At 73.3% G+C, this 55,461-nt stretch carries 56 protein-coding genes, 1 pseudogene and 1 riboswitch (1 of these 58 only partly in view); of the genes and pseudogenes, 45 read left to right on the top strand and 12 right to left on the bottom strand.

Annotation, left to right across the window (positions count from 1 at the left end):
* Both ACNAVT_RS19730 and ACNAVT_RS19725 read left to right on the top strand, forming a co-directional pair.
* A protein-coding gene (locus ACNAVT_RS19730; RefSeq protein ID WP_416298286.1) for an RsmB/NOP family class I SAM-dependent RNA methyltransferase crosses the window boundary here: on the top strand, window positions 1-188 show its final stretch. 1,429 nt of this gene lie to the left of the window's left edge; the window shows 188 of its 1,617 coding nt (coding positions 1,430-1,617); its start codon lies off the left edge, out of view; its stop codon occupies window positions 186-188.
* 271 nt (window positions 189-459) lie between these two features.
* Complete coding sequence (locus tag ACNAVT_RS19725) at window positions 460-2,193, top strand: M28 family peptidase (protein ID WP_416298284.1); 1,734 nt, start codon at window positions 460-462, stop codon at window positions 2,191-2,193.
* A 51-nt stretch (window positions 2,194-2,244) separates the two neighbouring features.
* Here the strand turns inward: ACNAVT_RS19725 and ACNAVT_RS19720 are convergent, their stop codons facing one another.
* Complete coding sequence (locus tag ACNAVT_RS19720) at window positions 2,245-3,135, bottom strand: septum formation family protein (RefSeq protein ID WP_416298282.1); 891 nt, start codon at window positions 3,133-3,135, stop codon at window positions 2,245-2,247.
* A gap of 391 nt (window positions 3,136-3,526) precedes the next feature.
* On the opposite strand from ACNAVT_RS19720, the gene rpe reads away from it, so the two are divergent.
* The 7 genes from rpe to ribH all read left to right on the top strand — a co-directional run bounded on the left by rpe (window position 3,527) and on the right by ribH (window position 9,753).
* Window positions 3,527-4,207 (top strand): ribulose-phosphate 3-epimerase, encoded by a 681-nt coding sequence (gene rpe, locus ACNAVT_RS19715; protein ID WP_416298280.1) that lies wholly within the window; start codon window positions 3,527-3,529, stop codon window positions 4,205-4,207.
* Entirely contained in the window at window positions 4,101-5,165 is a 1,065-nt protein-coding gene (locus tag ACNAVT_RS19710; protein WP_416298279.1) for a response regulator, read from the top strand. Before rpe ends, ACNAVT_RS19710 begins: the two co-directional genes overlap by 107 nt.
* An 81-nt stretch (window positions 5,166-5,246) precedes the next feature.
* Window positions 5,247-5,419, top strand: a riboswitch (FMN riboswitch).
* A gap of 166 nt (window positions 5,420-5,585) precedes the next feature.
* Entirely contained in the window at window positions 5,586-6,647 is a 1,062-nt protein-coding gene (ribD, locus tag ACNAVT_RS19705; RefSeq protein WP_416298277.1) for a bifunctional diaminohydroxyphosphoribosylaminopyrimidine deaminase/5-amino-6-(5-phosphoribosylamino)uracil reductase RibD, read from the top strand.
* A gap of 1 nt (window position 6,648) precedes the next feature.
* Window positions 6,649-7,296: a riboflavin synthase gene (locus tag ACNAVT_RS19700; RefSeq protein ID WP_416298275.1), complete on the top strand. Its 648-nt coding sequence runs from the start codon at window positions 6,649-6,651 to the stop codon at window positions 7,294-7,296.
* Entirely contained in the window at window positions 7,296-7,991 is a 696-nt protein-coding gene (gene pnuC, locus ACNAVT_RS19695) for a nicotinamide riboside transporter PnuC (RefSeq protein WP_416298273.1), read from the top strand. Before ACNAVT_RS19700 ends, pnuC begins: the two co-directional genes overlap by 1 nt.
* Window positions 7,988-9,253, top strand: coding sequence for a bifunctional 3,4-dihydroxy-2-butanone-4-phosphate synthase/GTP cyclohydrolase II (locus ACNAVT_RS19690; RefSeq protein WP_416298271.1), 1,266 nt, complete (start codon window positions 7,988-7,990; stop codon window positions 9,251-9,253). Before pnuC ends, ACNAVT_RS19690 begins: the two co-directional genes overlap by 4 nt.
* A 2-nt stretch (window positions 9,254-9,255) precedes the next feature.
* A complete protein-coding gene (gene ribH, locus ACNAVT_RS19685; RefSeq protein WP_416298269.1) occupies window positions 9,256-9,753 on the top strand; it encodes a 6,7-dimethyl-8-ribityllumazine synthase in 498 nt (165 codons plus the stop codon).
* Window positions 9,754-9,852: 99 nt separating this feature from the next.
* On the opposite strand, the gene ACNAVT_RS19680 is transcribed toward ribH, so the two are convergent.
* Window positions 9,853-11,187: an MFS transporter gene (locus ACNAVT_RS19680; protein WP_416298267.1), complete on the bottom strand. Its 1,335-nt coding sequence runs from the start codon at window positions 11,185-11,187 to the stop codon at window positions 9,853-9,855.
* Window positions 11,184-11,882 carry an ArsR/SmtB family transcription factor gene (locus ACNAVT_RS19675; protein WP_416298265.1) on the bottom strand — a complete coding sequence of 233 codons (699 nt, stop codon included), beginning with the start codon at window positions 11,880-11,882 and terminating at the stop codon, window positions 11,184-11,186. Before ACNAVT_RS19675 ends, ACNAVT_RS19680 begins: the two co-directional genes overlap by 4 nt.
* A gap of 163 nt (window positions 11,883-12,045) precedes the next feature.
* On the opposite strand from ACNAVT_RS19675, the gene ACNAVT_RS19670 reads away from it, so the two are divergent.
* The 11 genes from ACNAVT_RS19670 (at window position 12,046) to pheT (ending at window position 21,259) form a co-directional block, all read left to right on the top strand.
* Entirely contained in the window at window positions 12,046-12,243 is a 198-nt protein-coding gene (locus ACNAVT_RS19670) for an alpha/beta fold hydrolase (protein WP_416298263.1), read from the top strand.
* Window positions 12,244-12,330: 87 nt separating this feature from the next.
* Entirely contained in the window at window positions 12,331-12,594 is a 264-nt protein-coding gene (locus ACNAVT_RS19665; protein WP_416298261.1) for a phosphoribosyl-ATP diphosphatase, read from the top strand.
* Window positions 12,595-12,642: 48 nt separating this feature from the next.
* Entirely contained in the window at window positions 12,643-13,488 is an 846-nt protein-coding gene (gene hisG / locus ACNAVT_RS19660; RefSeq protein WP_416298259.1) for an ATP phosphoribosyltransferase, read from the top strand.
* Window positions 13,485-14,447, top strand: coding sequence for a DMT family transporter (locus tag ACNAVT_RS19655; protein WP_416298257.1), 963 nt, complete (start codon window positions 13,485-13,487; stop codon window positions 14,445-14,447). The genes hisG and ACNAVT_RS19655 overlap by 4 nt, the downstream gene beginning before the upstream one ends.
* Entirely contained in the window at window positions 14,444-14,914 is a 471-nt protein-coding gene (locus ACNAVT_RS19650) for a PH domain-containing protein (protein WP_416298255.1), read from the top strand. Before ACNAVT_RS19655 ends, ACNAVT_RS19650 begins: the two co-directional genes overlap by 4 nt.
* A gap of 327 nt (window positions 14,915-15,241) precedes the next feature.
* Window positions 15,242-15,868 (top strand): translation initiation factor IF-3, encoded by a 627-nt coding sequence (infC, locus tag ACNAVT_RS19645; RefSeq protein WP_416298253.1) that lies wholly within the window; start codon window positions 15,242-15,244, stop codon window positions 15,866-15,868.
* A 19-nt stretch (window positions 15,869-15,887) separates the two neighbouring features.
* Window positions 15,888-16,082 carry a 50S ribosomal protein L35 gene (gene rpmI / locus ACNAVT_RS19640; protein ID WP_091309655.1) on the top strand — a complete coding sequence of 65 codons (195 nt, stop codon included), beginning with the start codon at window positions 15,888-15,890 and terminating at the stop codon, window positions 16,080-16,082.
* 32 nt (window positions 16,083-16,114) lie between these two features.
* On the top strand, window positions 16,115-16,507 hold the full coding sequence (gene rplT / locus ACNAVT_RS19635) for a 50S ribosomal protein L20 (protein ID WP_046564689.1): 393 nt from the start codon (window positions 16,115-16,117) through the stop codon (window positions 16,505-16,507).
* A 32-nt stretch (window positions 16,508-16,539) separates the two neighbouring features.
* Window positions 16,540-17,379 carry a TrmH family RNA methyltransferase gene (locus tag ACNAVT_RS19630; protein WP_416298250.1) on the top strand — a complete coding sequence of 280 codons (840 nt, stop codon included), beginning with the start codon at window positions 16,540-16,542 and terminating at the stop codon, window positions 17,377-17,379.
* Window positions 17,380-17,597: 218 nt separating this feature from the next.
* Complete coding sequence (pheS, locus tag ACNAVT_RS19625; protein ID WP_416298248.1) at window positions 17,598-18,671, top strand: phenylalanine--tRNA ligase subunit alpha; 1,074 nt, start codon at window positions 17,598-17,600, stop codon at window positions 18,669-18,671.
* Between the two features lie 38 nt (window positions 18,672-18,709).
* Window positions 18,710-21,259: a phenylalanine--tRNA ligase subunit beta gene (gene pheT, locus ACNAVT_RS19620; protein ID WP_416298246.1), complete on the top strand. Its 2,550-nt coding sequence runs from the start codon at window positions 18,710-18,712 to the stop codon at window positions 21,257-21,259.
* A 152-nt stretch (window positions 21,260-21,411) separates the two neighbouring features.
* On the opposite strand, the gene ACNAVT_RS19615 is transcribed toward pheT, so the two are convergent.
* Both ACNAVT_RS19615 and ACNAVT_RS19610 read right to left on the bottom strand, forming a co-directional pair.
* Window positions 21,412-22,254: an ABC transporter permease subunit gene (locus ACNAVT_RS19615; RefSeq protein WP_416298244.1), complete on the bottom strand. Its 843-nt coding sequence runs from the start codon at window positions 22,252-22,254 to the stop codon at window positions 21,412-21,414.
* Window positions 22,251-23,171 carry an ATP-binding cassette domain-containing protein gene (locus tag ACNAVT_RS19610; protein ID WP_416298242.1) on the bottom strand — a complete coding sequence of 307 codons (921 nt, stop codon included), beginning with the start codon at window positions 23,169-23,171 and terminating at the stop codon, window positions 22,251-22,253. The genes ACNAVT_RS19615 and ACNAVT_RS19610 overlap by 4 nt, the downstream gene beginning before the upstream one ends.
* Window positions 23,172-23,663: 492 nt before the next feature.
* On the opposite strand from ACNAVT_RS19610, the gene ACNAVT_RS19605 reads away from it, so the two are divergent.
* The 17 genes from ACNAVT_RS19605 to argH all read left to right on the top strand — a co-directional run bounded on the left by ACNAVT_RS19605 (window position 23,664) and on the right by argH (window position 45,538).
* The gene (locus ACNAVT_RS19605) at window positions 23,664-25,802 is read left to right on the top strand and encodes a TOMM precursor leader peptide-binding protein (protein WP_416298240.1); all 2,139 of its coding nucleotides are present in this window, start codon (window positions 23,664-23,666) and stop codon (window positions 25,800-25,802) included.
* A gap of 53 nt (window positions 25,803-25,855) precedes the next feature.
* Window positions 25,856-26,038 carry a hypothetical protein gene (locus ACNAVT_RS19600; protein ID WP_416298239.1) on the top strand — a complete coding sequence of 61 codons (183 nt, stop codon included), beginning with the start codon at window positions 25,856-25,858 and terminating at the stop codon, window positions 26,036-26,038.
* 424 nt (window positions 26,039-26,462) lie between these two features.
* Entirely contained in the window at window positions 26,463-26,648 is a 186-nt protein-coding gene (locus ACNAVT_RS19595; RefSeq protein WP_416298237.1) for a thiazolylpeptide-type bacteriocin, read from the top strand.
* A gap of 102 nt (window positions 26,649-26,750) precedes the next feature.
* Window positions 26,751-28,694: a TOMM precursor leader peptide-binding protein gene (locus ACNAVT_RS19590; protein WP_416298235.1), complete on the top strand. Its 1,944-nt coding sequence runs from the start codon at window positions 26,751-26,753 to the stop codon at window positions 28,692-28,694.
* Window positions 28,695-28,704: 10 nt separating this feature from the next.
* Complete coding sequence (locus ACNAVT_RS19585) at window positions 28,705-30,342, top strand: SagB family peptide dehydrogenase (RefSeq protein ID WP_416298233.1); 1,638 nt, start codon at window positions 28,705-28,707, stop codon at window positions 30,340-30,342.
* A 41-nt stretch (window positions 30,343-30,383) separates the two neighbouring features.
* A complete protein-coding gene (locus tag ACNAVT_RS19580; RefSeq protein ID WP_416298231.1) occupies window positions 30,384-33,164 on the top strand; it encodes a lantibiotic dehydratase in 2,781 nt (926 codons plus the stop codon).
* Window positions 33,161-34,210 (top strand): lantibiotic dehydratase C-terminal domain-containing protein, encoded by a 1,050-nt coding sequence (locus ACNAVT_RS19575; RefSeq protein ID WP_416298229.1) that lies wholly within the window; start codon window positions 33,161-33,163, stop codon window positions 34,208-34,210. Before ACNAVT_RS19580 ends, ACNAVT_RS19575 begins: the two co-directional genes overlap by 4 nt.
* Complete coding sequence (locus ACNAVT_RS19570) at window positions 34,207-35,430, top strand: hypothetical protein (RefSeq protein WP_416298227.1); 1,224 nt, start codon at window positions 34,207-34,209, stop codon at window positions 35,428-35,430. Before ACNAVT_RS19575 ends, ACNAVT_RS19570 begins: the two co-directional genes overlap by 4 nt.
* Before the next feature lie 61 nt (window positions 35,431-35,491).
* Window positions 35,492-36,694, top strand: coding sequence for a low temperature requirement protein A (locus ACNAVT_RS19565; protein ID WP_416298225.1), 1,203 nt, complete (start codon window positions 35,492-35,494; stop codon window positions 36,692-36,694).
* A 129-nt stretch (window positions 36,695-36,823) separates the two neighbouring features.
* Entirely contained in the window at window positions 36,824-37,825 is a 1,002-nt protein-coding gene (argC, locus tag ACNAVT_RS19560; RefSeq protein ID WP_416298223.1) for an N-acetyl-gamma-glutamyl-phosphate reductase, read from the top strand.
* Window positions 37,822-38,994 (top strand): bifunctional glutamate N-acetyltransferase/amino-acid acetyltransferase ArgJ, encoded by a 1,173-nt coding sequence (gene argJ, locus ACNAVT_RS19555; protein ID WP_416298221.1) that lies wholly within the window; start codon window positions 37,822-37,824, stop codon window positions 38,992-38,994. Before argC ends, argJ begins: the two co-directional genes overlap by 4 nt.
* 115 nt (window positions 38,995-39,109) lie before the next feature.
* Window positions 39,110-39,997: an acetylglutamate kinase gene (argB, locus tag ACNAVT_RS19550; protein WP_416298219.1), complete on the top strand. Its 888-nt coding sequence runs from the start codon at window positions 39,110-39,112 to the stop codon at window positions 39,995-39,997.
* Window positions 39,994-41,289 carry an acetylornithine transaminase gene (locus ACNAVT_RS19545; protein ID WP_416298217.1) on the top strand — a complete coding sequence of 432 codons (1,296 nt, stop codon included), beginning with the start codon at window positions 39,994-39,996 and terminating at the stop codon, window positions 41,287-41,289. The genes argB and ACNAVT_RS19545 overlap by 4 nt, the downstream gene beginning before the upstream one ends.
* Window positions 41,286-42,215, top strand: a complete 930-nt coding sequence (argF, locus tag ACNAVT_RS19540) for an ornithine carbamoyltransferase (protein ID WP_416298216.1) — start codon at window positions 41,286-41,288, stop codon at window positions 42,213-42,215. Before ACNAVT_RS19545 ends, argF begins: the two co-directional genes overlap by 4 nt.
* Complete coding sequence (locus ACNAVT_RS19535; protein WP_416298214.1) at window positions 42,212-42,727, top strand: arginine repressor; 516 nt, start codon at window positions 42,212-42,214, stop codon at window positions 42,725-42,727. The genes argF and ACNAVT_RS19535 overlap by 4 nt, the downstream gene beginning before the upstream one ends.
* On the top strand, window positions 42,724-43,929 hold the full coding sequence (locus tag ACNAVT_RS19530; protein ID WP_416298212.1) for an argininosuccinate synthase: 1,206 nt from the start codon (window positions 42,724-42,726) through the stop codon (window positions 43,927-43,929). Before ACNAVT_RS19535 ends, ACNAVT_RS19530 begins: the two co-directional genes overlap by 4 nt.
* Before the next feature lie 145 nt (window positions 43,930-44,074).
* The gene (argH, locus tag ACNAVT_RS19525; RefSeq protein ID WP_416298384.1) at window positions 44,075-45,538 is read left to right on the top strand and encodes an argininosuccinate lyase; all 1,464 of its coding nucleotides are present in this window, start codon (window positions 44,075-44,077) and stop codon (window positions 45,536-45,538) included.
* A gap of 151 nt (window positions 45,539-45,689) precedes the next feature.
* On the opposite strand, the gene ACNAVT_RS19520 is transcribed toward argH, so the two are convergent.
* Window positions 45,690-46,043, bottom strand: coding sequence for an MmcQ/YjbR family DNA-binding protein (locus tag ACNAVT_RS19520; protein ID WP_416298210.1), 354 nt, complete (start codon window positions 46,041-46,043; stop codon window positions 45,690-45,692).
* A 165-nt stretch (window positions 46,044-46,208) separates the two neighbouring features.
* On the opposite strand from ACNAVT_RS19520, the gene ACNAVT_RS19515 reads away from it, so the two are divergent.
* The gene (locus ACNAVT_RS19515) at window positions 46,209-46,550 is read left to right on the top strand and encodes a pyrophosphatase (protein ID WP_416298208.1); all 342 of its coding nucleotides are present in this window, start codon (window positions 46,209-46,211) and stop codon (window positions 46,548-46,550) included.
* Between the two features lie 7 nt (window positions 46,551-46,557).
* Here the strand turns inward: ACNAVT_RS19515 and ACNAVT_RS19510 are convergent, their stop codons facing one another.
* The gene (locus ACNAVT_RS19510) at window positions 46,558-46,974 is read right to left on the bottom strand and encodes a DNA-binding protein (protein WP_416298207.1); all 417 of its coding nucleotides are present in this window, start codon (window positions 46,972-46,974) and stop codon (window positions 46,558-46,560) included.
* A 91-nt stretch (window positions 46,975-47,065) separates the two neighbouring features.
* Between ACNAVT_RS19510 and ACNAVT_RS19505 the strand changes: the two genes are divergently transcribed.
* The 3 genes from ACNAVT_RS19505 (at window position 47,066) to ACNAVT_RS19495 (ending at window position 49,241) form a co-directional block, all read left to right on the top strand.
* Window positions 47,066-47,683 carry a DNA-3-methyladenine glycosylase gene (locus ACNAVT_RS19505; RefSeq protein WP_416298205.1) on the top strand — a complete coding sequence of 206 codons (618 nt, stop codon included), beginning with the start codon at window positions 47,066-47,068 and terminating at the stop codon, window positions 47,681-47,683.
* 199 nt (window positions 47,684-47,882) lie between these two features.
* A complete protein-coding gene (locus tag ACNAVT_RS19500) occupies window positions 47,883-48,965 on the top strand; it encodes a WD40/YVTN/BNR-like repeat-containing protein (RefSeq protein WP_416298203.1) in 1,083 nt (360 codons plus the stop codon).
* Window positions 48,966-49,241: a MoaD/ThiS family protein gene (locus ACNAVT_RS19495; RefSeq protein ID WP_416298201.1), complete on the top strand. Its 276-nt coding sequence runs from the start codon at window positions 48,966-48,968 to the stop codon at window positions 49,239-49,241.
* Here ACNAVT_RS19495 and ACNAVT_RS19490 read toward each other — a convergent pair.
* Entirely contained in the window at window positions 49,211-49,639 is a 429-nt protein-coding gene (locus ACNAVT_RS19490; protein WP_416298199.1) for a hypothetical protein, read from the bottom strand. The two genes, ACNAVT_RS19495 and ACNAVT_RS19490, sit on opposite strands and share 31 nt — an antisense overlap.
* A gap of 190 nt (window positions 49,640-49,829) precedes the next feature.
* On the opposite strand from ACNAVT_RS19490, the gene ACNAVT_RS19485 reads away from it, so the two are divergent.
* Entirely contained in the window at window positions 49,830-50,939 is a 1,110-nt protein-coding gene (locus ACNAVT_RS19485; RefSeq protein ID WP_416298197.1) for an LLM class flavin-dependent oxidoreductase, read from the top strand.
* Window positions 50,936-51,562 carry an FMN reductase gene (locus ACNAVT_RS19480; RefSeq protein ID WP_416298195.1) on the top strand — a complete coding sequence of 209 codons (627 nt, stop codon included), beginning with the start codon at window positions 50,936-50,938 and terminating at the stop codon, window positions 51,560-51,562. Before ACNAVT_RS19485 ends, ACNAVT_RS19480 begins: the two co-directional genes overlap by 4 nt.
* 49 nt (window positions 51,563-51,611) lie before the next feature.
* Here the strand turns inward: ACNAVT_RS19480 and ACNAVT_RS19475 are convergent, their stop codons facing one another.
* Together ACNAVT_RS19475 and ACNAVT_RS19470 are read right to left on the bottom strand one after the other, a co-directional pair.
* Complete coding sequence (locus ACNAVT_RS19475) at window positions 51,612-52,493, bottom strand: universal stress protein (RefSeq protein WP_416298193.1); 882 nt, start codon at window positions 52,491-52,493, stop codon at window positions 51,612-51,614.
* Window positions 52,494-52,686: 193 nt separating this feature from the next.
* Window positions 52,687-53,583, bottom strand: coding sequence for a universal stress protein (locus ACNAVT_RS19470; RefSeq protein ID WP_416298191.1), 897 nt, complete (start codon window positions 53,581-53,583; stop codon window positions 52,687-52,689).
* 161 nt (window positions 53,584-53,744) lie between these two features.
* On the opposite strand from ACNAVT_RS19470, the gene ACNAVT_RS19465 reads away from it, so the two are divergent.
* Window positions 53,745-54,221, top strand: a complete 477-nt coding sequence (locus ACNAVT_RS19465; protein ID WP_416298189.1) for a cyclic nucleotide-binding domain-containing protein — start codon at window positions 53,745-53,747, stop codon at window positions 54,219-54,221.
* On the opposite strand, the gene ACNAVT_RS19460 is transcribed toward ACNAVT_RS19465, so the two are convergent.
* Window positions 54,191-54,421, bottom strand: a complete 231-nt coding sequence (locus ACNAVT_RS19460) for a hypothetical protein (protein WP_416298187.1) — start codon at window positions 54,419-54,421, stop codon at window positions 54,191-54,193. The genes ACNAVT_RS19465 and ACNAVT_RS19460 overlap by 31 nt on opposite strands.
* A gap of 326 nt (window positions 54,422-54,747) precedes the next feature.
* Here ACNAVT_RS19460 and ACNAVT_RS19455 point away from each other — a divergent pair, with 326 nt between their 5' ends.
* Complete coding sequence (locus ACNAVT_RS19455; RefSeq protein WP_416298186.1) at window positions 54,748-55,227, top strand: GNAT family N-acetyltransferase; 480 nt, start codon at window positions 54,748-54,750, stop codon at window positions 55,225-55,227.
* Here ACNAVT_RS19455 and ACNAVT_RS19450 read toward each other — a convergent pair.
* Window positions 55,224-55,461 (bottom strand): annotated as a pseudogene (locus ACNAVT_RS19450) (dTDP-glucose 4,6-dehydratase); the annotation flags it as partial. The gene ACNAVT_RS19455 and the pseudogene ACNAVT_RS19450 sit on opposite strands and share 4 nt — an antisense overlap.

The raw sequence follows: 55,461 nt of genomic DNA, 5'->3' as shown, positions 1-55,461 counted from the left end.
ACACCGTGGAGACGCACGTGACGGTGACCGAGGCGGCCCGCCGCTGCGGCTTCCCGGTGGACTTCGTGGACGCCCGGCCGCTGCTGCCCGAGGGCATGCCCGGGCTCGGGGACGGGCCGACGGTGCAGCTCTGGCCGCAGCGGCACGGCACCGACGCGATGTTCCTGGCGGTGCTGCGCCGGGGCTGAGCCCGGCCGATCCGCCGCCACACCCGCCGACCCGGGGCACGAGCCGTGCCCCGGGTCGCGTCGTGCTGGCCGTACGCCGGCCCGGCGGGGACGTGCCGCGGCGGCGGCCACCCGAGCGATGTCCACCGGTGGTGTGTGACACCCGTTGACTCTGTAATCGATACATGTAACTGTTTCGATCACCGGTTCGGCGCCGAGGCTCCCACCGGAGCCCGCGGGTCGCGCCGCCCCCCGCCCGTACGCCCCGCCCACCCCCACGAGGAGTCTCCACATGAGACGCAGAACGCCGACCGCGGGCCTCGCGCTCGCCCTGTTCGCCGCGGTGACGGCGACCCTGGCCGGCACCTCGGCCGCCGCCGCCACCCCGGTGGCCGCTGCCCCCGCACTCGCCGCCGCCGCGCCGGACATCTCGGTGACCAACGTCCAGGCCCACCTCACCCAGCTCAACACCATCGCCACCGGCAACGGCGGCAACCGGCGGGCCGGCTCGGCCGGCTACACTGCCTCGGTCGCCTACATGAAGGGCAAGCTCCAGGCCGCCGGTTACACGGTCACCGAGCAGACCTGCACCACCTGCACCTACCCGGCGAGCAACCTGATCGCCGAGTGGCCGCAGGGCCCGGCCGACCAGGTGGTGATGTTCGGCGCCCACCTGGACAGCGTCGCCGCCGGCCCGGGCATCAACGACAACGGCTCCGGCTCGGCCACCCTGCTGGAGAACGCTCTGGTCCTGGCCCAGCAGAACCCGACCATGACCCAGCGGGTCCGGTTCGCCTGGTGGAACGGCGAGGAGCAGGGCCTGCAGGGCTCGAAGTTCTACGTCAACTCGCTGAGCGCCACTCAGAAGGGCTACCTCAAGGCGTACTACAACTTCGACATGGTGGCCTCGCCCAACGGCGGCTACTTCATCAACCGGGTCACCTCGACCACGGCCGCACCGCTGAAGGCGTACTGGGACTCGCTCGGCATCCAGCCGGAGGAGAACACCGAGGGGCAGGGTCGCTCCGACGACTACTCGTTCGCCAACGCCGGCATCCCCACCTCCGGCTACGCGGCGGGTGCCAGCTACACCAAGACGTCGGCCCAGGCCGGCAAGTGGGGCGGCACCGCCGGGGCGGCATACGACTCCTGCTACCACAAGGCCTGCGACACCACCGGCAACATCAACGCGACCATCCTCAACCGCGCCGCGGACGGCGTCGCGTACGCGATCTGGCAGCTCGCGGTCGGCGGCACCCCGACGAACGACTTCTCCGTCTCGGTGAGCCCGACCTCCGGCAGTGCGGCCCGGGGTGGCATCACCACCGCGACCGTCAGCACCGCCACCACCAGCGGCAGTGCCCAGACCGTCGTCCTCTCCGCCGCGGGCGCGCCCAGCGGGGTGACGGTGTCGTTCAGCCCGTCCTCGGTCACCTCGGGCGGCTCGGCAACCATGACGGTCAGCGCCTCGTCGACGGCGGCCACCGGGACGTTCACCATCACGGTCACCGGCACCGGGTCGACCACCCGCAGCGCCACCTACAGCCTCACCGTGACCGGCGCCGGGGGCTGCGCCGGCGGGCAGCTCATCGGCAACGGCAGCTTCGAGTCCGGCACCACGCCCTGGACGGCGACGGCTGGTGTGATCACCAGCTCGACCGGCCAGCCGGCGCGCACCGGCTCGTACAAGGCGTGGCTGGACGGGTACGGCACCTCGCACACCGACACGCTGTCGCAGTCGGTGACCCTCCCGGCCGGGTGCTCCAGCTACACCCTGGCGTTCTGGCTGCACATCGACACGGCGGAGACGACCTCGTCGACGGCGTACGACAAATTGACGCTGCAGGTCGGCACGACCACGCTGGCGACGTACTCGAACCTCAACGCCGCCAGCGGCTACGCGCAGCGCAGCGTCAACCTGGCCGGGTACGCCGGGCAGACGGTGACGCTGAAGTGGACCGGCGTCGAGGACGTCTCGTTGCAGACCAGCTTCGTCATCGACGACGTGACGCTCCAGGTCGGCTGACCGATCACGGGCGGGCGGGGCCGAGCCAACGGCGGTCCCGTCCCGTCCCGATCATCGGACCGGCAGCCCCTTGCTGCCGGCGCCCTTCAGCGAGCGGGTCAGCGTGCGGTTGTCCAACCAGAGGAAGCACTGCACCCCGCGGTTGCCGTCCTCCCACTCCTCCTTCATGGGGTGGTAGAAGATCGTGCCGGCCCGGTACTGCATGTCGCTGTTGTCGGGCACCTTGACGTACTTCGCGATCAGCGACCGGCACGCCTTGTGCGCCCGCTGCGGGGTGCGCTGGAACTCGGCGAACGTGATGTCGGGGAACGGGTACACCCCGACGAACTCCGCCTTGTGCTTCGCGGTGCACGCGACCGGTTGCATCTCCGTGATGTCGTCCTTGAGCAACTTCGGATTGAAGCAGCCGAAGGCCAGCGGGGATCTCGCCGTCAGGGCGTCTCGCAGGCTCGCGCTGCGCTCGGTGACGCCGCCGTCGTCCAGGCTGGCCACCTCCGCCAGGTCGCAGCGGAACCAGCGCGCCCCGCCGCTCCAAGCCGGCTCCGAGGGGAGGACGACGGTGAGTTGCAGCCGTCCCGAGCGCCAGTCGGCGCCGACAGCCTTGTTGACCTGCTGGTCGCACTCCGCGCGCGCGGCCCGCATCCCGGTCGACCCGGCGCGCGGGGGCGTGCCCCGGCCGGCGTCGGCACCGGTCAGCGTGCCGACGTGCAGCGTCTCGGCGCGGTGCGAGGTGGTGCAGTCGACCGGGTTGTAGCCGTTGAGGTATCCGATGTCCTGGATCGTGGTGTGACACGCCCCGACCTCAGGCACGAACGACTCGGCGGCCGGGAAGGCGGGCCAGTCGTCGGCCAGGTCGCCATCCACCCCGGCGGGCACGCCGCATCCGGCGAGCGCCAGCGCCGCCGTCGCCCCCACCGCGACCGCCGTCCACCATCGCCGCATCGCGCACCGACCTCCCCGTCGTCAGTGGTCGCCCCGACCGGCGCCGACCGCCGGCTTCGACCCTTCCGGCTCGGCGCGTCTGACGCCGCGCCGCGACCCGGAACGGTCGACCGCCACGGCGGTGCAGCATACGGCACCGGAGTTCAGTTGGCAGGTGCCCTTCCGGGCCGAACCCGTGCGCCGAGCGTGTCAGGTCCGCGCCACCCGGGACCACAGTCCATGTTGGGCGCCTCGTCGCCTGTCGGTCCATCGGCCGGCCGCGGGTCACTGTCGTTCCGGATCTCCGCGTCGGGCGGCACGGTGCTGTGCAGGGTGTCACTCCCGCGTCACAGCGGGTCCTCGTCGGTGCCGTGCTGCGGACGGTCGGTGGTCACGTTCGTACACTGGCCCGGTGACCGTACCGCCGCCGATCGTCGCGCCCAGCATTCTGGCCGCCGATTTCGCCCACCTCGCCGACGAGGTCCGCGCCGTCGAGCACGCCGCCGACTGGCTGCACGTCGACGTCATGGACAACCACTTCGTGCCGAACCTGACCATCGGGCTGCCGGTGGTGCAGAGCCTGCGCGCGGCGACCGAGCTGCCGTTCGACGTGCACCTCATGATCGAGGACCCGCGCCGCTGGGCCCCCGGGTACGCCGACGCCGGGGCGTACAACGTCACGTTCCACGCCGAGGCATGCGACGATCCGGTGGCGCTCGCGAAGGATCTCCGCTCGGCCGGGGCGAAGGCGGGGCTCGCGATCGACCGGGACACCCCGATCGAGCCGTACCTGGAGCTGCTGCCCAGCTTCGACACGCTGCTGATCATGACGATCAAGGCCGGCTTCGGCGGGCAGCGGTTCATCCCGCAACTGCTGGACAAGGTGCGCACCGCCCGGCGGCACGTCGACAGCGGCCATCTGGAGCTGCGGATCGAGGTCGACGGCGGGATCGCCGCCGACACCATCGAGCAGGCCGCCGCGGCGGGTGCCGACGCCTTCGTCGCCGGCACCGCGGTCTACGCCGCCGACGACCCCGCGGAGGCGGTACGCCGCCTGCGGGCCCTCGCGGAACGCGCTTCCTCCGGGGCCTGACGTGGACCCGGCCGGCGAGCGACCTGACATCGTCCTGGTCGTCGACGACGACGAGGACATCGCGCGTTTTGTCGAGTTCAACCTGCGCCTGCACGGCTTCGAGGTGTTGCACGCCAGCGACGGCCAGGAGGCGCTCGAGGTGATCGAGCGGCAGCGGCCCGACCTGGCCGTGGTGGACCTGATGATGCCGCGCATCGACGGCCTGGAGCTGACCCGCCGGCTGCGCGCCGACCCGATGACCTCGGCCCTGCCGGTGATCATGCTGACCGCCAAGGCCATGACGGTGGACAAGGTCAACGGCCTCAGCGCCGGCGCCGACGACTACCTGGTGAAGCCCTTCGACACCGCCGAGCTGGTCGCCCGCGTCAGCTCCACGCTGCGGCGGAACAAGGAGTTCCGGGAGGTCTCACCGCTGACCGGGCTACCCGGTAACAGCCGGATCCGGCGGGAGATCAGCGACCGGGTCCGCAGCGGCGCCGACTACGCGGTCGGGTACGTCGACATCGACCGGTTCAAGAGCGTCAACGACCGGTACGGCTTCGTCCGGGGCGACGAGTTCATCTCCGCCCTGGCCCGCAGCCTGCACCGGGCGGTGGTGTCGATCGACCTGCCGCCGGCGTTTCTCGGCCACGTCGGCGGCGACGACTTCGTCATCGTCTGCACCCCGACGCAGGTGCGGCCGCTGACCAGCCGGGCGGTGGTCGACTTCGAGAAGGCCGCCGACGCCCTCTACGACCCCACCGACCGGGAGCGCGGCTTCGTCGAGCTGAAGGACCGGCGGGGCAACATCCGGCGGGCCGCCCTGGTCACCCTCTCCATCGGGGTCTCCCTCTCCGATGCCGGCAAGCGCTTCAGCAACCCGCTGGAGGCGATCGCCGTCGCCTCCGAGATGAAGTCGGTCGCCAAGAGCCAGCCCGGGTCCTACGTCGCGGTCGACCGGCGCCGGGGCGTGCCGTGACACCCCTGTTCTGGCTGTGAAGTAGCTCGCCTCTGTGGCGCGGCACCCCCCCTCGCGTGTAAGACTGCCCGTGTACCCACCACGCGCTGGCGGGGCTCGGTGAAATTCCGAACCGGCGGTGATCCACGGCAAGGCCGTGGTAAGCCCGCGACCCGGACGGCTTCGGCCGAAAGGTGGACCTGGTGAGAATCCGGGGCCGACGGTTGGGGTGCGGCTCGTCCGCCCCCAGACAGTCCGGATGGGAGACAGCGCGCGGGACGGGGAGGCCCCTGCCGGCCGCCGCACCGTCGGCTGCCGCGTGGGCTCCCGGGGCCGGCTCCGCCGTCCCCGGATCTCCGCCGCCGCCTGTCCGCGGCATCCGTGCCGCCACCTCCCAGCCTCGCCCGCGCGTACCGGCGAGTGAGAGGGCAGGGGCAGGCGATGGCGAGCGTCTCCGTCGACGAGGCGATGCGTCGCGCGATCGCGCTGGCCGCCCGCGGTCTCGGCACCACCAGCCCCAACCCGGTGGTCGGCTGCGTGCTGCTCGACCCGGACGGCGAGGTCGTCGGCGAGGGATTTCACGCGTACGCGGGTGGTCCGCACGCCGAGATCGTCGCCCTCGCCCAGGCCGGTAACCGGGCCCGTGGCGGCACCGCGGTGGTCACCCTGGAGCCCTGCGACCACGTCGGCCGCACCGGTCCCTGCAGCCACGCGCTCATCGGCGCCGGCGTCGCCCGGGTGGTGGTCGCCGTCGGAGATCCCAACCCGGTCGCCTCGGGTGGCGCGGCCACCCTGCGCGCCGCCGGGGTCGAGGTGGAGGTCGGGGTACGCGCCGAGGAGGCCGAGGCCGGCAACGTCGCCTGGCTCACCTCGATGCGCCGCGGCTGGCCGTACGTGATCTGGAAGTACGCGGCGACCCTGGACGGGCGCTCCGCCGCGGCCGACGGCACCAGCATGTGGATCACCTCGGAGGCGGCCCGGATCGACGTGCACGCCCTGCGCGGCACCGTCGACGCGGTGATCGTCGGGGTGGGCACCGTGCTCGCCGACGACCCCCGGCTCACCGCCCGCAACCTGCGTGACGGCACCCTGGCCATCCGCCAGCCGCTGCGGGTGGTGGTGGACAGCTCGGGGCGTACCCCGGCCGACGCCCGGGTCCGCGACGGCGCCGCCCGCACCTGGGTCGCCACCGCCGCCGAGGTCGGGGCCGGCCCGGACGGCCGGGTCGACCTGCCGGCGCTGCTCGCGGAGCTGCACCACCGCGGCGTCCGGGCCGCGCTGCTGGAGGGCGGCCCCCGGCTGGCCGGCGCGTTCCTCGCCGCCGGCCTGGTCGACAAGATCGTCGGTTACGTCGCGCCGAAGCTGCTCGGCGCCGGCCCGACCGCGCTGCTCGACGCGGGCGTGTCGACCATCGCCGACGCCGTCGACCTGGAACTCACCGACGTCACGCAGGTCGGCCCCGACCTGCGGATCACCGCGCTGCCCCGGAAGAGGGAGGCATGACATGTTCACCGGCATCGTCGAGGAGTTGGGCGAGGTAGCCCGGACCACCGAGACCGGGGGTGACTCCGCGCTGGTCGCCATCCGCGGCCCGCTGGTCACCACGGACGCCCGGCACGGCGACTCCATCGCCGTCAACGGGGTCTGCCTGACGGTGGTCGACGTCGACGGCGGCGTCTTCACCGCCGACGTGATGGGGGAGACCCTGCGCCGCTCCGCGCTCGGCGCGCTGCGCCCGGGCGACCCGGTCAACCTGGAGCGGGCCGCCGCGTTGAACAGCCGGCTCGGCGGGCACCTCGTCCAGGGCCACGTCGACGGGGTCGGCGAGATCATCGGCCGGGAGCCGGCCGCGCAGTGGGAGACGGTCCGCTTCCGCCTGCCCGCCGCGCTGTCCCGGTACGTGGTGGAGAAGGGCTCGATCACCGTCGACGGGGTCTCGCTGACCGTGGCCGAGGTCGGCGACGACTGGTTCGCCGTCGGGCTGATCCCCACCACGCTCAAGCTCACCACCCTCGGCGCCAAGGGCGTCGGCGACCCGGTCAACCTCGAGGTGGACGTGCTGGCCAAGTACGTCGAGCGGCTGCTCGGCGACCGCCTCGCCGGCGGCCCGGCGCTGCCCGGCGGCGCGGTCGTCCCAGGCGGTGAGATCTGATGGGCCCGCTGGGCTGGCTGCTCGACGCCCAGTTCCAGATCGCCGGCTCGCCGGTGCTGGTCCGGGAGATCGTCGGCAACGTCTTCGGCCTCGCCTCGGCGCTGTACGGGCTGCGCCGGCTGGTCTGGGCCTGGCCGGTCGGCATGATCGGCAACGCGTTGCTGTTCACCGTCTTCCTCGGCGGCGCCTTCGCCACCCCGCAGGCGCACGACCTCTACGGCCAGGCCGGCCGGCAGGTCTTCTTCTTCGCGGTCAGCGTCTACGGCTGGTGGCGCTGGTCGCGCAACCGCCGCTCCGGTGCCGGGGAGCAGCCGGCCGTCACCCCGCGCTGGGCCACCGGCCGGGAGCGGCTCGGCCTGCTCGCCGCCGCGGTGGCCGGCACCGCGGCCGCGTACCCGGTGCTGGCCGGGCTCGGCTCGTGGGGGCCGCTGCCGGACGCCTGGATCCTGGTCGGCAGCCTGCTCGCCACGTACGGCATGGCCCGCGGCTGGGTCGAGTTCTGGCTGATCTGGATCGCCGTCGACGCGGTCGGCGTGCCGCTGCTGCTGCGTGGCGGGTTCTATCCGTCGGCCGCCATGTACCTGGTCTACGGCGGGTTCTGCGTGGCCGGCCTGGCCGCCTGGTGGCGCACGTCCCGGGCCACCCCGCCCACCCGCACCCCGATCCCGCCGACGTACTCGGAGGCCGTCGCATGACCACGTTTGGCAGCATCGAGCAGGCGGTGGCGGACATCGCCGCCGGCCGACCCGTCGTCGTGGTCGACGACGAGGACCGGGAGAACGAGGGCGACCTGATCTTCGCGGCCGAGCTGGCCACCCCGGAGCTGGTCGCGTTCATGGTCCGGTACACCTCGGGCTACATCTGCGTACCGCTCACCGAGCGCGAGTGCGACCGGCTGGACCTGCCGCCCATGCACCACACCAACCAGGACCGGCGGGGCACCGCGTACACGGTGACCGTGGACGCCCGGGAGGGGGTCAGCACCGGCATCTCGGCCGCCGACCGGTCGCACACCATCCGGCTGCTCGCCGCCCCGTCGACCGACGCGACCGATCTGGCCCGCCCCGGGCACGTGGTGCCGCTGCGCGCCAGGGAGGGCGGGGTGCTGCGTCGCCCCGGCCACACGGAGGCAGCCGTCGACCTGACCCGGCTGGCCGGGCTGCGCCCGGCCGGGGTGCTCTGCGAGCTGGTCAACGACGACGGCACCATGATGCGCCTGCCGGACCTGGAGAAGTTCTGCGCCGAGCACGGGCTGACCCTGGTCACCATCGCCGACCTGATCGCCTACCGGCGCCGCACCGAGAAGCAGGTGGAGCAGGTCGCCGAGGCGCGGATGCCCACCCCGTACGGGGTGTTCCGGGCGCTCGGCTACCGCAGCGACTTCGACTCGGCCGAGCACGTCGCGCTGGTCATGGGCGACCTCGGTGACGGAGCGGACGTGCTGGTCCGGGTGCACTCCGAGTGCCTGACCGGCGATGTCTTCGGCTCGTTGCGCTGCGACTGCGGCCCGCAGCTGCAGGCCGCCCTGGCCCGGGTGGCCCAGGAGGGGCGCGGCGTGGTGCTCTACGTGCGCGGGCACGAGGGGCGGGGGATCGGCCTGCTGCACAAGCTCCAGGCGTATCAGCTCCAGGACCAGGGCCGGGACACCGTGGACGCGAACCTCGACCTGGGGCTGCCGGCCGACGCGCGGGACTACGGCACCGGCGCGCAGATCCTCTACGACCTCGGCGTCCGCTCGATGCGGCTGCTGACCAACAACCCGGCCAAGCGGGCCGGCCTGGAGGGGTACGGCCTCACGGTGAGCGGCCGCGAGGGGCTGCCCGTCCGGTCGAACCCGGAGAACGTGCGATACCTGCGGACCAAGCGGGACCGGATGGGCCACCTCCTGGAGGGGCTGGAGGAGGTGACCGAGGCGCCGATGGGCCGCCCGGTCGCCGGCGAAGAGATCGGAGTGTGACCATGGCGGGATTCGGGGAACCGGGGGTGACCTCGGTGGACGCCGTCGGGCTGACCGTCGGCATCGTGGCGGCGCGCTGGCACGGCGAGCTCACCGACCACATGGTCGACCGGGCGGTCGCCGCCGCCGAGGCGTGCGGGGCGCGACCGGTGGTGGCCCGGGTGGCCGGCTCGGTGGAGCTGCCCGTGGTGGCCCAGGCGATGGCCCGCCGGTACGACGTGGTGGTCGCCCTCGGCGTGGTGGTCCGGGGCGCGACGGCCCACTTCGACTACGTCTGCAAGTCGGTGACCGAGGGGCTGACCCGGGTCGCGCTCGACGAGGGCAAGCCGGTGGCGCACGGGGTGCTCACGGTGGAGACCATCGAGCAGGCCCGGGACCGGGCCGGGCTGCCCGGCTCGGCGGAGGACAAGGGCTGGGCGGCCACCGTGGCGGCCCTCGACGCCGCCCTGGCCATCCGCGGCCTCGACGCCACCAACGGCCACCGGGTCGGCTTCGCCTGATCGACCTCGAATCGGCGGCCCATTGGGCGTTGGACTTCGAGTCGCCGAGGGGCGGCGTCCGCGATCATCGGACACCGCCCCTCGGCGAACGGAGCCGAGCTACCCGGCGGCGGCGCCGGCCGGTGAGGGGGAGTCGACGCCGATCGGCGCCGACCCGACCGGCTCGGGGGCCCGCGTGGCCTCGACCGGCTCGGCGGCCGGTGTGGGCTCGGCCGGGGCGGTGAGGCGACGGCCGGTGAGCAGGTAGCCGGCCGTGACCACCAGCACCGCCCCGATCACCCCGTACAGCAGGCGGTAGTCGACCAGGCTGACCAGGAGCGCACCCGCCCCGATCGCCACCGCCTGCGGCCCGCTGGCCAGCGCGTCCAGCGCGGCCGAGACCCGGCCGACCAGGTCCGATGGGGTACGCCGCTGGATTAGCGTCATCGTGCCCACCATCGCGGCCGGCAGCCCGAGCCCGATCAGCACGCTGGCGGCGACGGCGAGCCAGAGGGCCGGCCGGACCAGGACCAGGCTGCTGGCGGCGAGGGCGGCCACGCCGAGCGCCATGGTGCCCAGTTCCCCGAGTCGGCGCACCAGCGCCGCCGAGGTGAGGCCGCCGACCAGTCCACCGATCCCCTGGAGCGAGACCAGTACCCCCAGGAAGGCCGGCTCCCGCCCGAGCCCCTTGTCGACGTACGCGAACCAGAGCGTCTCCCCGAACCCCATCGCCACAGTGGCGACCACCACCGCCACCAGTGCCCGGCGCAACGCGAGCTCGCCCAGCAGGTGCCGCACGCCCGCCGCCACCCCGCCGGAGGAATCCGGGTGGGACGCCCCGGCGGTGTTCGCCGCAGCCGAGGTCGCCGGTGCGGAGCCGGTGGCGGCCCCTGGTGCCCGCCGCAGGGTCAGCCCGACCACCGCCGCCAGCAGGAAGCCGAGCGCGCAGGCGCCGGCCAGCGCCGGGCCGCCGAGCAGGACGTAGAGGCCGGCGCCGAGCAGCGGGCCGGCCAGGCGCAGCCCCTGCTTGACGGTCTGGGACGCGCCGTTGGCGTCGGGCAACAGTTCGGCGGGGACCAGTTCCTGCACGAGCGCGGTGACCGTCGCGCCGAGCGCGATGTAGGAGAGCCCGTAGCCGGCGGCGACCGCGTAGACGACCCAGAGCCGGCTGGCGTCGTGGACGGTCAGCAGCGGCAGCAGCAGCGCGGCGGTGACCGCGTTGAGCGCCACGAAGAGCCTCCGGCGGGGTGCCCGGTCGACCATCCAGCCGACCAGCGGGGCGAGCACCATCGGCGCGGTCAGCGCGACGAAGGTGGCGCCGGCCAGCCCGTCGGAGCCGGTCAGCTCCTTGACCCACACGGCCAGGGCCAGCAGCAGGACCGACTCGGCGACCATGCTCACGGTCAACGCGAGGAAGAACAGCCGGAAGTCCGGCCGGCGCAGCAGCTGTCTCATCGGTCCTCGTCCCCCTCCGCGTCGGCGTCGCCGACGACCGGTCCGTGTTCGGTGCTCCCGTCGGCGTCGCCGTCGATCGGTTCGTTTTCCGTGTTCCCCTCGGCGTCGGCCCTGCCGGAGACCGGTCCGTCGACCTCGGGCACGCCCCACGCCATCAACCGCACCGGTCGCGACCCGGCCGGGCGGGCCGTGGGGTCGCTGAGCCGGTCCAGGTGGCGCGCGAACAGCGACTGGATCTCCTGCTTCAGCTCCCCGAGCTCGTCGGCGGTGTACCAGCCGATGAACTGGGTGAAGAAACTGGCGTCGCGCCAGACGGGGGACTGCTGCCGGCGGACGGCCATCCAGTCCCGGAGCTTGCGGTATTCCAGGTCGAGCAGGACCCGGGCGGCCGCGTCGCCGGCCTGCGCCAGCTCGGGGCTCTCCTCACCCTCGCCCCACCGGTGCCCGTCGGTGACCAGCCGCCACGGCCGCTGCCGGCCGGTGCCGCCCCCGGCCTCGGTGACGAAGCCGTACTTGGCGAGCTGGCGCAGGTGCCAGGAGCAGTTGGCGGGGCTCTCGCCGACCCGCTCGGACACCTCGGTGGCGGTCAGTGGGCCGTACAGGCCGACCGCGTTGAGGATGCGCAGCCGCAGCGGGTGCGCGAGGGCGCGCAGGGTGTCGACGTCGGTGATCTCACGGGGCTGCTGTTCGGGCATGTGTCGAAGGATACCCTTCGAAAGGCTCCTTTCGAAAGCCCTCCTTTCATTTGTCTCCGTGTTTGACTGCCGTCATCGTGGCGATCGAGTACGCGGACCTGCCCGGGCTGCGCGTGCGGTGGTGGCCCGGCTCAACGATCCGCCTCCCGAATGGTGGGAGCGGTTGACGGAGATCACCCTGCCGGCCCTCGTCGTGTCCGGCGGTTCGGCCGGCCGCCTGCCGCAGGACCGGCTCGCCGCGATGGTCGCCCGGATGCCCGCCGCCCGCCTGGTAACCATCGACGCGGGCCACGCGGTGCACGCGACCCGCCCCGCCGAGTTCGCCGCGGCCGTACGCGGGTTCCTCGCCGCTTCCGGCTGAGCGACCGGTCCGCATGGTCCCGAAGTTGCCGATACGCCCGGACCCGGAGCGCACCGTCATCCCGGGCGGCTGGAAGAATCGCCTGCCGTGAAGACGTTCGAGGAGTTGTTCGCCGAGCTGCAGGCCAAGGCCGCCGCCGGCACCCCGGGCTCGGGCACGGTCGCCGCGCTCGAGAAGGGGGTGCACTTCATCGGCAAGAAGGTGGTCGAGGAGGCGGCCGAGTCGTGGATGGCCGCCGAGCACGAGGGCCCGGAGCGGGCCGCCGAGGAGATCTCCCAGCTGCTCTACCAGACCCAGGTGCTGATGCTTGCCACCGGTCTCGAACTCAAGGACGTCTACCGACATTTGTGAGTGTTCCCGTCCGCTGATCATCCGATCGATCGAAGGAGCACTCCACCCATGCTGCGTGTCGCCGTACCGAACAAGGGCACCCTGGCCGAGTCGGCCGCCCAGATGCTGCGCGAGGCGGGTTACCGCCAACGCACCGACCCGAAGGACCTGGTCTGCCGGGACGAGCCCAACGACATCGAGTTCTTCTACCTTCGCCCCAAGGACATCGCCACCTATGTCGGCTCCGGTGACCTCGACGTCGGCATCACCGGTAGGGACCTGCTGATCGACTCCGGCGCGCCGGCCGAGGAGATCGTCGACCTGAACTTCGGCCGAGCCACCTTCCGGTTCGCCGCCCGTCCCGACGACGTGCACTCCGTCCAGCAGTTGGGCGGGCACCGGATCGCCACGGCGTACCCGGGGCTGGTCGAGCGGCACCTGGCCGAGCTGGGCGTCAAGGCCGAGGTGATCCGCCTGGACGGCGCGGTGGAGAACGCCATCCGCCTCGGCGTGGCCGACGTGGTCGCCGACGTGGTGGAGACCGGCGCCACCCTGCGCCAGGCCGGCCTGGTGGTGTTCGGGGAGCCGCTGCTGCGCTCCTCGGCGGTGCTGGTCCGCCGGGCCGGCGCCCCCGGCTGCGCGCAGGCCGACCAGCTGCTGCGCCGGCTGCAGGGCGTGCTGGTCGCCCGCCGTTACGTGATGCTGGCCTACGACGTGCCGGCCGGGCTGCTCGACCGGGCCAGCTCGCTGACCCCGGGCATCGAGTCGCCGACCGTCTCCCCGCTGCACCGCGAGGGCTGGGTCGCCGTGCAGGCGATGGTCCAGCGCGACGACGCGCACCGGATCATGGACGAGCTCTACGAGCTGGGCGCCCGGGCCATCCTGGTCACCAACATCCACGCCTGCCGGCTGTGAGGCCGCTGCCGGCTCCGGCCGCCCTGTCCCTGGTCGTCCTGGGCGGGGCGGCCTCGGCTGCGCAGGGCGTGGCCAACTCCGAGCTGGGGCAGCGCGCCGGCGACCCGGTGCTCGGCGCGGTGGTCAACAACCTCGGCGGCAGTCTCCTCGTCCTGGTCGGGCTGGTCGTCCTCCCTTCGATGCGGACCGGCCTGGTCGCGTTGCGTCGCGGTGGCCTGCCCTGGTGGTCGTATCTGGGCGGGCTCGGCGGCGCGGCGATCGTGGTGATCGGCACGTACGTCGTGCCGGTGCTCGGGGTGGCCGTGTTCACCATCGCCCAGGTCGCCGGCGGCAGCCTGGGCGGGCTCGCCGTGGACCGGGCCGGGCTGTCCCCGGCCGGGCGGCTGCCGCTCACGGTGCCCCGGCTGGGCGGGGCGCTGCTCGGCGTCGCCGCGGTCACCCTTGCCCAGCTCGGCCGCCCGGTCGGCGACCTGGCGGTCGGGCTGGTCCTGCTCGCGGTCGCCGGTGGCCTGGCGGTCGCCCTGCAGGCCGCGCTCAACGGCCGGGTCTCCGCCGCCAGCAGCAACGCCGCCGGGCTCGCGGTCAACTTCGCCGTCAGCACCGCGGCGATCCTGGCGGTCGCGTCAATGGTCGGGGTGTTCGCCGACCGGCCCACCTGGCCGGGGCAGTGGTGGCTCTACACCGGCGGCCTGCTCGGGGTCGGCATCGTGCTCGCCCTGCTGGTCGGTGTCCGCGCGGCCGGGGTGCTGCGGACCGGTCTGGCGCTGGTCGCCGGGCAGCTCGGCGGCGCCCTGCTGCTGGACGTGCTGCTGCCCGGCGGCGCCGGGGTGCGGGTGCCGGTGCTGGCCGGCGCGGCGCTCACCGTGCTGGCGGTGCTGGTCGCCGGGGTGCGACGGCGCGCGCCCGCCCGTGTGGCGGCGGAACGCGAGCCGGAGCCGGATGGCAGACTGGTCGGGTGAGCGATTCAGTGGTGACCGTGCGGCCGCGCCGGATCCGGCTGGTCTGCTGGGTGTCGGCCGTCGCCCTGCTGGTGGTGTTCAGCCTGGTGGCCACATCGCTGACCGGGGCGACCGGCGACGGCTACGGCACGTTCCAACGGGGCGACCAGCTCGCCATGGTTGGCCTGGGCCTCTGCGGGGCCCTCGGCATCCTGCTCTTCACCCGCCCCCGCGTGGTGGCCGACGCCAGGGGCGTCCGGGTCCGAAACGTGATCGGCTCGCACGAGCTGCCCTGGGAGGTCGTCCGCGGGATCCGTTTCGACCGCGGTGCCCCGTGGGCCAGCCTGGAGCTGCACGACGACGACCTGCTGCCGATGGTCGCCCTGCAGGCCGCCGACAAGGAGCACGCGGTCGAGGGGGTGCGCGCACTGCGCCGCCTGCACCAGGCCTACCTGGCCGCCCTCGCCGGCGAGCCCACCCCCCGCTGACCCGCGGTGGGTTGAGTTGGGGGCCGGTGGGGCGGGGGTGTAGTGTTACCGGGTCGACCAGACTGCCCCCGTTCCTGACGTGTGGGCGGTCCCGAAGCGGAGCGCCTGCTCCCACCCGAGTCGCCGCGACGGCGGCCGGGTCCGGTCCCCGGTTCCGGGCATGTCCCGGTTCCGGATGCGCGATCATGTGATCGTGTCGACCGGTCGAGTGGGCCCTGGCATACGCCGGGGCCTTCTGCTTTCCGGGTCGGCTCCCGCCCGGGAGCCCGCGGAGTCGGCACCGTAGGAGACTCGACTCGAGGAGGCCCCATCAGCGTCGAACCACGCGTGAACGAGCAGATCCGGGCACGTGAGGTCCGACTGGTCGGCCCTGAAGGTGAGCAGGTGGGCATCGTCCCGCTGGAGCGCGCCCTACAGCTGGCCGCGGACGTCGACCTGGACCTGGTCGAGGTTGCGCCGATGGCGCGCCCGCCGGTGTGCAAGCTCATGGACTTCGGCAAGTTCAAGTACGAGAGCGCACTGAAGGCGCGCGAAGCGCGGCGTAACCAGCAGCAGACCGTCATCAAGGAGATGAAGCTCCGGCCGAAGATCGACCCGCACGACTACGAGACCAAGAAGGGTCACGTGGTGCGGTTCCTCAAGGCCGGTGACAAGGTCAAGGTGACGATCATGTTCCGCGGTCGCGAGCAGAGCCGCCCGGAGCTGGGCTACCGGCTCCTGCGCCGGCTCGAGTCCGAGATCTCGGAGCTGGGGTACGTCGAGGCCGCCCCGAAGCAGGACGGCCGTAACATGATCATGGTGCTTGCGCCACACCGCGCCACGAAGGCCGCCGCGGTCGCCGCGACGGCCACCCGGGGCGGACCCCGGGAACGGGCCGCCGAAGGCGCCCCGGAGGCCGGCGAGACCGCAGCAGCCGGTGAGACCGGCACGACCGCTGACACCAGCGGCCAGTAACAGGGGAGAGACGTTCCACATGCCGAAGATGAAGAGCCACACCGGGATGGGCAAGCGGGTCAAGGTGACCGGCAAGGGCAAGATCGTTGCCCAGCAGGCCGGCCTCCGCCACAACCTGGAGAAGAAGGCCTCCACCCAGACCCGCCGGCTGACCGGCACCGTCGAGCTGGCGAAGGCCGACACCAAGCGAATCAAGAAGCTGCTCGGCCGCTGACGCGCGCCACCTGAACCGAAGAAGGAGTTGAGATGGCACGCGTCAAGCGGGCTGTGAACGCCCAGAAGAAGCGCCGTACCCTGCTGGAGACCGCGAGCGGCTATCGCGGTCAGCGCTCCCGCCTCTACCGCAAGGCCAAGGAGCAGGTGCTGCACTCGATGCAGTACGCCTACCGGGACCGTCGCGACCGCAAGGGCGACTTCCGGCAGCTCTGGATCCAGCGGATCAACGCCGGCGCCCGGGCCAACGGCCTGACCTACAACCGGCTGATCCAGGGCCTGCGCCTGGCCGGCATCGAGGTCGACCGGAAGATCCTGGCCGACCTGGCCGTCAACGACGCCGCGGCGTTCGCCGCGATCGTCGAGCTGGCCCGCGCCGCCGTGGCGGCCGAGGGCACCGGTGGCGCCGCGGCCCAGGCCGCCTGATCCACCCGCACCAGCAGATCGAGGCGTCTCCCATGCAGTCACCATCGCGCGGGAGACGCCTCGACGCTGTCTCCGGCCCGTTCACCCCGCGTACGCCGCGGGTCGCCGCCGCCCGCCGGCTGCACCGCCGCCGCGACCGCGAGACCGCCGGCCGCTTCCTGGCCGAGGGGCCGCAGGCCGTCCGTGAGGCCCTGGCCCGCGCCGGCACCGTCGTCGAACTCTTCGGCACGCCGGCGGCCCTCGACCGGTACGCCGACCTCGCGGCGCGGGCCGCCCGGGCCGACGTGCCCGTCTCCGAGGTCACCGACGAGGCCCTCGCGGCGCTCGCCGAGACCGTCGCCCCGCAGGGCCTGGTCGCCGTCTGCCGGCACCTCGACGTGCCCCTGGACCGGGCCCTCGCGCGCGGGCCGCGGCTGGTCGCGGTGCTCGCCGAGATCCGCGACCCGGGCAACGCCGGCACCGTGCTGCGCACCGCCGACGCCGCCGGCACGGGCGCCGTGATCTTCGCCGGCGACGCGGTCGACCCGTACAACGGCAAGTGCGTGCGGGCCTCCGCCGGCAGTCTCTTCCACGTCGACGTGGTCCGCGTCGCCGACCCGGTCCAGGCGGTCGACGCGTTGCGTACCGCCGGGCTCTCCGTCTTCGCCACCACCGGGTACGGCGACACCGACCTCGACGACCTCGCCGACGCCGGCGGGCTGGCCACCCCCACCGCCTGGCTCTTCGGTTCCGAGGCGCACGGACTGCCCGAGGAGCTGACCGAGGCCGCCGACGCCCGGGTCCGCGTGCCGCTGCACGGGCGCGCCGAGAGCCTGAACCTGGCTGCGGCGGCGGCCGTATGCCTGTACGCTTCAGCGAGAGCGTTGCGCTGACCGCCAGCCGGTCGCGCGGCACACACAGCAGGGGAGTCGTCCACGTGATGAACGCGCCACGGCGTTCGTTTAGCCAGCCCGCCGGTGTCGGCGGGCGGCGGGACTGACCCTTCCTCCTGCCCAACTCCCACCGGCGGGCTGCGGCGAAGCCGCGCGTCCGTAGACTCGCCTAGCCGCCCGTGAGGGCCGGCGCCGCCGTGAGGGAGTGCCCGTACGCCATGAGCTACCGCAACGATCCGTACGACCCGAAGCAGGTCGCCCTGCTCGACCCGGACGCCCTGGCCGGGGCCGTCGCCGACGCCGAGAAGGCGTTCGCCGCCGCCACCGACCTGGACGCGCTGACCGCGCTGCGCCCGGCGCACCTCGGGGACCGGTCCCCGGTCTCGCTCGCCCGCCGGGAGATCGGCGCGCTGCCGCCGGCCGCCAAGGCCGACGCCGGCAAGCGGGTCAACGAGGCCCGTCGCGCCATCGAATCCGCGCACGCCGCCCGCCAGGAGATCCTGGAACGGGAGCAGGCCGAGCGGGTGCTGGTCGAGGAGCGGGTCGACGTGACCCTGCCGTACGACCGCCGGCCGCGCGGCGCCCGTCACCCGATCAGCACGCTGATGGAGCAGATCAGCGACCTGTTCATCGGGATGGGCTACGAGATCGCCGAGGGTCCCGAGGTCGAGCTGGAGTGGACCAACTTCGACGCGCTGAACATCCCCGCCGACCACCCGGCGCGCGGCCTGATGGACACCTTCCACATCGCACCGCAGGACGGGTCGGACAGCTCCGGCCTTGTTCTCCGGACCCACACCTCGCCGGTGCAGGCGCGCACCATGCTCAGCCGCAAGCCGCCGATCTACGTGGTCGTGCCCGGCCGGGTGTACCGCACCGACGAGCTGGACGCCACCCACGCGCCGGTCTTCCACCAGGTCGAGGGGCTGGTGGTGGACAAGGGCATCACGATGGCGCACCTGCGCGGCACGCTGGACCACTTCGCCCGGGCGATGTTCGGCGAGGGCGCGAAGACCCGGTGGCGGCCGCACTACTTCCCGTTCACCGAGCCGTCGGCCGAGTTCGACGTCTGGTTCCCGGAGCACCGGGACGGGCCGCAGTGGGTCGAGTGGGGCGGCTGCGGCATGGTCAACCCGCGGGTGTTGCGCGCCTGCGGCATCGATCCGGAGGTCTACTCCGGATTCGCGTTCGGCATGGGCATCGACCGGACCGTGATGGTCCGGCACGGGGTCAGCGACATGCGGGACATGGCCGAGGGCGACGTGCGGTTCACCCGCGCGTTCGGGGTCTAGACGGCGCCACGAGCTACGGAGACGGTGGTTTAAGAGTCATGCGAGTTTCTGTCAGTTGGCTGCGGGAGTACGTCGACCTTCCCGCCGACCTGCCCGCCGGCGACCTGGAGCAGGCACTGGTCGACCTCGGCGTCGAGGTGGACTCCATCGAGGACCTGCGGGAGTCGGTCACCGGCCCGCTGGTGGTCGGTGAGGTCCTGGAGATCGAGGAGCTGACCGGGTTCAAGAAGCCGATCCGGTTCTGCCGGGTCGACGTCGGTGCCGCCAACGGCACCGGCGAGCCGCAGGAGATCGTCTGCGGGGCGCGCAACTTCGCCCCGGGCGACCGGGTGGTGGTGATCCTTCCCGGCGGCGTGCTGCCCGGCAACTTCGCCATCGGCGCGCGCAAGACGTACGGGCGCAACTCCAACGGTATGATCTGCTCGGCCAAGGAGCTGGGCCTGGGCGACGACCACTCGGGCATCATCGTGCTGCCCGAGGACACCCCGGCCAAGCCCGGCGACGACGCCCGTCCGGTGGTCGGCCTCGACGACGTCGTGGTCGAGATGGAGATCACCCCCGACCGGGGCTACGCGCTGAGCGTGCGCGGCATCGCCCGCGAGCTGTCGCACGCCCTCGGCGTGCCGTTCCGCGACCCGGCCGCGGCACCGGCGCCCGGCGGCACCGCCGAGCCCGCGTACCCGGTCGAGGTGCGCGACACCGTCGGCTGCGACCGGTTCGCCGCCCGGATGGTCCGCGGCGTCGACCCGACCGCGCAGACCCCCGGCTGGATGTCCCAGCGGCTCACCGTGGCCGGCATCCGCAGCATCTCGCTGCCGGTCGACATCACCAACTACCTGATGCTCGAGCTCGGCCAGCCGATGCACGCCTTCGACGCCGACCGGATCCGCGGTCCGCTGGTGGTGCGCCGGGCCGAGCCGGGGGAGAAGCTGACCACCCTGGACGGGGTGACCCGCACCCTGGTCGCCGAGGACATGGTGATCTGCGACGACACCGGACCCATCTCGCTGGCCGCGGTGATGGGCGGCGAGACCAGCGAGGTGATCGCCTCCACCGCCGACGTGCTCTTCGAGGCGGCGCACTGGGACCCGGCGATGGTCGGGCGCACCGCCCGCCGGCACAGGCTGTTCAGCGAGGCGGCCAAGCGCTGGGAGCGGGGCGTCGACCCGGCGCTGCCGCTGGTCGCGTTGGAGAAGGCGGTCCGGCTGCTCACCGAGCACGCCGGGGGCACGGTCGGCACGGAGATCCTCGACCTCGACCACGTCCGGCCGCGTACCCCGGTCACCCTGCCGGCGGACCTGCCGTCGCGCCGGGTCGGGGTGGCGTACTCCCCGGAGCGGGTGGTCGAGCTGCTGGAGCAGGTCGGCTGCGCGGTCGCCCGGGGCACCGAGCGGCTCGGCGAGGACCCGGGCGAGGTCGGGGTGGCCGCGGCGGGCGGTGGCGAGGTACTCACCGTGACCCCGCCGAGCTGGCGGCCCGATCTCACCGACCCGGCCGACCTGGTCGAGGAGGTGGTCCGCCTCGACGGGTACGACCGGGTGCCGTCGGTGCTGCCCACCGCGCCGCCCGGCCGCGGCCTCACCTGGCAGCAGCAGCGCCGCCGGGCGGTCGCCCGGTCGCTCGCCGAGCGCGGGTACGTCGAGGTCCTGGCGCACCCGTTCGTCTCCGTCGAGCTGGCCGACCAGCTCGGCCTGCCGACCGACGACCCGCGCCGCCCGGCGGTCCGGGTGGCCAACCCGCTGTCCGAGGAGGAGCCGCTGCTGCGGACCACACTGCTCGGCCCGCTGCTCGGCATCCTCAAGCGCAACGTCGGCCGGGGCCAGCGCGACGTGGTGATCTCCGAGATCGGCACGGTGTTCCACCCGCGGCCCGGCGCCGGCACTCCGCCGGCCATGGGGGTGGACCGCCGCCCCACCGACGAGCAGTTCGCCGCCGCCGACGCGGTGGTGCCGGACCAGCCGCAGCACGTCGCCGTGGCGCTGGCCGGCGAGATCGAGCCGGTCGGCTGGTGGGGCGCGGGCCGGGCGGCCGGCTGGGCGGACGCCGTCGAGGCCGGCCGGGCCGTCCTCGCCGCCGCCGGCATCCCGGCCGACCGGGTCACCGTCCGGGCCGCCGAACGCGCCCCCTGGCACCCCGGCCGGTGCGCCGAGCTGCTGGTGGACGGCACGGCGGTCGGGTACGCCGGCGAGCTGCACCCGGCCGTGGTGGCGACGCTGGAGCTGCCGCGCCGCACCAGCGCCATGGAGCTGAACCTGGACGCGCTGCCCGCCGCGCCGATGGTGGCCGGGCCGGCCATCTCCACCTTCCCGCCCGCGCTGATCGACGTGGCGCTGGTGGTGGACGACTCGGTGCCCGCCGCCGAGGTCGAGCGGGCCCTCGTCGAGGGGGCCGGCGAGCTGCTGGAGGGCGTCCGGCTCTTCGACGTGTACGCCTCCGAGCAGCTCGGCGCGGGCCGCCGGTCGCTGGCGTACAAGCTGACGTTCCGGGCCCCGGACCGGACGCTGACCGTCGAGGAGGCGGTGGCCGCCCGGGACGCGGCGGTGGCCGAGGCCGCCCGCCGCTTCGGCGCCACCCTGCGCGGCGCCTGACCGGTGCCGCTCGTCGGATGGCTGGTGGTGGCCGCCGTGCTCGCGTCGGCCGCCACCGCCGTCCTGCTCCGGGCGGGGTCTTCCGCCGGAGTGGCGGGGCGCTTCGCGGCCGGAGCCGCGGCCCCTGGTCCATCCCGAGTTCCTCCGGCCGGTCAGCCGAGGTCTCGACGCGTCGCCAGCCAGGTGCCCAGCCCGAACATCAGCACCACGTATCCCAGCAGGACGGCGGTCGGCACCACTGCACTGGAGGATTCGATCACCCCGGGGGTACCCCCGTCGAACTGGGACCGTGCGCCGAGCGCGCCGGCCAGGGCGCCGGAGCTCGGGGCCAGCAGCAGCTTCTGCAGCACCGTGAGCGGGTTCAGCACGAGGGCGAGTCCGCTGATCGCGTTCTCCAGGACCAGCGTCCACACCAGACCGACCGCGATCGCCGTGGCGGTGCTGCGGAACGTGATGGCGAGGAACCAGCCCAGGCTGGCGTGGGCGGTGCAGATCAGCCAGGCGGCCGCCACCGCCCGGGCGAGGTCGGTGGCCGACGGCCAGTCGGTGGCCCGCCCCTCGGTGAGGGCCAGCGCCCCGGTGGTCACCGCCAGCACGCCGAAGGTGAGCACGGCGATCAGCAGGGCCAGGCCGCACAGGACGACGGCGTGTCCGGCCATCACCTGCGCCCGCCGTGGTCGCTGCGTGAACAGGAGGTTCCACGTGCCCCAGCGGTATTCGTTGCCGACGACGAGTGCGCCGAGGATGACCACGATGGCGCCACCGAAGAGCGGGAACAGCCCGATCCCGGTGGGCACGAGCTGACCGGGCAGGACGGCGGCCAGCAGGGACTCGGCGGCCTCCGCCTCCTTCGGGTCGCCGGCCAGAGACAGGTGCACGAGGTACGGAATGCCGATCCCGAAGGCGAGCGCCAGGATCGTCCAGGTCGCGGTGACCGCCCAGACGGCGGGCCGCCTCCGGTCGGCGAACCACGCCGCCCGTACCGACGCCATCATCGGCCGCCTCCCGTCGTGGTGGCCGGCTCCGGTCGGCCGGGCCGTTCCGGCGCGGTCAGTTCCAGGAACGCCTCCTCCAGCGAGTGGCGCTGTGGACGCAGTTCCCGCACGTCGATCCCGGCTTCGACCAGTCGCCGGTTGAGTTCCGCGGCCAGCTCCGGGTCCGCGGTGACCCGCAGTCGCCCGTCGACCGCTTCCACCGCGCGGACCCGGTCGTGCTCGCGCAGGCACGCCGCCGCCTTGTCCATCGGGTCGGCGTCGATCAGCAGCACCGTCTGGCCCAGGGTGCCACGTAGCTCGTCGGGCGAGCCGTCGGCGACCAGCCGGCCGCGGTCGATGACCGCGATCCGGTCGCAGATCTGCTCCACCTCGCCGAGGACGTGACTGGACAGCAGCACGGTGTGGCCGCTTCGTCCGAGCCCGCGGAGCAACTCGCGGATGTCGGACACCCCGGCCGGGTCGAGGCCGTTGGTGGGCTCGTCCAGGATGAGCAGGGCCGGCTCCTTGAGCAGGGCAGCGGCCACGCCGAGGCGTTGCTTCATGCCCAGGGAGTACGTCCGGAACGCCGACCGGGCGCGGTCGGCCAGACCGACGTCGGCCAGCACCCGGTCGACGGCACGGTCTGCCACGCCCGCGTACCGGGCGGCCAGCCGCAGGTTGTCCCGGCCGGACAGATGCGGATAGAAGGCCGGCGACTCGATGAGGGCACCCACCCGGGCCAGCTGTTCCGGCGTGCCGGGCGGTCGACCCAGGACCCGGATCCGGCCACTGGTCGGCCGGACCAGCCCGACGAGCATGCGCATGGTGGTGGTCTTGCCGGCGCCGTTGGGCCCCAGGAAGCCGAGCACCTCGCCCTCATGAACTCGCAGGTCAAGGCCGTCAACCGCGGTGACCCCGCCGGGATAACGCTTGGTCACCTCATGAACTTCAATGGCAGAACGATCACCTCTCAACGGGCTGGCGCAATCGTTGGGAGGATGAGCCGAGAGCCGCAGATCAGATTGCTCTTTGCCTTCATCCCGCAGCCCCTCTTATTCCTGACCGCAACACAGCGTTATTTGTGCATCGGCAATTAACCGTCAGTTAAGGCAGGGTGGGTGGTGCCGCCACCGGATCGCTCGGTGGTTGCCTCATTGGCCCCGCCGTCGTCAGTGGCCAGTGGTGGGACGAGGCAAAGCGGCTATGACCTGCGGCGGCCCTGACGACGTCCACAGACTAGCGGAGGTTGATCGGCTCGGGAAGGGCGGAAGTTCGTGGTGGTGACGCTTCTTGTCTTAGCCGCAGCTCAATGCCCCTTCAATTCACTGTCGCCACTGCCTCGCACGAAACATTTTGTTGACGAAAGACTTGATCTTGGGCAGCATGAAGACACTTTCGACACGGCCTCAGTCGTTGGCATAGGAGCCGAGATGACCCAGTTGCCGGACGGTGGAGTGACTCTGGAATCGCGTCCCAAGCTCCGGCACGACGTGGTGTTCCTGGACGCTCCGGCCGGCGCCTACCTGCGCGGCCCGGACACCGCCTTCCTGATCAAGGGTCGGTCGGCCTTCCGCTGGCTGACGTCGCTGAGTCCCTATCTGACCGGGGAGCACACGCTCGCGCAGCTCACCGCCACCCTCGAACCGGGGCAGCGGGAGACCGTGCTCACCCTGGTCCGCGCGCTGGTCTCCCGAGGCTTCGCCAAGGACGCCAGGGACCGCACCGAGCTGCCGGAACCACTGGGCCGCCGGTTCGCCGCCCAGATCGAGTTCATCGACCACTTCGCCGACGACCCCACCGGCCGGTTCCAGCGCTTCCACGATGCCCGGGTGGTGCTGGCCGGTGAGGGAGCGGCCCTGCTCGCGGCGGCGGCCGGTCTGCTCCGCAACGGGTGTGTGCGGCTGGACCTGTACCCGGACGACGACCCGGAGCCGTACGCCGAGGCCCTGCGACCCGAACTGGCGGAGCTGCGTGCCGACGGCTTGCCGGTCGAGGTCGGGTTCCACGCCGGGACGCCGGACCTGCGCGGGGCGGACGCGGTGGTGTACTGCACCGCTCCGGCGGGACTGGCCAGGCTGGCGGACCTGGCCCGCGCCTGTCACCGGGACGGTCCGCTGCTGGTGTCGGTGACCTGGGACGACGACCGGGCGGTGGTCGGGCCGACCGTCCCGCCTGGGCAGACCCCCTGCTGGCACTGCGCCCAACTACGACTGACCGCCGGCGCCGAACCGGCGGCGGCCGTGGAGTTCTGGCGACAGCTCGCCCTCGGCGGCGACGCCACCGCGGCGGCGGTCCTGCCCGAGGTGAGCGGGCGGATGCTCGGCAACGCCGCCGCCTTCGAACTCTTCCGCGCCCTCACCGGTGCGTTCGCGCCGGACACCGCCGGCGGGGTGCTGCTGCTCGATTCGTCCACTCTGGAGTCCGCCCGGGAACGGGTGCTGCCACACCCGGGCTGCCCGGTCTGCCGGGACGTCGAGGTGTCCGAGCCGGTCCCGAGCGCCGACTCGGACGAGGAGACCTACCAGCGTGCCGAGATGCTGGTGTCGCCGAACGCCGGTGTCTTCACCCGGTTCGTCGACGACCCGCTGGAGCAGGCGCCGCTGAAGACGGCCCGGTTGCGGGTGCCCGGGCGGCGGGGCCCGCGCGAGGTGACCGCCTTCGACGTGCACACCGTGATGAGCGCCCGGCTGGCCGCCTACCGGATCGCGGTACGCGACCACGCCGCCCGGCACGCGGACCCGGCCGGGGCGGTGACGGCCTCGGCCGTCGAGCTGCGCGACCGGGGCGAGCACCCGGTGCCGTGGGCGGAACTGGACACGGCGGCCGGTGGGCGGCCCGACGATCCCCGGCGGCGTACCCGGTGGCTGCCGGCCGTCGTGCTGGGGCGGGCGGAGACCGTGTGGGTGCCGGCGGCGCTGGCGCTGCCCACCTCCGCGTTCAACGCCGAGGGCTGGGCCGAGCCGACGGTGGCCGGAGCGGCCGCCGCCGGATCACTCGACGGTGTGGTCGACCACGGACTGACGGACGCGCTGGCGTACCACGCGCTGACGGCGGCGCTGCGCGGCCGGGCCGGGCTGAGCGTGGTGGGCGAGGAGGACCTGGTCGGCGACGGCGACACCGCCTTCGTGGTCAAGACGGCCCACCGGTTCGGCCGCCAGCTGTCGGTCTACGCGCTGGCCGCCGCCGGCCCGGCGCACGCCGTGCTCGCCGTCACCGAACCTGCCGGCGGCGGCGACCGGGACTGGGCGTTGGCCGGCGGGTTCGACCCGGTCGCCACCCGGCTCGCGGCCGTACGTGACGTGGTGGGGCGGGCCCAGGTGCGGCACTTCGAGGGGACGGCCGCCGACCTCGGCGACCCGGTGCTGCGGGACTTCGACCCCGCGACGCTCACCACCACCGCCGTCACCCGGGCCTGCGCGGCCACCGACCGGGCAGCCGTGCTGGCCGCGCTGGGTGCCCGGGGGATGAGCGCCCTGCTCGTCGAGACGACCACCCGGGACATCCGGGCCAGCGGGGCGTTCCGCAGCGGCGTGGTCCTGCTGCGGCACGACGGCCGCACGGCCGACTGAACCACCACACCAGTGGTCCGTACGAGGCACGCACCGTGGAAGGAGGTGGAAAGATGCCGATCACCCTGAACGACGAGCTCCGCGAGCTGGAGACCGAGACCTTCGAGATCGAGGAGGTCGAGGACGGTGGCGAGGCGCTCGCCGCGACCAGCTCCAGCTGCTCCTGCTCCAGCTGCTGCAGCTGCAGCACCTCGAGCTGCTGCAGCTGCAGCACCAGCACCTCTAGCTGCGGCTGACCGGGTGGGCGGGGTTGACTCGCGACGCTGACGACCTCCAGTCGCCGGTGGGGCACCGCACGAACGCGGACCATCCGCCGCCGGTCGAACCGGCGAGCAACGCCTGCGTGCCTCCGCTGGATCCACCGTGGTGGTGCGGACGCAGACCACCGACGACTGGCCCTGATCGCGGCTCAACGACAGCACGTGTCGGCACCAACGCCCGACATCCGCCGTACCGCCCGACTCGGTCCGTAGTGGGAACTGCCTGAGCTGCGGACCGAGCCGCTCGAGGTCGAGGACATCGCGGATCTGTCCGCCGACCTCCTGTGCGGCCGCACCTCGTCGAGGTGCGGCAGTACCAGCCGAGCCGCGATGCCGCCGGTCGCTCCGGACGTCCGGCTGGCGCCACGGCTCCGGATCGCCTGAGGGGAGGTGTAAGGAAATGCCGGAACTGACTGACGAGCTCCGCGCGCTGGAGACGGAGACGTTCGAGATCGAGGACGTCGACGCCATCGACGCGATGGTCATGGCCTGGTCCAGCTCGAGCTGTTCCTGCTCCAGCTGCTGCAGCTGCAGCACGTCCAGCTGCTGCAGCACCAGCACCAGCACCGGATGCGGCGGCGGGTAGTCGAACCGACCGCCACCGTCCCCGCCGGCGGGCCACGTCGGCGGGGCGCCGGCCCCCACCCCACCAGCACCGCACGGCAGCGACCTCAGACAGGTGAACCGCATGATCGTCGACGTTCGGACCACCTCCACCGGGTGGGACAGCAGCCTCAAACAGCTCGGCGAGGCGTTCCACGAGCGCCTCCAGGTCGCGGCCCGCCCCGGTGCGCCGCTCGACGGGATCACCGTCCGCGTGGCCGCCCTCGGCCTGACCGACGCGTACGCCGACGGCGGCGAGGGCCTGACCGGGGACGTGGTGCCGATCTGGTTGCACGGCGCGACCGCGCTGGTCGGTTCGCGCTGGACGGACGACGGGGCCACGCCGGGCCCGTGCCCGCTCTGCGTGCAGCGGCGCTGGCAGGCCATCCGGGTACGCGAGGAACGGCACGCCCTGGAGCACGGCGCCCGGGTCGGCACCGTGGCGGCCCTGCCCCACCTGACGCCGTTCGCCGTCGACGCGCTCTGGCAGCTCCTCCTGGCCGCCTGCCGGTCGCGGGCCGACCGGCCCGGCATCGGCCGCCTGTGGCAGCTGCGGATGGACACCCTGGAGACCACCGTCGTCGCGGTGCTGGCCGATTCCGACTGCCCGGCCTGCGCGACCACCGCCGAGGACACCGCCGCGGCGGCGGACGTCCCGCTCACCAGCCGGCCCAAGCCGGATCCGTCCGCGTACCGGCTGCGGTCGGCCGGGGACCTGGACCTGCCGGTCGCCGCGCTGGCGAACCCGGTCGCCGGGGCGCTGGGCGGCAACGCGCTGCGCGCGTACAACGCCACCGCGACCGCGCCGGTGACCGGATACTTCCGGGTCCGCAGCCGCTACGACCTGCACGAGATGTGGTGGAGCGGACACGCCAACAGCTACGGCGGCAGCGAGACCTACGCCCTGCTGGAGGGGCTGGAACGGTACGCCGGCCAGTTTCCCCGGGCCCGGCGGACCACGGTCTTCGACAGCTACGCGAACCTGGCCCCGGACGCTCTGGACCCCGCCGGGCTGGGCTACCACCCGGCGTTCTACGACGGCCACGGGCACTACTACGCCCCCTACTCGCCCACCGAGCCGATGCACTGGGTCTGGGGCCACTCGCTGCGCGACCGCACCCGCCGGCTCGTGCCCGAGCAACTCGTCTACTACCTGGACCGCCGTACCGACCAGCGCAAGTTCGTCCAGGAGTGCTCCAACGGCTGCGCCAGCGGCAGCTGCCCTGAGGAGGCGCTGCTGCACGGCATGCTCGAACTGGTCGAGCGGGACGCCTTCCTGCTCGCCTGGTACGGGTCGGCCCGGCTGGCCGAGATCGACCCGGCCACCTGCCGCGATGAGCGGGTGCACTTCATGCTCGACCGGGTGAACCTGCTCGGGTATGACCTCCGGCTCTTCGACACCCGGGCGGACCTGCCTGTCCCGGTGGTCACCGCGGTTGCGGTCAAGCGCGGCGACGGGCTCGGCCAGCTCTGCTTCGCCGCCGGCGCCAGCCTCGACCCGGACGACGCGGTCCGCGCTGCGGTCTGCGAGACCGCCTCCTACGTTCCCGGCTTCGACGAACGTGTCGCCGCGAGCGAGCCGCAGCTGCGTGAGATGGTGCGGGACTACACCAGGGTCACCGAGCTGAGCCACCATGCCCTGCTGTACGGGCTGCCGGAAATGACCCGCCACGCCGCGTTCCTCTTCGACGACCCGCCGCTGCGGTCGATGACCGAGTTGTACGGCGACTGGCTGGCGGCCCGGCCGAACCACGACGACTTGCGCGCGGACACCGAGTATCTGTGCGGGCTGATCTCCGCGCTCGGCGGCGACGTCGTGGCGGTCGACCAGACCTGCCCCGAGCAGGAGATCGCCGGAGTGCACACGATGGCGGTGGTGGCCCCCGCCCTGGTCCCGATCGACTTCGGCTGGCAGCGGCAGCGGGTGCTCTGGAGCGACCGGTTGGAGCGGCACCTGGCCCGGGGCACACACGGACCCGACCGGCTCGGGGCCACCGGCCGCAACCCCCACCCGCACCCCTTCCCCTAGGAGCACCCAGATGCCGCAGGAGGCCCGCGAGGTCGTCCGGGAGTACACCGAGGCGGTGTTCCGCCGGGCCCGGATCCCGATGGAACCGCTCAACTACGAGGTGGACTGGGTCGACCAGCCTTCCCGCCACGTCAGCTACCCCGGTGCTCCCAGGCTGCCGCTGCCGGCGACGCTGCCGGACCTGCCCACCCTGCGTGACCTGTTCACCGGGGAGCACCTCCCGCCGCCGGTGGGCTGGTCGCTGCCCCGGCTGGCGGCCCTGCTGCGCCTGTCGTACGGGGTGCTCGACCGGCGGCTGACGGTGAACTGGAACCAGGACCTGGCCAAGCGGACGCACTTCGAGCACGCGGTCTGGGGGCGCGGCACCGCCTCCGGTGGCGGCATGTACCCGGTGGAGCTCTACCTGGTCGCCGGGTCGTCCGGGCCGCTGCTACCCGGCGTCTACCACTACGGCACGGGCCAGCACGTGCTGGAGCGGCTGCTGGTCGGCGACGTCAGCGGCACGGTACGCGCCGCCGCCGGCGATTCCGCGGGCACCGCCGACAGCTTCCTGGTGGCGAGCATCCGGTTCTGGAAGAACTCCTTCAAGTACAACAGCTTCTGCTATCACGTGGTCACCCAGGACCTCGGCGCGCTGCTGGGCTCCTGGGACCTGCTGGCCCGCGCGCTCGGCGCGCCCCTGCCCCGCCTGCTCGGCTTCGATCCCGCGCCGGTGGACCGGTTGCTCGGCTTCGACGGCGACCGGGAGAGCGTCTTCGCGGTCGTACCGTTGACCTGGGAGGGTGGCCATCCGGCGGTCGACGGAGGGGGCGCGACCCGGACCGGCTCGGCCGGTGAGCCGGCAGCAACCGCGGATGTCCGGGTCCGGTACCCGGCCTTCGAACGGTCCCGCCGGCTGCGGGAGTTCCCGGCCGTCACCGCGGTGCACCGGGCGGCGGCGGCCCCCGCCACCCCCGCCGCGGCCGCCCTGGCGGGCGCCGCGCCCCGCGCCCTGACCGGCGAACCGGTGACCCTGCCCGGACCCCTGCTGGAGCGGCTGGAGCGTCCCCTGTCGGCGGTGCTGGCGACCCGGTCCAGCAGCTTCGGTCGGTTCCGCCGGCCGCCCGACCTGACCGCCGCCGAACTCGGCACCACCCTCGCCTTCGCCGCCGCCGGCCGGCACCACCCGGCCGACGTCGGGTTGCCGGCGGACGCACCGGCCCTCACCCGTCTCTGGGTCTTCGCCAACCACGTCGGCGGCCTCGCCACCGGCAGCTACGCCTACTGTCCCCGGCGCCACACACTGCTGCCTGCCGGGCCCGAACCCGACGGCGGCATGTCCGCCTTCCTGCAACAGCAGTACTTCCTCACCAACTACACGATGGGTCAGGTCGGCGCGGTGCTGGCCATCTCCGGCCGGCTGGACGCCGTGCTCGACGCCGTCGGCCCGCGCGGCTACCGCATCCTCAACGCCGAGATCGGCGCCGTGGCGCAGCGCGCCTACTGCGCGGCCAGCGCCCAGCGCGTCGGCTGCGGCGCGGTGCTGGGCTTCGACAACGTCTCCATGGACGCGGCCCTCGGCCTGGCCGGCACCGACGAGCGGACCGTGTTGTTCCTGCTGCTCGGGCGACACCCGGACGGCGCCGCCGACCTGGCGTACCGGCTGTGACCGCCTCGATCCGCACCGACGCGTCGACGAAGGAGAGACCCGTGACGGTGTCCCTGCCCGCATCACCGGCCGCCGAGCTGTCCTGGCGGATGCCGGAGGTGTTCATGCTGCGTACCGCCGGCCTGCCGCTGGAGGTCGCCGACCGGCTCGCCTTCGACGACAGCGCCGAGTGGGCCCGCCGGACGCTGGCCCTGGAGGACCGCCTGCGGGAAGCCGCGCCGCGGCTCGCGGACGCGCTCGAGGTGGCGGTGGCCCGCAATCTCGACGACGACCAGCTGCGGCGGCGGCTGATCCGGCTGCGCCGGGACGTGTGGAACCTGCGCCGACCCGATCCCGCCGACCCGGCGGCCTGGCCGAAGGCCGCCCTCGGCGCCGACACGCACCGGATGCTGGCCCGCTGGCTGGAGACCTTCGCGGCGTACCGGCGGGAGCTGGCCGACGGCGCGGCGGTGCTGGATCGGGAACTGGCCGAGCGGCGGGCGGTGCTGCGCGAGCTGGCTGACGATCCGGACCTGCGGGGCGGCATCCTGCTCGCCTCTCCGTCGCTGGACCAGTACCTGCCCGCGTATCTGGCCGCGTCGGGCAGGCTCGGCAAGCGGGCCAGGCGGGTGGAGCGGTCGCTGCTGGAGTACGCCCTGCGTACCGCCTGCAAGACCAGCCCGTTCAGCCGGCTGACCACGGTGAACGTCGGGACCTTCGGCGCCGGTGCCGGCCCGCTGCTCGACGTCTCGCCCGTGACCGACCGGACCGGCGAGGCGAAGCGTGGCGTCGCCCGGCTCAACCTGGCCGCGCTCGGCCGGTTGTCGGCCATCGTGCTCGCCGACGAGACGCTCCGCGCGGACCTGCCGGTCACCGTCACCACCGGCTGGCGTATCGAACACGGCCGGCTGCGTTACCTGCGCCGCCGCCGGACCAGCTCGGAGGACGGCGATGCCGCGATCACCCTGGAATCGATCCACGAGTCGCTGTTCGTGCTGCCCACCGGCCGGGTGCTGCACGACATCCTGGGCGCGCTCGACGGCGGCCGGGTCCGGCGGATGGCCGACCTGGTCACCGAACTGGCCGCCGACGGCCGTCCCACGGCCGAGATCGAGCAGTACCTGCACCACCTGCTGCGGGTTGGCCTGCTGGTGGTACCGAACCTGCACCTGGACATCCACGCCGACGACCCGGTCGAGGGCTATCGACACGCGCTGCGGGAGATCGGCCGGGACTGGGCCGACCGGCTCGCGGAGCGGGTCGCGACGGTCAACCGCCTCGCCGTCGGTTACCCGGCGCACGACGTCGCCGGTCGCCGCCGGGTGCTCGCGGACATCCGGCGGGAACTGGTGGCGGCCCACGCGGATCTCGGCCGGCCCGACATCCCGGCCCCCCGGACCCTGGTGTACGAGGACGCCACGCTGCGCACCCGGTTGCCGGTCACCGCCGACCGGAGCCGCTGGGACCGGGACATCCTGCCCGGGCTGCGCGCGCTCGCGCGGATCATGCCGGTGTTCGACATCAACCTGCCGCGCCGGCTGGCCACGAAGGGCTTCTTCCGGGCCCGCTACGGCGCCGGTGGGCGCTGCGACGACCTGCTCACCTTCGCCCACGAGTTCCAGCAGGACTTCTTCGAGCACTACACCGGACGGATGATGCGCCGCCGCGCGTTCGACGCGGACAACACCTACGTGCGGCAGGAGAACTGGTTCCGGCAGGAGGAGATCACCGCACTGGACGACGCCCGGGTCGCGGTGGCCCGGCGAATGAGGGACGCGTACGACCGGTTGCCGGCCGGCGCGGAGGAGCTGCGCCTCGACGACGCGTTCATGTCCGACGTCGCGGCCATGGTGCCGGAGACCCTCGGCACGCTCGACCCCCGGTCCTTCTTCCTCCAGCTCGCCGACCAGGGCGACCGGCACCGGGTCGTGGTCAACCGGATCTACTCCGGCATGACGCTGCTCTTCTCCCGTTTCGCCCACCTCTTCGCCGACGAGGACCTCGCCGGAGCGCTCCGCGCCGAGCTGGCCCGGCTCCAGCCGCCGGGCGCGGTGCTCGCCGAGCTGAAGGGCGGGTACGACGCCACGAACCTCAACCTGCACCCGGCGGTCACCCCGTACGAGCTGGTCTGCCCGGGGGAGATCAGCTCCCGCCCGGCCGGCGAGCAGATCCACATGGACGATCTCAGCGTCGAACACGATCCGGTGGCGGACCGGTTGCTGCTGCGCTCACGCCGGCTCGGTGCCGAGGTCATCCCGGTCTACCTGGGTTTCCTGCTGCCGATGGCGCTGCCCGAGGTGCAGCAGGTGCTGCTCACCTTCGCCTATCTGGGCATGGCGCAGCCGGACCTGTGGGCCGGTACCGGCGTGGCGTTGCCCGGCCGGGGCATCGCCGGCTATCCCCGGATCGCGTTCGGCGACCTGGTGCTGCAGCGGCGGATGTGGAAACTGCATCCCGACCACCTGCCGCCGGCGCGCACCCCGGAGCAGAGTGACGCGGACTGGTTCCTGCGCTGGCAGCGGTGGCGGCGCGACAACGGCCTGCCCCGCCGGGTCTTCGCCACGCCGGAGGGCGGCCCGGTCACCCCGAAGGTGGGCGACGCCGGCCAGCCCGGGGCGCAGCCGGGTGTCCGACCGGACCACAAGCCGCTCTACGTCGACTTCGACAGCCACTTCTGTCTGCAGTTGCTGGAGGCGACCGGGCGGGGAGCGGGCAGCCGGCTGGTGCTCACCGAGATGCTGCCGGACCGTGCCGAGCAGGTGCTGAACGGCCCCGGCGGCACCCACGTCACCGAACTGACCGTCGAACTCAACGGCGTCCGTGCCGGAAAGGTGGACCGATGACGCACTTCCCGTCCCCGGTGGAGCACGGCTGGCTCAGCGTCCACGTCTTCTACGCCAGCAACGCCAACCCGATGCTCGTCGAGGGTGTCCGCCCACTGGTGGACGAGTTGCGGGCCGAGGGGCTGATCAGCCGGTACTTCTTCATCAAGTACTGGATGGAGGGGCCGCACGTCCGGCTTCGCGTGCTGCCCGCCCCCGGCGTGGACCCGGCGGTGGTGCGGGCTCGGGTGGACGGGGCGATCGCGGCGTTCCTGCGCCGCCGTCCCGCCCTCTACGAGGTGGACAGCGACGGGCTGGGCGACCTGTACAAGCAGATGTACGTCGCCGAGTACGGCCGGCAGCGGTGGGACGACGAGTACGGCTCGGACGGCGTGATGCCGATGCGGGCGAACAACAGCTACCACCACATCCCCTACGAACGCGAGTACGGCCGCTACGGCGGCCCGGCCGGGATTCAGCTCGCCGAGTGGCACTTCGAGCACTCCAGCGACGTGGTGCTGGATCTGCTGGCCACCACGAACGTGCACGTCCGTCCGGTGCTGCTCGGGCTCTCCGCCCAGCTGGGCATGATGATGTGCGCGGTCTTCCTCCCCGACGACCGGCGGATCGCCGAGTTCCTCGACGAGTACCGCCGGTTCTGGGAGGTCTCCTACTCCGAGCCCAGCGACGACTACCACGCCAGCTTCGACACCAGCTACCGGCGGATGGACGGCGCGTTGCGGGACCGACTGGCCCAGATCAGGGCCGCGGCGTGGGGCCACGGCGACGTCGGGCCCAACGGCGTCGAGGGCCGCTGGGTGGCGCACTGCCGTGAGCTGCGCGCCCGGGTCGCCGGGGCGGTCGAGCGGGGCGAGCTGGTGTTCCAGCGTGGCGACGGGGAGCCCACCCCGATCCGCGACCTCGACGTCGCCCTGCCCATCCTGCTCAGCTCGTACGTGCACATGACGAACAACCGGCTCGGCGTGAGCATCCTCGACGAGATCTACCTGTCGTACCTGATGCGGGCCGCGCTGCTCGACGACCCCGCCCCGGCCGGCCGGCGATGACCACGGTCGACGCGACCTGGACCCGGCCCCGGCTGCGGGCCGGGATCGTGCTCGGCCCCGGCCAGTGGCGGGGCGAGAAGCTCGTCCACCACGTCAAGGATCCGGAGACCGGTTGCTACTACCGGATCGGGCCGCGCGAGCACTTCCTGCTGTCCCGGATGGACGGCATCCGTACCCTGGACGACCTGGCCGGCGACTACGCCGCCACCTTCGGGCGGCGGCTCGGGCCGGAGAGCTGGCAGCAGCTGTTCGGGATGCTGCATCAGCGGCAGCTGCTCGACGGCGCGACGGACCCCGAGATCATCGCCCGGCTCACCGCGACCGCTGCCGAGAACGCGGCGAGGAGCCGGCGCGGCCTGCTGTCCGCCCGCTTTCCGTTGTTCGATCCGGACCGGCTCTTCACCCGCCTGCTGCCCCGCCTGGCGCCGCTGTTCAGCTGGTGGTTCGTCCTCCCGGCGCTGCTGGTCGTGCTGGCGATCGCCGGGTACGTGGCGGTGCACCTGCGGGAGTTGCTCGAACCGGTCGCCGGGGGAGACCGCCCGGTCCCGGCGATCCTGGCCGGGGTGGTGATCACCTGGGCGATCATCTTCCTGCACGAGTGCGCGCACGGGCTCACCTGCCGGCACTTCGGCGGACAGGTCCCCGAGATCGGCGTGATGTGGCGATTCCCGATGCTGGCGCCGTACTGCAAGGTCGACGACATCGTGCTCTTCACCCCGCGCCGTCGCGTGGCGACCGCGTTCGCCGGCGTCTTCGTCAGCATGCTGGCTCTGGTGCCGTTCGTCGCGATGTGGGTGTGGGGTCCGCGCGGCGCGCTGCACGACCTGGCCGGCACGATGCTGATCTTCGGCACGGCGGCCGCCGCCATCAACCTCGTGCCCTTCCTCCGGCTCGACGGCTACTACATGCTCAGCCACGCCCTGAACCTCGCCGACCTGCGGGCCGACACCTACCGGTTCTACGGTCGGCTGCTGCGCCAGGGGCCTGGCGCGGTGCGGGACTACCGTCCCCGCGACCGGGTTGCCTACGCGCTCTACGGCCTGGCCTCGGCGGCCTTCGCGGCTACCGTGCTGACGCTGCTGGTGCGCTACTGGTACCTCTCGCTGGCCGGCTGGGTCGGCTCCGGGTGGGCCGTGGCGATCCTCGTCGCGGAGGCGGTGGTGCTGGGGGCCCTGGCCGCCCACTTCGCTCGCCGGCACCCGCGGAATTCCCCGACCTGATGCTTCCTGGCCGCAATGGCGTGGAATACTGGCCAAAAGGGGAGAAGTAGGGCAGACCCATATGGCCAGGCGGGGTGCGGCGGCTGAGCTGCCAGGGAGCCGTGAGCCCCCGAGTCGGGCCGGCTTCGTCGAACTGCTCTTCGACGTGGTGCTCGTCTTCGCCTTCACCCGCCTCTCCGGACGGCTGATCGAACAGCTGAACTGGTCGGGGTTCTACTCGGCGATGGTGCTGACCCTGGCCCTTTGGTGGCTCTGGTACCGCATGGCCTGGACGGCCAACCGCTACGATCCCACCCGCCCCATGGTCCAGGTCATGGTCATCGTGACCATGTTCGGCGCCCTGCTGATGGCGGCCGCGGTGCCGGCGGCCTACCGGGAGCGCGGGTACGTGTTCGCGGGGGTCTTCGTCACCATCGAAGTGCTCCGGCATCTCTGGCTCGTGGTGTTCGGCGGCGGGGATCGGCGCACCCGCCTGGTCAGCGTCCGGATCGTCTTCTGGGCGTGCCTCTCGGCCGTTCCGTGGATCGCCGGGATCTTCGCCTCCCACGGCCCGCGGCTGATCTGGTGGACGGTGGCGGTCCTCATCGACTACGCCGGAGGGCTGCTTGACTTCCCGACACCTCGGCTCGGGCGCGCGGGGCTGCGGGGCCGGCCGATCGCGGAGGAACACCTGACGGAGCGCTACCGCCAGGTGCTCATCATCGCCTTCGGAGAGAGCATCCTGTCCGCGGGCACCCAGCTCAGCCCGTTCGGCTTCCAGCGCGATCGGACCGCCGCGCTGCTGGTGGCGTTCCTGATCACCGTGTTGTTCTGGCAGATCTACTACTACCGGGCAGGTGAGCTGCTTCCCGCCGCCATCGCGTCGTCCCGGGCCCCGGCTCTGGTCGGTGACCTCGCGTCGTACGCGCATCTGGTCATGGTGATCGGCGTCGCGGTCAGTGGGGTGGGGGACGCGCTGATCATCTCGCACCCCTTCGGCGAGACCGAGCTGTCCCTGATCGCGGTCATCCTCGGGGGGCCGGCGCTGTTCCTGGTCGGCCGGTCCATGCTCGACTACGCCGGATTCAGCCGGGTCTCGTGGTCGCGGCCGATCGGGCTGCTGGCGCTCGGGGTCCTGGTCCCGTTGGCCCTCCTGCTGCCGCCCCTGCTGGTGGCCGTGGCCGCCGTCGTGGTGCTGGCCGGCGTCGGCGCCGCGAACGTGATCAGCTGGCGGATGTATCCGAGGAAGATGGCGCCACCGCCCGGCCTGCCGCCCAAGGGCTGAGGGCGTGGACCGGCGACCAGCGAGGCCATGCGAGGGCCACGTCGTCGAATTTCATGCAGTCCGCCGCATGAAGTTGCAGCCCCCTGCCGATCCTGCTAGCCTTCACTGCATAGTCATGCGGAGGTGAGTATGGGTATCCGGGTTGCGGTCGCCGGAGCCAGCGGGTACGCCGGGGGCGAGCTGCTCCGCCTGCTCGCCGGGCACCCCGAGTTCGATCTCGTCGCCGCTACCGCCCACTCCCAGGCCGGCCAGCCCGTCACCGCCGTACACCCGCAGCTCGCCGGGCTGGACCTGGTGCTCGGAGCGACCGACCCGGCCGCACTGGCCGACGCGGACCTGGTCTTCCTGGCCCTGCCGCACGGCCAGTCGGCGGCCCTCGCCGCGGCCCTCCCCACCACCGTCAAGGTGGTCGACCTCGGCGCCGACCACCGGCTGCGCGACGCGGACGCCTGGGCCCGCTGGTACGGCGGCACGCACGCCGGCGCCTGGACCTACGGCCTGCCCGAGCTGCCCGGCCAGCGGACCGCGATCGCCGCCGCCGGCCGCGTCGCCAGCACCGGCTGCTACGCGGTGGCCACCACCCTGGCGCTCGCCCCGCTGATCGCCGCCGGCGCGGTCCAGTCCACCGACGTGGTGGTGGTCGCCGCCTCCGGCACCTCCGGCGCCGGCCGGGCCGCCAAGGCCCACCTGCTCGGCAGCGAGGTGATGGGCGACCTGTCGCCCTACAAGGTCGGCGCGCACCAGCACGTGCCGGAGATCAAGCAGGCCACCGGGGCGAGCAGCCTCTCCTTCACCCCGGTGCTCGCGCCGATGCCGCGCGGCATCCTCGCCACCGTCACCGCCGTCCCCACCGGTGACGCCGATCCGCGTGACGTGCTCGCTGCGGCGTACGCGGACGCGCCCTTCGTGCACCTGCTGCCCGAGGGGCGGTGGCCGCACACCGCCGCCACCGCCGGCTCGAACTCCTGCCACCTCCAGGCCACCGTCGACCTCGACTCCGGCCGGGTGATCGTGGTCAGCGCCATCGACAACCTCGGCAAGGGTGCGGCCGGCCAGGCCGTGCAGAACGCCAACCTGATGTTCGACCTCCCCGAGACCTCCGGCCTCCCTGTCTTCGGAGTCGCGCCATGACCGTCACCACCCCCCGAGGCTTCCGGGCGGCCGGCGTCGCCGCCGGCCTCAAGACCAGCGGCGCCAGCGACGTGGCCCTCGTCGTCAACGACGGCCCCGACGCCGGCATCGCCGGTGTCTTCACCGCCAACCGGGTCAAGGCCGCCCCGGTGCTCTGGACCCAGCAGGTGGTCCACGGCGGCGTGGTCCGCGCCGTGGTGCTCAACTCGGGTGGGGCCAACGCCTGCACCGGTCCGGCCGGCTTCCAGGACACCCACGCGACCGCCGAGCACACCGCCGCCGCGCTCACCGCCAGCAGCCCCCGGCTGATGCTGGGCGCCGGTGAGGTCGCGGTCTGCTCCACCGGCCTGATCGGCGAGCGACTCCCCATGCCCGCCCTGCTCTCCGGCGTGCGCGACGCCGTACGCGGTCTGTCCCGCGACGGCGGTCAGCCGGCCGCCGAGGCGATCATGACCACCGACACCCGGCCCAAGATCACCGTCGCCGTGGGGAGCGGCTGGACCGTCGGCGGCATGGCCAAGGGCGCCGGCATGCTCGCCCCCGCGATGGCCACCATGCTCTGCGTACTCACCACCGACGCGGTGGCCGGGCCGGAGGCGCTCGACGCCGCGCTGCGGGCCGCGACCCGGGTCACCTTCGACCGGATTGACTCCGACGGCTGTATGTCGACCAACGACACGGTGCTGCTGCTGGCCAGCGGCGCGTCCGGTATCGAGCCCACCGCGGCGGAGCTGACCGCCGCGGTCACCGCCGCCTGCCACGACCTGGCCCAGCAGCTCATCGCCGACGCCGAGGGCGCCACCAAGCAGATCGCCATCGAGGTGACCGGCGCGGCCGGCGAGGACGACGCGGTCGAGGTCGGCCGGTCGGTGGCCCGGAACAACCTGGTCAAGACCGCCCTGTTCGGCAACGACCCGAACTGGGGTCGGATCCTCGCCGCGGTCGGCACCACCGCCGCCGTGTTCGAACCGGACGGCGTGGACGTCGCGATCAACGGGGTCTGGGTGTGCCGGGGCGGGGCCGCCGCCGAGGACCGCGCCAAGGTCGACCTCACCGGCCGGGACGTCGCCATCCGGATCGACCTGCACGCCGGCGACGCCACCGCGACCATCTGGACCAACGACCTGTCGCACGCGTACGTGCACGAGAACTCGGCGTACTCGTCGTGAGCGCGAGGAACGCAGCGGAGCGGAGTCCCGCCGTCGCGAACAAGGCCGGCGCAGTGAGCGCGAGGAACGCAGCGGAGCGGAGTCCCGCCGTCGCGAACGGAAAGCTGGCGCGGTCATGAGTCTCACCGCCGACCTCACCCGGGCCCAGGCCAAGGCCGAGACGCTGATCGAGGCCCTGCCCTGGCTGGCCCGCTTCTCCGGCGCCACCGTCGTGGTCAAGTACGGCGGCAACGCCATGGTCGACCCCGAGCTCCAGCGGGCCTTCGCCGCCGACATGGTCTTCCTCCGGTACGCCGGCCTCAAGCCGGTCGTCGTGCACGGCGGCGGACCGCAGATCTCCGCCATGCTGGGCCGGCTCGGCATCGCGAGCGAGTTCAAGGGCGGCCTGCGGGTCACCACCCCGGAGGCGATGGACGTCGTCCGGATGGTGCTGGTCGGGCAGGTCGGCCGGGAACTGGTCGGGCTGATCAACGCGCACGGCCCGTTCGCGGTCGGGCTCTCCGGCGAGGACGCCGGGCTGTTCACCGCGGTGCGCCGCCCGGCGTACGTGGACGGAGAGGCGGTCGACGTCGGCCAGGTCGGCGACGTCGAGTCGGTGGACGTCTCGGCGGTGGCCGACCTCATCGCGGCCGGCCGGATCCCGGTGATCTCCACCGTCGCGCCGGACGCCGACGGGGTGCTGCACAACCTCAACGCGGACACCGCCGCCGCCGCGCTCGCGGTCGCGCTGCAGGCGCGCAAGCTCGTCGTCCTCACCGATGTCGCCGGCCTCTACGCCGACTGGCCCGACACGTCGAGCCTGGTCAGCGAGATCACCACCGACGAGCTGGCGAAACTGCTGCCGTCCCTGGAATCGGGGATGGTCCCGAAGATGGAGGCCTGCCTGCGGGCGGTGCGCGGGGGAGTGCCGGCCGCGCACGTCGTCGACGGCCGGGTCGCCCACTCCACGCTGCTCGAGGTCTTCACCTCGGAAGGGTTCGGAACGATGGTGAGCGCGCGATGAGTGATCTTGTGAAGCGCTGGTCCGCGTCCATGATGGACAACTACGGCACCCCGCCGCTCGCGCTCGTCTCCGGCTCCGGCGCCGTCGTGGTCGACGAGGCCGGCCGGGAGTACGTAGACCTGCTCGGCGGCATCGCGGTCAACGCCCTCGGCCACGCCCACCCGGCCGTGGTGGCCGCCGTGTCCAAGCAGGTCGCCACCCTCGGGCACGTCTCCAACCTGTTCGTCGCCGAGCCGCCGGTCGCCCTCGCCGAGCTGCTGCTGGCGCTCGCCGGCCGCCCCGGCCGGGTGTTCTTCGCCAACTCCGGCGCCGAGGCGAACGAGGCCGCGTTCAAGCTCTCCCGGCTCACCGGGCGTGCCCACGTGGTCGCCACCGAGGGCGGCTTCCACGGCCGGACCATGGGCGCCCTGGCGCTCACCGGCCAGCCGGCCAAGGCCGACCCGTTCCGCCCGCTGCCCGGCGACGTCACCCACGTCCCGTGCGGCGACGCCGAGGCCCTGGAAGCGGCGGTCACCGACGCCACCGCGATGGTGATCATCGAGCCGATCCAGGGTGAGAACGGCGTCGTCGTCCCGCCGCCCGGCTACCTGGCCGCGGCCCGGCGGATCACCGCCGCGCACGGCGCCCTGCTGGTGCTCGACGAGGTGCAGACCGGCGTCGGCCGCACCGGGCACTGGTTCGCCCACCAGGCCGAGGGCATCGAACCCGACCTCGTCACCCTGGCCAAGGGGCTCGGCGGCGGCCTGCCCATCGGCGCCTGCCTGGCCTTCGGCCGGGCCGCCGACCTGCTCGGCCCCGGCTCGCACGGCACCACCTTCGGCGGCAACCCGGTCAGCTGCGCGGCCGCGCTCGCCGTGGTCGCCACCATCGCCAACGAGGGGCTGCTCGACCACGTCAAGCGGATCGGGGAACGGCTGCGGCGGGGGATCGAGGCGCTCGGCCACCCGCTCGTCGCCGAGGTCCGCGGCGCCGGCCTGCTGCTCGGCATCGTGCTGGACCAGCCGGTCGCCGGCCCGGTGGCGAACGCGCTGCGCGAGGCGGGCTTCCTGGTCAACCCGGTGCAGCCGGGCGTGGTCCGGCTCGCCCCGCCGCTGATCCTCGGCGCCGAGCAGGTCGACGCGTTCCTCGCCGCCCTCCCCGCCGCCCTCGACGCCGCCGCCCCCGCCCCGACCGTGCCCGGCCAGTGCCGCACCGATCCTGGTGCGGAAGCGCCCCCGGAGGGGCCGCTCGGGACCACGGTTCCGACCGACCCGACGTCGACCACCGCGAGCACCACGGAGACGAACGCATGATCCGCCACTTCCTGCGCGACGACGACCTCTCGCCCGCCGAGCAGTCGGCCGTGCTCGACCTCGCCGCCCGGATGAAGGCGGACCGCTTCAGCCACCAGCCCCTCGTCGGGCCGAGGTCGGTGGCGGTGCTCTTCGACAAGCAGAGCCTGCGCACCCGGATCTCCTTCGACGCCGGCATCGCCGAGCTGGGCGGGCACCCGCTCGTGGTGGACACCCAGGTCACCCACTTCGGGCGCGGCGAGACCCTGGCCGACGCCGGCCGGGTCCTCTCCCGCTACGTCGCGGCGATCGTGCTGCGTACCCACGGGGACGACCGGATTGCCGAGGTCGCCGCGCACGCCACCGTGCCGGTGATCAACGCGCTCACCGACACCTACCACCCCTGCCAGCTCCTGGCGGACCTGCTCACCGTCCGCGAACGGTTCGGCGCCACCGCCGGGCGCACCCTGGCGTACGTCGGGGACGCGGCGAACAACATGGCGCACTCGTACCTGCTGGCCGGGACGACCGCCGGGATGCACGTCCGGGTCGCCGGGCCGGCCGGCTTCTCGCCCGATGCCGAGGTGGTCGACCGGGCCGAGAAGATCGCCGCCGGCACCGGCGGATCGGTTCGCGTGCTCACCGACCCGGTCGAGGCGGTCCGCGGCGCCGACGTGGTCGCCACCGACACCTGGACCTCGATGGGCCAGGAGTCCGACGGCCTCGACCGGCTCACCCCGTTCCTGCCCTACCAGGTCAATGACGCGCTGCTCGGCCATGCCGCGGCGGACGTCATCGTGCTGCACTGCCTGCCCGCGCACCGGGGCGAGGAGATCACCGACGAGGTGCTCGACGGGCCGCGCAGCGCGGTCTTCGACCAGGCGGAGAATCGACTGCACGCCCAGAAGGCGCTGCTGACTTTTCTCCTGGAGGCATCGATCCCATGACCGCGCCGCTGACCCGTGCCGCCCGGCACGCCCGCATCGTCGAGCTGATCCGCGACAAGGCGATCCACTCGCAGACCGAGCTGGCCGAGCTGCTCGCCGGCGACGGCATCCAGGTCACCCAGGCCACCCTCTCCCGGGACCTCAAGGAACTGGGAGCGGTCACCGCTCGCGGCGGCGACGGGCGGGGCGTCTACCTGATCCCGGAGGACGGCCACCGGCCGCTGCGCGAGGCCGAGGCCGCCCCGGCCCGGCTCGTCCGGCTGCTGCGCGAGCTGCTCAACGGAGTCGACTCCAGCGGCAACATCGCCGTGCTGCGCACCCCGCCGGGCGCAGCCCACTACCTGGCGAGCGCGTTGGACCGAGCGGGCCTGCCCGAGGTCGTCGGCACCATCGCCGGCGACGACACCATCCTCGTCGTGGCCCGCGAGGCCGTCGGCGGCGCCGCGTTGGGCAACAAGCTCGCCGCGTGGGCCCGCCGGGAAGAAATCGTTGAAGGGAACACCACACCATGACCGAGCGGGTAGTGCTGGCGTACTCCGGGGGTCTCGACACCTCCGTCGCCATCCCTTACCTGGCCGAGCAGACCGGCGCCGAGGTGATCGCGGTCGCCGTCGACGTGGGCCAGGGCGGCGAGGACATGAACATCATCCGGCAGCGCGCGCTGGACTGCGGCGCGGCCGAGTCCGAGGTGGTCGACGCGCGCGACGAGTTCGCCGCCGAGTACTGCCTGCCCGCCATGCGGGCCAACGCCCTCTACATGGACCGCTACCCGCTGGTCTCCGCGCTGTCCCGGCCGCTGATCGTCAAGCACCTGGTCGCCGCCGCGAAGAAGCACGGCGGCACCATCGTGTCGCACGGCTGCACCGGCAAGGGCAACGACCAGGTCCGCTTCGAGGTCGGCCTGGCCGCGCTCGCCCCCGACCTGAAGATCATCGCCCCGGCCCGGGACTTTGCCTGGACCCGGGACAAGGCGATCGCCTTCGCCGAGGAGAAGGGCCTGCCGATCGACGTGTCGGCCAAGTCGCCGTACTCCATCGACCAGAACCTGTGGGGCCGCGCGGTCGAGACCGGCTTCCTGGAGGACATCTGGAACGGCCCCGTCGAGGACCTGTACTCGTACACCGCCGACCCGACGCAGGAGCGCGACGCCGACGAGGTGGTCATCACCTTCGACGCCGGCGTGCCGGTCGCCATCGACGGCGAGACCGTCACCCCGTACCAGGCGATCCTGGAGCTGAACCGGCGCGCCGGCGCACAGGGTGTCGGCCGGCTCGACATGGTCGAGGATCGGCTCGTCGGCATCAAGAGCCGCGAGGTGTACGAGGCGCCGGGCGCGATCGCCCTGATCGCCGCCCATCAGGAGCTGGAGAATGTCACCATCGAGCGGGACCTGGCCCGGTTCAAGCGCGGCGTCGACCAGCGCTGGGGCGAGCTGGTCTACGACGGCCTCTGGTTCTCGCCGCTGAAGAAGGCCCTCGACGCGTTCATCGACGACGCCCAGCAGCATGTCTCCGGCGAGGTGCGGCTCACCCTGCACGGCGGCCGGGCCACCGTCACTGGCCGCCGCTCCGAGGCCAGCCTGTACGACTTCGGCATGGCCACCTACGACACCGGCGACACCTTCGACCAGTCTCTGGCCAAGGGCTTCGTGCAGCTGTGGGGCCTGCCCAGCAAGATGGCGGCCGCGCGGGACGCCCGGCTCGGCGGTGCCTGATCGTGGGTGCGAGCGCGAGGAGTGAACGAGCGCAGCGAGTGAGCCCCGCAGTCGGGAAGCGAAAGGTGAGCACTGCGAGCGCGAGGAGTGAACGAGCGCAGCGAGTGAGCCCCGCAGTCGGGAGCGAAAGGTGAACACTGCCACAATGGGTGGGGTGGACGACAAGAGCCTGACCGAGAACAGCGCCGCCGCCAATCGGACGAGCCTCTGGGGAGGCCGGTTCGCCGGCGGGCCCTCCGAGGCGCTCGCGCGGCTGTCGGTGAGCGTCCAGTTCGACTGGCGCCTCGCCCCGTACGACATCGCCGGCTCGCGGGCGCACGCCCGGGTCCTGGCCGGCGCCGGCCTGCTCGACCCCGAGGAACTGGGGAAGATCCTGGCCGCGCTGGACGACCTGGAGGCCGCATGCGCCTCCGGCGCGTTCCGCCCCACCGTCGACGACGAGGACGTGCACACCGCCCTGGAGCGGGGCCTGCTGGAGCGGCTCGGCAGCCTCGGCGGCAAGCTGCGCGCCGGCCGCTCCCGCAACGACCAGGTCGCCACCGACCTGCGGCTCTATCTGCGTGACCACGCCCGTGGGGTGGCCGCCCGGCTGGTCGAGCTCGCGGAGGCCCTGGTCGAGCAGGCCGAGCGGCACGTGGACACCGCCGCTCCCGGCATGACCCACCTCCAGCACGCCCAGCCGGTCACCTTCGGGCACTGGCTGCTCGCCCACGTGCAGCCGCTGCTGCGTGACCTGGAGCGGCTGCGCGACTGGGACCACCGGGCGGCGATCAGCCCGCTCGGCGCGGGCGCGCTGGCCGGCTCCGGGCTGCCGCTGGACCCGGTGGCGGTCTCCAAGGAGCTGGGCTTCCGCACGTCCTTCGCCAACTCGATGGACGCGGTCGCCGACCGGGACTTCGTCGCCGAGTTCCTCTTCGCCACCGCGCTGATCGGGGTGCACCTGTCCCGCCTCGGCGAGGAGGTGGTGCTCTGGACGTCGCAGGAGTTCGGCTGGGTCGAGCTGGACGACGCGTTCGCCACCGGCTCGTCGATCATGCCGCAGAAGAAGAACGCGGACATCGCCGAGCTGGCCCGGGGCAAGTCCGGTCGTCTCGTCGGCGGCCTGATGAGCGTGCTCACCATGCTCAAGGGTCTGCCGATGACCTATGACCGGGACATGCAGGAGGACAAGGAGCCCGCTTTCGACGCGGTCGACACCCTGGAACTGCTGCTCCCGGCGCTCGCCGGGATGATCTCCACGATGACGGTACGCGTCGACCGGCTGGTCGCCGCCGCGCCGGTCGGCTTCTCCCTCGCCACCGAGGTGGCCGACTGGCTGGTCCGCCGGGGCGTGGCGTTCCGTGACGCGCACGAGATCACCGGCAAGCTGGTGGCGCTCTGCGTGGCCCGGGACTGCGCCCTGGACGAGGTCTCCGACGGCGATCTCGCCGCGGTCAGCCCGCACCTCGACCCGTCGGTGCGTGACGTGCTCTCGGTGCGCTCCGCTCTCGCGGCCCGGACCACCCCCGGCTCCACCGGGCCCGGGCCGGTGGCCGACCAGCTCGCCATCGCCGCGGACAAGCTCGCCGGCTGGCGGGACTGGGCCGCCGAGCAGGTCGTCCCCCGCTGACATCGCCTCCCGCGCGGCGCCGCCAGGTGCCGCGCGGGTCAGCGGCTGTCTGACGAGGCTGGCCCGGGCGGGCGCCGGCGGCGGTGCGGATCGTGAGCCCCAGGTCGATCTGCCCGGCGCGGCCGGGCACGGCGACGTGAAGCCGGTGAAACTAGCCCGTCGGTCGCTCGCGCTTCGGCAGCTTCGCCACCACCGCCTCGTACGACCCGTCGACGGCCTCGATCAGTTCGTCGTCGGGGATGGCGCCGTCCAGCCGGAGCGTGTTCCAGCCGGACCGACCGATGTAGGGCGACGGACGGGCGTCGGCGGGAAACCGGCGCACCCACTCGTCGGCCACCTCGCGGGACGCGCCGCACTTCGCGCCGACCCGTGCCTCGCCGTCGGGCGAGCCGAGGAAGGCGAAGATCCGGCTGCCCACCTTGACCACCTCGTCGCCCTCCCACGGTTGGTCCAGCCAGGCGCCCGGCTTGTCCAGGCAGTGGGCCAGCATCTCCTCGCGCGTCATCGACTTCCTTCCGTAGATACCCCCGCTCTCAGGCGGGGCGGGAGAGAACGGAACCCCTGCGGGGCAGGGCGGGGGCGACAGGTCCGGTTGCTGGTTGCTGACCCCAGTCTGGACCACTCCTGCGACAGTCCCTCCGAATTGGTGGTGGCTGGCATACTGCTCGCCGTGGAGCCCGAGCCGATCACCGGGAGCTGCCTACGCCGCCTCGCGGAAGACGTGGCCGCGGTCTCCGACCGGTACGCCGAACGGCACGGTATCGACCGCACCGACACCTGGTATCTGCTCAAGCTCCAGGAGGAGGTCGGCGAGCTGACCCAGGCGTACCTGGCCCGCGCCGGCCAGGCCCGGGACAAGGGGCTCACTGCCGCGCAGCGCGACGAGGCCTACCGGGCCGAGCTGGCCGACGTGCTCTGCCACGTGTTGCTGCTCGCCCGCCGTGACGGCGTGGACCTGCTGGCCGAGGTGGAGCGGAAGTGGCTGTCCCGGCTCCCCGGCCGGGCGGGCTGACCGCCGGTCAGTCGGCGGCGCCGGTTCGCACGGCCAGCCGCTCGTAGCGCTGCCGGGCCGCCTGGGCGCTGCCCAGCCCCAGCCCGAAGGCGATCGCCTGCCAGGTCATCCCCCGGGCGCGGGCGACCCCCAGCAGCCCCGCCTCGAGCGCGTCGACCTCCGCCCGCACGTGCGGGATCAGGGTCAGCGCGGCCATCAGGTCGGCGTGGTCGACCGGCTCCTCGCCGGGTTCCAGCTCCGCCCCGCCGGCCAGGGCCATCACCAGGGTGGACGCCTCGTACGCGTCCGGGACGTCCGGGTGCGCGTACCGCCGGCGCCGGCCAGGGGTGCCGGCGTGTCGCTCGGCGATCCGCAGCAACGCGGCGTAGTTGCGATGGGCGCGGGCCTGGGCAGCGTCCGGAGCGGTGAACGGGTCGTTGTCCATGTGACCATGACACCTCGTTGAACGGTGCTTTGTCAACATATCGTTGACAGTAATCCGTGCCAACACCGGCGTCGCCGGATAGGGTTTTCCCGTGACCAGCACCGATCTCGCCCCCCTCGCGGACCTGCTCGCCGGGCCGGTGGTCCCCGCCGCGCGGGGGCTGCTCGGCTGCCGGCTCACCGGCCACGGCGTCACCGTCCGGATCACCGAGGTCGAGGCGTACGCCGGCACCGCCGGCGACCCGGCGTCACACGCCCACCGCGGACGCACCCCGCGCAACGCGGTGATGTTCGGCCCGGCCGGGCACGCCTACGTCTACTTCACGTACGGCATGCACTGGTGCGCCAACGTGGTCACCGGGCCGGACGGGGAGGCCTCGGGGGTACTGCTGCGCGCCGGTGAGGTGATCGACGGTCTCGACGTGGCCCGATCGCGGCGACCTGCCGTACGCCGGGACGTCGACCTGGCCCGCGGGCCCGCCCGGCTCTGCGCCGCGCTCGGCATAGACCGGTCCGTCTACGGCGCGGACCTGCTCGGTGACGGCCCGGTCCGGCTGCGGCCCCCGCTCGGTCCGGTGCCCGAGGCGTCGATCGCGGCCGGCCCGCGGGTCGGCGTGACCGGGGCGCACGACGTGCCCTGGCGGTTCTGGATCGCCGGCGATCCGACGGTGAGCGCCTACCGCCGGCACGTGCCCCGCGCCCGCCGCTGACCGCGTTCCCGGCCGGCCATGGCCCGCTCACCCCCGGGCCGAACGGCGGTGCGGGCCTGGTCGCCGGCCGGCGGGGCGGCATTCTGTCGGATGGGGTGGTCATAATCACCACGCCAGGTCTGACCGGCCCACCCGGGTCCGCCAGGTGGGTGCCCGGGCCCGGCAGCCACCCTGCTCGGCCACGGAACCGGAGGACGGCATGGCGACACTGCTCGCGATCGGCACCGGCAAGGGACTCTTCCTTGCCACCAGCACCGATCGACGCACCTGGGAGGTGAGCGGGCCGCACTTCCCGATGACCGGCGTCTATTCGGTCGCCGTCGACAAACGTCCCGGGCGACCCCGGCTGCTCGCCGGCATGACCAGCTCGCACTTCGGGCCGAGCGTGGCCACCAGCGACGACCTCGGCGCCTCCTGGCAGGAGCCCGCCCAGGCGCCGGTGGCCTTCCCGGCCGACACCGGCGCCAGCCTGGGCCGCGTCTGGCAGCTCACCCCGGCCGGCGCCGACCAGCCCGACGTGGTCTGGGCCGGCACCGAACCGTCGGCGCTGTTCCGCTCCGACGACGGCGGGCGCAGCTTCCAGCTCGTCCGGGCGCTCTGGGATCATCCGCATCGCGAGTCCTGGGACGCCGGCTTCGGTGGCCAGGCGATCCACAGCGTGCTGCCGCACCCCGGCGATCCGACCCGGATGGCGGTGGCCATGTCCACCGGCGGGGTCTACCGCACCGAGGACGCGGGGGCGAGCTGGACGCCCGGCAACACCGGAATCCGGGCCTACTTCCTGCCCGACCAGTGGCCCGAGTTCGGGCAGTGCGTCCACAAGATCGCCCGGGACGCCGGCGACCCGGAGCGGCTCTACGCGCAGAACCACCACGGCGTCTACCGCTCCGACGACGACGGCCGCACCTGGACCTCGATCGCCGACGGTCTCCCCAGCGACTTCGGCTTCCCCATGGTCGCCCACCCGTCCCGCCCCGGCACGATCTACGTCTTCCCGCTGGTGGCCGACGGCCAGCGCTTCCCGGTCGACCACCGCTGCCGGGTCTACCGCTCCACCGACGCCGGCGACAAGTGGGAGCCGCTCTCGGCCGGGCTGCCCGAGGGGCCGTTCTACCCGTCGGTGCTGCGCGACGCGATGTGCGTCGACGACGCCGACCTGGCCGGCGTCTACTTCGGCACCCGCTCCGGCGAGGTCTACGCCAGCCCGGACGAGGGCGACTCCTGGTCGCTGGTCGCCGCCCACCTGCCGGACGTGCTCTGCGTCCGGGCCGCGGAGATGTGAGTGGTCACCGTGCTGCTGCCCGGCCCGCTGCGCGGCGAGGCCGGCGGCGCGAGTCGGCTCACCGTCGCCGCCGCCGGCACACTGCGGGCCGTGCTGGACGAGCTCGACGGCGCCTGGCCCCGGCTGGGCCGCCGGATCCGCGACGAGCGTGGCGAGCTGCGCCGGTACGTCAACGTCTACGTCGACGGCGAGGACTGCCGGCACGCCGGCGGGTTGGACAGCCCCGTCGGCGAGGGCGCGGAGGTTCAGGTGCTCCCCTCGGTGGCGGGCGGCTGAGCAGGCCCGGTCAGGTGGGGTCGGAGCGCCCGACGGGCGACCAGGCTGCCCAACGCGATGATCGTGACCGTCGCGTGTCCGATCCGGGCCGCCGGCGCACTGCTGGGCAGGCCGTAGACGGCCCAGCCGTTCGCGGCCGCGTCGGTGACCAGGATCAGGCAGGCCAGGTCCATGCCGAGCCGTCGCCGCCTGGCGAGCAGCACGGCGGCGACCGGGTCGGCCACGGTCAGCGCGACGAAGTACACCGCCAGCCAGGGCGGCGCCCACGGGTACGGGTCGGCTCCGCCGACGACCAGGTCGGTCACGTGCGCGCCGGTTCCCCAGAGCAGCACCGCGACATAGCCGCCCGCGGTCCACCGGGCCCAACGGGGGAGGGCTCGCCAACCTGACCGCCGCACCGGTCCAGTCTGTCGCCCGGGCGCCACCGGGCGCGGTGGCCCTGCCACCGTGCCCGGCCTGTGAGCTGAGCCACCCACGGGGACGCCGCCGGTGGCCACCGGGGCAGTCGACGGAATAGTTGACTCGTCAAATATGTTGTGCGCTGCGACCCGGGCCACCCCGGCCCGGGCGTCACGCGAGGAGCTGGTCATGCAGTTCGGAGTCTTCACCGTCGGCGACGTCACGGTCGACCCGACCAACGGGCGGCTGCCGTCCGAGCGTGAGCGGATCAAGGCCATGGTGGCCATCGCCCTCAAGGCCGAAGAGGTCGGGCTCGACGTCTTCGCCACCGGCGAGCACCACAACCCGCCGTTCGTGCCCTCGTCGCCGACCACCATGCTCGGCTACGTCGCCGCCCGTACCGAGCGGCTGCTGCTCTCCACCTCGACCACGCTGATCACCACCAACGACCCGGTGAAGATCGCCGAGGACTATGCGATGCTCCAGCACCTGGCCGACGGCCGGGTGGACCTGATGATGGGGCGCGGCAACACCGGCCCGGTCTACCCCTGGTTCGGGCAGGACATCCGCAACGGCATCCCACTGGCGATCGAGAACTACGACCTGCTGCACCGGCTGTGGCGCGAGGACGTGGTCGACTGGAAGGGGCGGTTCCGGACCCCGCTGCAGTCGTTCACCTCGACCCCACGCCCGCTCGACGGCGTGCCGCCGTTCGTCTGGCACGGCTCGATCCGCAGCCCGGAGATCGCCGAGCAGGCCGCCTACTACGGGGACGGCTTCTTCGCCAACCACATCTTCTGGCCCAAGGAGCACACCCAGCGGATGGTCGACCTCTATCGGCAGCGCTTCGCCCACTACGGCCACGGCACGCCGGAGCAGGCGATCGTCGGCCTCGGTGGGCAGGTCTTCATGCACAGGAACTCCCAGGACGCGGTCCGCGAGTTCCGGCCGTACTTCGACAACGCCCCGGTCTACGGGCACGGGCCGTCGCTGGAGGAGTTCACTCGGGAGACGCCGCTGACCGTGGGCAGCCCGCAGCAGGTCATCGACCGTACGCTGGGGTTCCGCGAGTACGTCGGCGACTACCAGCGCCAGCTGTTCCTGATGGACCACGCCGGCCTGCCGCTGAAGACCGTCCTGGAACAGCTCGACATTCTCGGTGAGGAGGTCGTCCCGGTGCTCCGCAAGGAGTTCGACTCGCTGCGGCCGGCGCACGTGCCCGAGGCGCCGACGCACGCCAGCCTGACGGCGGCGCGGGACGTCGCGCCGGCCGCGACCGGCGCGGAGGAGGGCCGATGACCCGGCGCACCCTGGCCGTGGTCTCGGCCGGCCTCGGCCAGCCCTCCTCGACCCGGCTGCTCGCCGACCAACTCGGCGCGGCCGCCGGCGACGAGCTGGTACGGCGCGGCGCCGAAGTGGAGATCCGGCCGGTGGAGCTGCGCGAGCACGCCCACGACGTGGTGAACCATCTGCTCACCGGCTTCCCGTCGGCCGCCCTGCGCGAGGTGCTCGACACGGTGGCGGGCGCGGACGGCCTGGTCGCGGTCACCCCGATCTTCAACGCGTCGTACAACGGGCTGTTCAAGTCGTTCTTCGACGTGGTGGACCGGGACGCCCTGGCCGATCGGCCCGTGCTGATCGGCGCCACCGGCGGCACCGCCCGGCACTCGCTGGCCCTGGAGCACGCGGTCCGGCCGATGTTCGCCTACCTGCGGGCGGTGGTGGTGCCGACGGCGGTCTTCGCGGCGCCGGAGGACTGGTCGGGGGAAGGTGCGGAGGGCGCCCTGCGGGCCCGGATCCGGCGGGCCGGCACCGAGCTTGCCGAGCAGGTGGACCGCCGCCCGGCCGCCACCGGCCCTGAGGATCCGTTCGCCCTCACCACCAGCTTCGCGGATCTGCTGGCCGGCCGCGACCCGGTCTGACCGGCCGCCGTCGGGCAACCGCGACGGCTGGTTCGGCGAGCCGGCGGGGTCAGCCCGCCGGCTCGTGCGGGTGGGCCACCAGCACCGGGCAGTGGGCGTGCTGCACCAGCGCCTGGCTCACCGAGCCGAGGAGCAGCCCGGCGAAACCACCTCGGCCACGCGATCCGACCACCACCAGGGCCGCCTCCCCGCTCGCCTCGATCAGCGCCTGCTCCGGAGAGGTGGCCCGCACCGGCCGCTCCACCACGGTCAGCACCGGATGGTCCGCGCGGACCTGGGCGGCCGCCCCGGCCAGCAGCTCCGCCGACTCGGCCTGCCCGGCCGACGCGGATTCAGCCGCCTCCTGCGGCACCGCTCCGGCCCGCTCGGGCGGGCGGACGTGCACCAGCACCAGGTCGGTGCCCCGGCGTACCGCCTCGTCGGCGGCGAGCCGGACGGCGAGCGAGGCCGGCTCGGAACCGTCCACCCCGACCAGCACCGGCCCGTCGACCGGGATCGGCTCCTCGGCCGGGCGGACCACCAGCACCGGGCAGTGCCCGTGCTGGGCCACCTGGCTGCTGACCGAGCCGAGCAGCAGCCCGGCGAAGCCGCCGACGCCCCGGCTGCCCACCACCACGAGATCCGCCCGGCGGGACTCCTGGACCAGGGTCACACCGGCGCCACCGGGCACCTGGCGTACCTCCACCCGCAGGGTCGGATGCCGATCGGTCAGCTCGGCGGCCACCTGCTCGAGCATCCGGTGCGACTCCGCGGTGGGTGCCGGCACCCCGAGGTCGTACGGGTTGAGCGGCACGCCGTAGCCGAGCGGGTGCAGGTAGCCGTGCACCAGGTGCAGCGGCCGGGACCGCGCGACGGCGGCCCGCGCCGCGTGCTCGGCGGCGGTCAGGCTGGACGGCGATCCGTCGACGCCCACCACGACAGGTCGGTTCATCGACCCTCCTTCGGTCGTCTCGGGCAATTGTCGACGGCCACGGCCCGGTCGGCCCGCAGCTGCCCCGAAACCCGGCGGTACACCGTCGCCCCGGACCCGGGCGGCCGTACCCGGACCCGGGTGCCCGTAAACGGAACCCGGGCGGCCGTCCGCGCCGGCCGGGGGAGCGGCCGGCGCGGCGGTGTCCCGGGGATCACGCGGTGCCGCGTCCCCGGCGGTGCCGGACGATGGCCAGCGGGCTGTGGGCGTGATGCAGCAGCGCGTGGCTGACCGAGCCGAGCAGCAGCCCGCCGAGGCTGCCGTGGCCGTGCGCGCCGACCACGGTCAGCTGCGCGCTGGTGGACTCCGCCACCAGTGCCGGGGCCGGAGTGCCGGCGACCAGCTTCCGCCGTACCGGAACCTCCGGGTAACGCTCGGACCAGCCGGCGACGGTCTCGGCGAGCACCCGTTCCTCCTCGGCGCGCAGCTCCTCCGGGTCGTACACCAGCGGCACGATCTCGCCGGGGAGGATCGGGGTCGGGTAGCGCCACGCGTGCACGACGACCAGGGTCGTGCCCCGCTGTGCCGCCTCGGCGAAGGCGAAACCGACCGCCTCGCGGGACAGCGCGGAGCCGTCGACCCCGACCACGACCGGGCCGTCGGCGCGCGGCTCGCCACGGACCACCAGCACCGGGCAGTCCGCCCGGGCGGACAACTGCACGGCCGTCGAGCCGACCAGCAGCTCGGCGAAGCCGCCCAGGCCCCGGTGGCCGAGCACCAGCAGCGCCGCGTCCCGGCTCTCCCGCAGCAGCACCGGCACGGCGGCGCCGTCGACCACCCCGCCGCTCACCGGCAGCTCGGAGTCGAGCTTGCGGGCCTCGTCGACGGCCTCCGCGACCAGCTTTCCCGCCTCGTGCCGCAGCTCGGCGTCGGGCAGGGCGGCCGACATCGGGCCGAGCGGGGTGCCGAGCAGCGGCCACTGGAACGCGTACACCACCCGTAGCGGCCGGTGCCGGATCGCTGCCTCACGCGCGGCCACCCGCACCGCGTCCAGGGCCGAGGCGGAACCGTCCACACCCACCACGACCGGCGCACCGGATCTGTCGGTCATCACGTCCTCCTTCCGTCCATCTCCAGCCTTCTCCGGCCAGCGGGCGCCCGGGCAGAGGCGTGCGCCCGCCCTGCCCGGGACCAACGGCCCTGGCGATCCCGGTTTTCGCCGAGGTGGAATGGAACAAGGACCGTCGATCCGACCGCGAAGGGGTGAGGCCCATGACCCCGCTGGAGATGCTCCGCGAGCACCCGTTCCTCGCTGGGCTGCCCCAGGAATGGCTTCCCCCGCTGACCGGTCACGCCCGTCCGGTGGCCTGGCACCCCGGGCACCGGCTGTTCCGAGCCGGTCAGCCGGCGGAGCGGTTCTGGCTGGTCCGCGGCGGCGAGGTGGCGCTGGACTTTCCGGTGCCCGGTCGCGGCGACGTGGTGATCGAGACGATCGGCCCGGGCGGGGTGCTCGGCTGGTCCTGGCTCTTCCCGCCGTACCGCTGGCAGTTCGGGGCGGTGGCCGTGCAGCGCGGCGTCGCGGTCGAGTTCCACGCCGCCGGCGTACGCCGGCTGATGGAATCCGACGACGCGCTCGGTCGGCAGCTCACCACCCGCTTCATGAGCGTCGTGGTGGACCGGCTCCACGCCTCCCGGGTACGCCTGCTCGAGCTGTACGGCTATCCGACGGCGCTGCCGCCCACCGGCTGATCGCCGCCGGTCCGCCGCACCACCAGCTCGTCCACCTCCAGGCGGCCGATGCGCAGCTCCTTGATGACCGCCCGCCGGATCGCCAGCCGGCCGATCGCGATCGTGCCGACCGCCACCGCGCCGAGCGCGGCCGCGGCGAGCGCCAGGGGGGCAGCCGCCGTGGGGCCAAGGGCCCGTGGTCCCGCCGCCGTGGGGCCCACCACCCGTGGTCTGGCCGCCCACCCACCTTTGGCGGAGCGGCCAGGGCGTGCATACGGAAGGCCGGACCGCGGTGGTGATGGGCACAACGCCGGGATGTGGTCATGTCCCGATTCTCGGGGGCTGGGCCGGTCGCCGGGGCCGACATGGGCAGGTCGTCCACCGCCCGGATGACCCCGGCTGACCGGAGTACGCCTCTCCACCCGCGGGGATGGAGGCGTACCCCCGCTGCGCGCCGGCGCTCGTCCACGAGCCGGCGGGCACGCAACCGCGCCGTCCCTGGGCCGGCGGTCCCGAACGTGTCGGCGGGTCCGCGTATCCTCCGACCGTGACAAGTGAGGTGCGGCTCCGCCCGGTGCGCGACGACGACCTGCCCGCATTCTTCCGCCACGAGCAGGATCCGCACGCCAACTGGATGGCCGCGTTCGGCCCGAAGGACCCGGCCGACCGGGTCGCCTTCGACAACCACTGGGAGCGCATCCGCGCCGATCCGCGCATCGTGTCGCGGACGGTCACGGTCGACGGCGAGGTGGTCGGGCGCGTGGCCGCCTTCCCGGTGGGGGAGCGCACCGAGGTCAGCTACTGGATCGATCCGCGCCGCTGGGGTCGCGGCCATGCCACCGCCGCGCTGGCCGCACTCCTGCGCGAGCTGCAGCAGCGTCCGGTGCAGGCCCGCGCCGCGAAGGACAACGCCGCCTCCCTCGCCGTGCTCCGCAAGTGCGGCTTCGTCGTGGTCGGCGAGGACTCCGGATACGCCGAGAGCCGCGGCACCGAGGTCGAGGAGTTCGTGCTGGAACTGCCCGCCTAACGGGTCGTATCAGGGGCCGGCGGTGTGGTGGTGGTTTTCAGTGGTTCCCACCAGGCCCGGTTGTCGTGGTACCACTGCACGGTTTGGGTCAGGCCGTGGTCGAGGTCGATGCTCGGCGTGTAGCCGAGTTCTTCACCGATTTTGGTGATGTCGAGTGAGTAGCGGCGGTCGTGGCCCTTGCGGTCGGTGACGGGCACGACCTGCTCCCATCCGGCGTCGCAGGCCTGCAGCAGC

Source organism: Micromonospora sp. SL4-19, assembly GCF_047921475.1.
In the GTDB taxonomy this organism is placed as follows: domain Bacteria; phylum Actinomycetota; class Actinomycetes; order Mycobacteriales; family Micromonosporaceae; genus Micromonospora.
The sequence above is the reverse complement of the archived record's forward strand: the minus strand, read 5'-3'. Positions and strand labels throughout refer to the sequence as shown.

Bases quoted from the DNA above. Each gene is read 5' to 3' on its own strand.
- ACNAVT_RS19615 (WP_416298244.1), bottom strand. From the start codon at position 22,254: ATGATGGCGTCGGTACGGGCGGCGTGGTTCGCCGACCGGAGGCGGCCC.
- ACNAVT_RS19535 (WP_416298214.1), top strand. From the start codon at position 42,212: ATGACCGCGCCGCTGACCCGTGCCGCCCGGCACGCCCGCATCGTCGAG.
- pheT (WP_416298246.1), top strand. From the start codon at position 18,710: ATGCGAGTTTCTGTCAGTTGGCTGCGGGAGTACGTCGACCTTCCCGCC.
- argH (WP_416298384.1), top strand. From the start codon at position 44,075: ATGGGTGGGGTGGACGACAAGAGCCTGACCGAGAACAGCGCCGCCGCC.
- ACNAVT_RS19475 (WP_416298193.1), bottom strand. From the start codon at position 52,493: ATGAACCGACCTGTCGTGGTGGGCGTCGACGGATCGCCGTCCAGCCTG.
- ACNAVT_RS19630 (WP_416298250.1), top strand. From the start codon at position 16,540: ATGCAGTCACCATCGCGCGGGAGACGCCTCGACGCTGTCTCCGGCCCG.
- ACNAVT_RS19470 (WP_416298191.1), bottom strand. From the start codon at position 53,583: ATGACCGACAGATCCGGTGCGCCGGTCGTGGTGGGTGTGGACGGTTCC.
- pheS (WP_416298248.1), top strand. From the start codon at position 17,598: ATGAGCTACCGCAACGATCCGTACGACCCGAAGCAGGTCGCCCTGCTC.
- ACNAVT_RS19520 (WP_416298210.1), bottom strand. From the start codon at position 46,043: ATGACGCGCGAGGAGATGCTGGCCCACTGCCTGGACAAGCCGGGCGCC.
- ACNAVT_RS19485 (WP_416298197.1), top strand. From the start codon at position 49,830: ATGCAGTTCGGAGTCTTCACCGTCGGCGACGTCACGGTCGACCCGACC.
- hisG (WP_416298259.1), top strand. From the start codon at position 12,643: ATGCTGCGTGTCGCCGTACCGAACAAGGGCACCCTGGCCGAGTCGGCC.
- ACNAVT_RS19585 (WP_416298233.1), top strand. From the start codon at position 28,705: ATGCCGCAGGAGGCCCGCGAGGTCGTCCGGGAGTACACCGAGGCGGTG.
- ACNAVT_RS19480 (WP_416298195.1), top strand. From the start codon at position 50,936: ATGACCCGGCGCACCCTGGCCGTGGTCTCGGCCGGCCTCGGCCAGCCC.
- ACNAVT_RS19510 (WP_416298207.1), bottom strand. From the start codon at position 46,974: ATGGACAACGACCCGTTCACCGCTCCGGACGCTGCCCAGGCCCGCGCC.
- ACNAVT_RS19720 (WP_416298282.1), bottom strand. From the start codon at position 3,135: ATGCGGCGATGGTGGACGGCGGTCGCGGTGGGGGCGACGGCGGCGCTG.
- rplT (WP_046564689.1), top strand. From the start codon at position 16,115: ATGGCACGCGTCAAGCGGGCTGTGAACGCCCAGAAGAAGCGCCGTACC.
- ACNAVT_RS19595 (WP_416298237.1), top strand. From the start codon at position 26,463: ATGCCGGAACTGACTGACGAGCTCCGCGCGCTGGAGACGGAGACGTTC.
- argJ (WP_416298221.1), top strand. From the start codon at position 37,822: ATGACCGTCACCACCCCCCGAGGCTTCCGGGCGGCCGGCGTCGCCGCC.
- ACNAVT_RS19570 (WP_416298227.1), top strand. From the start codon at position 34,207: ATGACCACGGTCGACGCGACCTGGACCCGGCCCCGGCTGCGGGCCGGG.
- ACNAVT_RS19700 (WP_416298275.1), top strand. From the start codon at position 6,649: ATGTTCACCGGCATCGTCGAGGAGTTGGGCGAGGTAGCCCGGACCACC.
- ACNAVT_RS19680 (WP_416298267.1), bottom strand. From the start codon at position 11,187: ATGAGACAGCTGCTGCGCCGGCCGGACTTCCGGCTGTTCTTCCTCGCG.
- ribD (WP_416298277.1), top strand. From the start codon at position 5,586: ATGGCGAGCGTCTCCGTCGACGAGGCGATGCGTCGCGCGATCGCGCTG.
- ACNAVT_RS19590 (WP_416298235.1), top strand. From the start codon at position 26,751: ATGATCGTCGACGTTCGGACCACCTCCACCGGGTGGGACAGCAGCCTC.
- ACNAVT_RS19725 (WP_416298284.1), top strand. From the start codon at position 460: ATGAGACGCAGAACGCCGACCGCGGGCCTCGCGCTCGCCCTGTTCGCC.
- ACNAVT_RS19675 (WP_416298265.1), bottom strand. From the start codon at position 11,882: ATGCCCGAACAGCAGCCCCGTGAGATCACCGACGTCGACACCCTGCGC.
- rpmI (WP_091309655.1), top strand. From the start codon at position 15,888: ATGCCGAAGATGAAGAGCCACACCGGGATGGGCAAGCGGGTCAAGGTG.
- ACNAVT_RS19530 (WP_416298212.1), top strand. From the start codon at position 42,724: ATGACCGAGCGGGTAGTGCTGGCGTACTCCGGGGGTCTCGACACCTCC.
- ACNAVT_RS19565 (WP_416298225.1), top strand. From the start codon at position 35,492: ATGGCCAGGCGGGGTGCGGCGGCTGAGCTGCCAGGGAGCCGTGAGCCC.
- argB (WP_416298219.1), top strand. From the start codon at position 39,110: ATGAGTCTCACCGCCGACCTCACCCGGGCCCAGGCCAAGGCCGAGACG.
- pnuC (WP_416298273.1), top strand. From the start codon at position 7,296: ATGGGCCCGCTGGGCTGGCTGCTCGACGCCCAGTTCCAGATCGCCGGC.
- ACNAVT_RS19690 (WP_416298271.1), top strand. From the start codon at position 7,988: ATGACCACGTTTGGCAGCATCGAGCAGGCGGTGGCGGACATCGCCGCC.
- ACNAVT_RS19545 (WP_416298217.1), top strand. From the start codon at position 39,994: ATGAGTGATCTTGTGAAGCGCTGGTCCGCGTCCATGATGGACAACTAC.
- ACNAVT_RS19500 (WP_416298203.1), top strand. From the start codon at position 47,883: ATGGCGACACTGCTCGCGATCGGCACCGGCAAGGGACTCTTCCTTGCC.
- ACNAVT_RS19575 (WP_416298229.1), top strand. From the start codon at position 33,161: ATGACGCACTTCCCGTCCCCGGTGGAGCACGGCTGGCTCAGCGTCCAC.
- argC (WP_416298223.1), top strand. From the start codon at position 36,824: ATGGGTATCCGGGTTGCGGTCGCCGGAGCCAGCGGGTACGCCGGGGGC.
- ribH (WP_416298269.1), top strand. From the start codon at position 9,256: ATGGCGGGATTCGGGGAACCGGGGGTGACCTCGGTGGACGCCGTCGGG.
- ACNAVT_RS19600 (WP_416298239.1), top strand. From the start codon at position 25,856: ATGCCGATCACCCTGAACGACGAGCTCCGCGAGCTGGAGACCGAGACC.
- argF (WP_416298216.1), top strand. From the start codon at position 41,286: ATGATCCGCCACTTCCTGCGCGACGACGACCTCTCGCCCGCCGAGCAG.
- ACNAVT_RS19465 (WP_416298189.1), top strand. From the start codon at position 53,745: ATGACCCCGCTGGAGATGCTCCGCGAGCACCCGTTCCTCGCTGGGCTG.
- ACNAVT_RS19605 (WP_416298240.1), top strand. From the start codon at position 23,664: ATGACCCAGTTGCCGGACGGTGGAGTGACTCTGGAATCGCGTCCCAAG.